The organism is Arthrobacter glacialis, assembly GCF_002909415.1.
Taxonomy (GTDB): domain Bacteria; phylum Actinomycetota; class Actinomycetes; order Actinomycetales; family Micrococcaceae; genus Specibacter; species Specibacter glacialis.
The window spans coordinates 1-52,976 of record NZ_PPXB01000021.1 but is presented as its reverse complement, the minus strand read 5'-3'; the positions used below and the strand labels follow the sequence as shown (position 1 = coordinate 52,976).

Annotated in this window: 47 protein-coding genes, 1 tRNA gene, 1 pseudogene and 1 riboswitch; of the genes and pseudogenes, 31 read left to right on the top strand and 18 right to left on the bottom strand. The window is 61.6% G+C overall.

The window, feature by feature from the left end; all coding sequences use genetic code 11:
* Positions 1-485 (top strand): annotated as a pseudogene (locus CVS28_RS19850) (hypothetical protein); the annotation flags it as partial.
* A gap of 62 nt (positions 486-547) precedes the next feature.
* Here the strand turns inward: CVS28_RS19850 and CVS28_RS18900 are convergent.
* Positions 548-1,996: a PucR family transcriptional regulator gene (locus tag CVS28_RS18900; protein ID WP_103464978.1), complete on the bottom strand. Its 1,449-nt coding sequence runs from the start codon at positions 1,994-1,996 to the stop codon at positions 548-550.
* A gap of 141 nt (positions 1,997-2,137) precedes the next feature.
* Here CVS28_RS18900 and CVS28_RS18895 point away from each other — a divergent pair, with 141 nt between their 5' ends.
* The 5 genes from CVS28_RS18895 to CVS28_RS18880 all read left to right on the top strand — a co-directional run bounded on the left by CVS28_RS18895 (position 2,138) and on the right by CVS28_RS18880 (position 7,340).
* The gene (locus CVS28_RS18895; RefSeq protein WP_103464977.1) at positions 2,138-3,568 is read left to right on the top strand and encodes an aminobutyraldehyde dehydrogenase; all 1,431 of its coding nucleotides are present in this window, start codon (positions 2,138-2,140) and stop codon (positions 3,566-3,568) included.
* 48 nt (positions 3,569-3,616) lie between these two features.
* Positions 3,617-4,978 (top strand): 4-aminobutyrate--2-oxoglutarate transaminase, encoded by a 1,362-nt coding sequence (gene gabT / locus CVS28_RS18890; RefSeq protein WP_103464976.1) that lies wholly within the window; start codon positions 3,617-3,619, stop codon positions 4,976-4,978.
* A gap of 5 nt (positions 4,979-4,983) precedes the next feature.
* Complete coding sequence (locus CVS28_RS20020) at positions 4,984-5,148, top strand: hypothetical protein (protein WP_207797264.1); 165 nt, start codon at positions 4,984-4,986, stop codon at positions 5,146-5,148.
* Between the two features lie 37 nt (positions 5,149-5,185).
* On the top strand, positions 5,186-6,136 hold the full coding sequence (locus CVS28_RS18885; protein WP_133159203.1) for a hypothetical protein: 951 nt from the start codon (positions 5,186-5,188) through the stop codon (positions 6,134-6,136).
* Positions 6,137-6,518: 382 nt separating this feature from the next.
* Positions 6,519-7,340, top strand: a complete 822-nt coding sequence (locus CVS28_RS18880; protein ID WP_103482471.1) for a universal stress protein — start codon at positions 6,519-6,521, stop codon at positions 7,338-7,340.
* A gap of 142 nt (positions 7,341-7,482) precedes the next feature.
* On the opposite strand, the gene CVS28_RS18875 is transcribed toward CVS28_RS18880, so the two are convergent.
* From CVS28_RS18875 to CVS28_RS18865, 3 genes are all read right to left on the bottom strand, one after another.
* A complete protein-coding gene (locus CVS28_RS18875; protein WP_103482470.1) occupies positions 7,483-8,865 on the bottom strand; it encodes an FAD-dependent oxidoreductase in 1,383 nt (460 codons plus the stop codon).
* Positions 8,866-8,894: 29 nt separating this feature from the next.
* On the bottom strand, positions 8,895-9,839 hold the full coding sequence (gene rarD, locus CVS28_RS18870; protein ID WP_243399976.1) for an EamA family transporter RarD: 945 nt from the start codon (positions 9,837-9,839) through the stop codon (positions 8,895-8,897).
* 114 nt (positions 9,840-9,953) lie between these two features.
* Positions 9,954-11,054 (bottom strand): right-handed parallel beta-helix repeat-containing protein, encoded by a 1,101-nt coding sequence (locus CVS28_RS18865; protein ID WP_103482468.1) that lies wholly within the window; start codon positions 11,052-11,054, stop codon positions 9,954-9,956.
* A 166-nt stretch (positions 11,055-11,220) separates the two neighbouring features.
* On the opposite strand from CVS28_RS18865, the gene CVS28_RS18860 reads away from it, so the two are divergent.
* The 6 genes from CVS28_RS18860 to CVS28_RS18835 all read left to right on the top strand — a co-directional run bounded on the left by CVS28_RS18860 (position 11,221) and on the right by CVS28_RS18835 (position 20,557).
* Positions 11,221-12,441: a putative Ig domain-containing protein gene (locus CVS28_RS18860; protein WP_103482467.1), complete on the top strand. Its 1,221-nt coding sequence runs from the start codon at positions 11,221-11,223 to the stop codon at positions 12,439-12,441.
* 180 nt (positions 12,442-12,621) lie between these two features.
* Positions 12,622-14,034: an FAD-dependent oxidoreductase gene (locus CVS28_RS18855; protein WP_103482466.1), complete on the top strand. Its 1,413-nt coding sequence runs from the start codon at positions 12,622-12,624 to the stop codon at positions 14,032-14,034.
* A gap of 203 nt (positions 14,035-14,237) precedes the next feature.
* Positions 14,238-16,061 (top strand): DUF7927 domain-containing protein, encoded by a 1,824-nt coding sequence (locus CVS28_RS18850; protein ID WP_165788212.1) that lies wholly within the window; start codon positions 14,238-14,240, stop codon positions 16,059-16,061.
* 235 nt (positions 16,062-16,296) lie between these two features.
* The gene (locus CVS28_RS18845; RefSeq protein WP_165788211.1) at positions 16,297-17,991 is read left to right on the top strand and encodes a sigma-70 family RNA polymerase sigma factor; all 1,695 of its coding nucleotides are present in this window, start codon (positions 16,297-16,299) and stop codon (positions 17,989-17,991) included.
* A 130-nt stretch (positions 17,992-18,121) separates the two neighbouring features.
* Entirely contained in the window at positions 18,122-19,630 is a 1,509-nt protein-coding gene (locus tag CVS28_RS18840) for an amino acid permease (RefSeq protein WP_103464966.1), read from the top strand.
* Positions 19,631-19,771: 141 nt separating this feature from the next.
* Entirely contained in the window at positions 19,772-20,557 is a 786-nt protein-coding gene (locus CVS28_RS18835; RefSeq protein WP_165788210.1) for an oxygenase MpaB family protein, read from the top strand.
* Positions 20,558-20,597: 40 nt separating this feature from the next.
* Here the strand turns inward: CVS28_RS18835 and CVS28_RS18830 are convergent, their stop codons facing one another.
* Entirely contained in the window at positions 20,598-21,233 is a 636-nt protein-coding gene (locus CVS28_RS18830; protein ID WP_103482462.1) for a DUF2461 domain-containing protein, read from the bottom strand.
* 150 nt (positions 21,234-21,383) lie between these two features.
* On the opposite strand from CVS28_RS18830, the gene CVS28_RS18825 reads away from it, so the two are divergent.
* Positions 21,384-21,851, top strand: coding sequence for a Fur family transcriptional regulator (locus CVS28_RS18825; protein ID WP_103482461.1), 468 nt, complete (start codon positions 21,384-21,386; stop codon positions 21,849-21,851).
* 2 nt (positions 21,852-21,853) lie between these two features.
* Positions 21,854-23,320 (top strand): catalase, encoded by a 1,467-nt coding sequence (locus CVS28_RS18820; RefSeq protein ID WP_103482460.1) that lies wholly within the window; start codon positions 21,854-21,856, stop codon positions 23,318-23,320.
* Positions 23,321-23,478: 158 nt separating this feature from the next.
* Here CVS28_RS18820 and CVS28_RS18815 read toward each other — a convergent pair whose 3' ends face one another.
* Both CVS28_RS18815 and CVS28_RS18810 read right to left on the bottom strand, forming a co-directional pair.
* Positions 23,479-23,895: an ankyrin repeat domain-containing protein gene (locus CVS28_RS18815; protein WP_423716427.1), complete on the bottom strand. Its 417-nt coding sequence runs from the start codon at positions 23,893-23,895 to the stop codon at positions 23,479-23,481.
* Positions 23,896-23,904: 9 nt separating this feature from the next.
* Positions 23,905-24,738: a hypothetical protein gene (locus tag CVS28_RS18810; protein WP_103482459.1), complete on the bottom strand. Its 834-nt coding sequence runs from the start codon at positions 24,736-24,738 to the stop codon at positions 23,905-23,907.
* A gap of 152 nt (positions 24,739-24,890) precedes the next feature.
* Here CVS28_RS18810 and CVS28_RS18805 point away from each other — a divergent pair, with 152 nt between their 5' ends.
* The 4 genes from CVS28_RS18805 (at position 24,891) to CVS28_RS18790 (ending at position 31,368) form a co-directional block, all read left to right on the top strand.
* Complete coding sequence (locus CVS28_RS18805) at positions 24,891-25,586, top strand: histidine phosphatase family protein (protein WP_103482458.1); 696 nt, start codon at positions 24,891-24,893, stop codon at positions 25,584-25,586.
* Between the two features lie 46 nt (positions 25,587-25,632).
* On the top strand, positions 25,633-26,913 hold the full coding sequence (locus CVS28_RS18800) for a sensor histidine kinase (RefSeq protein WP_165788209.1): 1,281 nt from the start codon (positions 25,633-25,635) through the stop codon (positions 26,911-26,913).
* Entirely contained in the window at positions 26,910-27,584 is a 675-nt protein-coding gene (locus CVS28_RS18795; RefSeq protein WP_103482456.1) for a response regulator, read from the top strand. Before CVS28_RS18800 ends, CVS28_RS18795 begins: the two co-directional genes overlap by 4 nt.
* Positions 27,585-27,954: 370 nt before the next feature.
* Complete coding sequence (locus tag CVS28_RS18790) at positions 27,955-31,368, top strand: M66 family metalloprotease (RefSeq protein ID WP_103482455.1); 3,414 nt, start codon at positions 27,955-27,957, stop codon at positions 31,366-31,368.
* 83 nt (positions 31,369-31,451) lie between these two features.
* On the opposite strand, the gene CVS28_RS18785 is transcribed toward CVS28_RS18790, so the two are convergent.
* The gene (locus CVS28_RS18785; protein ID WP_103482454.1) at positions 31,452-32,228 is read right to left on the bottom strand and encodes a VOC family protein; all 777 of its coding nucleotides are present in this window, start codon (positions 32,226-32,228) and stop codon (positions 31,452-31,454) included.
* Between the two features lie 156 nt (positions 32,229-32,384).
* A complete protein-coding gene (locus tag CVS28_RS18780; RefSeq protein WP_103464955.1) occupies positions 32,385-32,873 on the bottom strand; it encodes a YajQ family cyclic di-GMP-binding protein in 489 nt (162 codons plus the stop codon).
* A 245-nt stretch (positions 32,874-33,118) separates the two neighbouring features.
* Between CVS28_RS18780 and CVS28_RS18775 the strand changes: the two genes are divergently transcribed.
* The 3 genes from CVS28_RS18775 (at position 33,119) to CVS28_RS18765 (ending at position 34,625) form a co-directional block, all read left to right on the top strand.
* The gene (locus CVS28_RS18775) at positions 33,119-33,484 is read left to right on the top strand and encodes a hypothetical protein (RefSeq protein ID WP_103464954.1); all 366 of its coding nucleotides are present in this window, start codon (positions 33,119-33,121) and stop codon (positions 33,482-33,484) included.
* A gap of 244 nt (positions 33,485-33,728) precedes the next feature.
* Positions 33,729-33,813: transfer RNA gene (locus CVS28_RS18770), tRNA-Tyr, on the top strand.
* Between the two features lie 95 nt (positions 33,814-33,908).
* Positions 33,909-34,625 carry a hypothetical protein gene (locus CVS28_RS18765; protein WP_133159202.1) on the top strand — a complete coding sequence of 239 codons (717 nt, stop codon included), beginning with the start codon at positions 33,909-33,911 and terminating at the stop codon, positions 34,623-34,625.
* Between the two features lie 82 nt (positions 34,626-34,707).
* Here CVS28_RS18765 and CVS28_RS18760 read toward each other — a convergent pair whose 3' ends face one another.
* Positions 34,708-34,974 (bottom strand): hypothetical protein, encoded by a 267-nt coding sequence (locus tag CVS28_RS18760; RefSeq protein ID WP_243399975.1) that lies wholly within the window; start codon positions 34,972-34,974, stop codon positions 34,708-34,710.
* Positions 34,975-35,186: 212 nt separating this feature from the next.
* Here CVS28_RS18760 and CVS28_RS18755 point away from each other — a divergent pair, with 212 nt between their 5' ends.
* The 3 genes from CVS28_RS18755 (at position 35,187) to CVS28_RS18745 (ending at position 37,352) form a co-directional block, all read left to right on the top strand.
* Complete coding sequence (locus CVS28_RS18755) at positions 35,187-35,621, top strand: MarR family winged helix-turn-helix transcriptional regulator (RefSeq protein ID WP_243399974.1); 435 nt, start codon at positions 35,187-35,189, stop codon at positions 35,619-35,621.
* Positions 35,622-35,670: 49 nt separating this feature from the next.
* A complete protein-coding gene (locus CVS28_RS18750) occupies positions 35,671-36,900 on the top strand; it encodes an MFS transporter (RefSeq protein ID WP_243399973.1) in 1,230 nt (409 codons plus the stop codon).
* A 71-nt stretch (positions 36,901-36,971) separates the two neighbouring features.
* On the top strand, positions 36,972-37,352 hold the full coding sequence (locus CVS28_RS18745) for a thioredoxin family protein (protein ID WP_103464950.1): 381 nt from the start codon (positions 36,972-36,974) through the stop codon (positions 37,350-37,352).
* A 73-nt stretch (positions 37,353-37,425) separates the two neighbouring features.
* On the opposite strand, the gene CVS28_RS18740 is transcribed toward CVS28_RS18745, so the two are convergent.
* Both CVS28_RS18740 and CVS28_RS18735 read right to left on the bottom strand, forming a co-directional pair.
* On the bottom strand, positions 37,426-37,704 hold the full coding sequence (locus CVS28_RS18740) for a putative quinol monooxygenase (RefSeq protein ID WP_103464949.1): 279 nt from the start codon (positions 37,702-37,704) through the stop codon (positions 37,426-37,428).
* A gap of 72 nt (positions 37,705-37,776) precedes the next feature.
* Positions 37,777-38,730, bottom strand: a complete 954-nt coding sequence (locus CVS28_RS18735; protein WP_103464948.1) for a DNA-3-methyladenine glycosylase family protein — start codon at positions 38,728-38,730, stop codon at positions 37,777-37,779.
* A gap of 143 nt (positions 38,731-38,873) precedes the next feature.
* Positions 38,874-38,985, top strand: a riboswitch (SAM riboswitch).
* A 6-nt stretch (positions 38,986-38,991) separates the two neighbouring features.
* Between CVS28_RS18735 and CVS28_RS18730 the strand changes: the two genes are divergently transcribed.
* The 4 genes from CVS28_RS18730 (at position 38,992) to CVS28_RS18715 (ending at position 42,298) form a co-directional block, all read left to right on the top strand.
* Complete coding sequence (locus tag CVS28_RS18730; RefSeq protein ID WP_103464947.1) at positions 38,992-39,822, top strand: ABC transporter ATP-binding protein; 831 nt, start codon at positions 38,992-38,994, stop codon at positions 39,820-39,822.
* Positions 39,823-39,871: 49 nt separating this feature from the next.
* A complete protein-coding gene (locus tag CVS28_RS18725) occupies positions 39,872-40,903 on the top strand; it encodes an aliphatic sulfonate ABC transporter substrate-binding protein (protein WP_103482452.1) in 1,032 nt (343 codons plus the stop codon).
* A complete protein-coding gene (locus tag CVS28_RS18720; protein WP_103482451.1) occupies positions 40,900-41,727 on the top strand; it encodes an ABC transporter permease in 828 nt (275 codons plus the stop codon). The genes CVS28_RS18725 and CVS28_RS18720 overlap by 4 nt, the downstream gene beginning before the upstream one ends.
* Positions 41,728-41,866: 139 nt before the next feature.
* Positions 41,867-42,298 (top strand): hypothetical protein, encoded by a 432-nt coding sequence (locus CVS28_RS18715; protein WP_103482450.1) that lies wholly within the window; start codon positions 41,867-41,869, stop codon positions 42,296-42,298.
* Positions 42,299-42,335: 37 nt separating this feature from the next.
* On the opposite strand, the gene CVS28_RS18710 is transcribed toward CVS28_RS18715, so the two are convergent.
* Entirely contained in the window at positions 42,336-43,259 is a 924-nt protein-coding gene (locus CVS28_RS18710) for a LysR family transcriptional regulator (protein ID WP_103464943.1), read from the bottom strand.
* Between the two features lie 146 nt (positions 43,260-43,405).
* Between CVS28_RS18710 and CVS28_RS18705 the strand changes: the two genes are divergently transcribed.
* On the top strand, positions 43,406-46,858 hold the full coding sequence (locus CVS28_RS18705; RefSeq protein ID WP_103482449.1) for a bifunctional proline dehydrogenase/L-glutamate gamma-semialdehyde dehydrogenase: 3,453 nt from the start codon (positions 43,406-43,408) through the stop codon (positions 46,856-46,858).
* A 115-nt stretch (positions 46,859-46,973) separates the two neighbouring features.
* On the opposite strand, the gene CVS28_RS18700 is transcribed toward CVS28_RS18705, so the two are convergent.
* The 5 genes from CVS28_RS18700 to CVS28_RS18680 form a co-directional block, all read right to left on the bottom strand.
* Complete coding sequence (locus tag CVS28_RS18700) at positions 46,974-47,978, bottom strand: type IV toxin-antitoxin system AbiEi family antitoxin domain-containing protein (protein ID WP_103482448.1); 1,005 nt, start codon at positions 47,976-47,978, stop codon at positions 46,974-46,976.
* A 180-nt stretch (positions 47,979-48,158) separates the two neighbouring features.
* Positions 48,159-48,560, bottom strand: coding sequence for a VOC family protein (locus CVS28_RS18695; RefSeq protein WP_103464940.1), 402 nt, complete (start codon positions 48,558-48,560; stop codon positions 48,159-48,161).
* A gap of 68 nt (positions 48,561-48,628) precedes the next feature.
* A complete protein-coding gene (locus tag CVS28_RS18690) occupies positions 48,629-49,036 on the bottom strand; it encodes a helix-turn-helix transcriptional regulator (protein WP_103482447.1) in 408 nt (135 codons plus the stop codon).
* 9 nt (positions 49,037-49,045) lie between these two features.
* Entirely contained in the window at positions 49,046-49,615 is a 570-nt protein-coding gene (locus tag CVS28_RS18685) for a P-loop NTPase family protein (protein ID WP_103482446.1), read from the bottom strand.
* A gap of 9 nt (positions 49,616-49,624) precedes the next feature.
* Positions 49,625-50,062 carry an SRPBCC family protein gene (locus tag CVS28_RS18680; RefSeq protein ID WP_103482445.1) on the bottom strand — a complete coding sequence of 146 codons (438 nt, stop codon included), beginning with the start codon at positions 50,060-50,062 and terminating at the stop codon, positions 49,625-49,627.
* Between the two features lie 111 nt (positions 50,063-50,173).
* Between CVS28_RS18680 and CVS28_RS18675 the strand changes: the two genes are divergently transcribed.
* Together CVS28_RS18675 and CVS28_RS18670 are read left to right on the top strand one after the other, a co-directional pair.
* The gene (locus tag CVS28_RS18675; RefSeq protein WP_103482444.1) at positions 50,174-51,559 is read left to right on the top strand and encodes a cystathionine beta-synthase; all 1,386 of its coding nucleotides are present in this window, start codon (positions 50,174-50,176) and stop codon (positions 51,557-51,559) included.
* A 24-nt stretch (positions 51,560-51,583) separates the two neighbouring features.
* Complete coding sequence (locus CVS28_RS18670; RefSeq protein WP_103464935.1) at positions 51,584-52,747, top strand: cystathionine gamma-synthase; 1,164 nt, start codon at positions 51,584-51,586, stop codon at positions 52,745-52,747.
* Positions 52,748-52,976: the final 229 nt, after the last annotated feature.

The following is a 52,976-nucleotide window of genomic DNA, read 5'->3' as shown; positions in this document are numbered from 1 at the left end:
GTGGCGGTTTGCTGGGCGGGGTTGTTGGTGACGTTCTGGGCAATGTTCAGGTTGCTGCTCCCATCACGGTTCCGGTGAATGTTTCCGGCAATGCCGTGGGTGTTTTGGGTAATGCTGTTTCCAATGGCTCGCATGCCACCAATACGGTAACTCCCGTAACTCCGGTTGTCCCGGTTACGCCGGTAACTCCCGTAACTCCGGTTACTCCGGTAACTCCGGTTACTCCCGTAACTCCGGTAACGCCGGTTACCCCGGTAACTCACGTGACACCGAAAGTTCCGGTGGTTCACGTTACCCCCACAGTGACAGTCAGCAACGTTCACGGCATGAGCTCCGGTGTGCAGGCTTTGGGCGCAGCAGCACCTGCCCAGCTGGCCTACACGGGGACCGGGCTGTGGCCGATCTACCTGTCCATCCTGGCGCTCTTTGCAGGTCTCGGCTTGCTTCTGCTGGTCCGCAGGTTCAGCCACAGCAGCGTCGCATAGGCAACAGGGTTTGTTCCCGCTGGCTTGATCCAGCGGCCCCGTTCCACGAACGGGGCCATGAATCAAGCCGGCGGGGATAACCTGCGCACAGCCAGCGCCAGCCACAATTGAACGCGGTCAGGCGTCAGTGCCGGGTCGTAGCCGGTGAGTTCGGCAATTTGGGTGAGCCGGTAGCGGACAGTGTTTCGGTGCAAGGCCAGGGCGTCAGCCACGGCCGCCACTGATCCATTGAGCCGCAAGTACGTCTCCAAGGTGTCCACCAATTCGGCCCCATGTGAGGCATCAAAGGCCGTGAGAGGGCCCAATGCCTCGGCTGCCATGTCCGCCATGGGTACGTCTTCACTGGCCAGCAGCAGCGACGTCAAACTCAGCCGCTCCGGGGCGTTGACTTCCAATCCCCGGGTGGCAGCCTCACGAGCCTCGAAATAGCTCCAGCGCAAACCATTGGCTTGGGAGTAGGTGCCACCGATTCCCACGGGTGCCGTGATCCCTACATTGTGCATCTGGTGGCTGAGGGCCCTGCCCAGCTCGGTAGGATCGCCAGCTTGGGCGGGAACCACCAGCACCAGCTCCTGGCTTCCCTCGGAACGGACGACGGCGGCCACAGCAGTCTCCAGCTTGATCGGCAGTGAGATGGTGGAAAGGGTGGTGAACTGGCTTTCTTCGGCCCGCACCAGCAAAACAAAGTTCTTGGCAGTTGTGGCGATGCCCAGGTTCTCCAGCCGGGCAGATGAATCAGCGGCATCCAGGGTGCCCCGGGATATGTCTGCGATGACCTGCCCAGCAATTTGGCGTTCTGTGTGCCGGCGCTGCACCAGGTTGTTGAGTTCAATGCTGATGAGGCCACGGGCGTAGTCAACGATTCCATCGTCGTGGAAGGGTTTGCGCAGCCACAAGGTGCTGGAATCCCGTTTCCCGGTTGAAAGCGCAACGGCATGCCATGCGCCGTCGTCCGGGATTGCCCCCGGCGCGGTGGTGGCAACCTCGCCGCCGAACTGGGTGATGACCAAATCCGCCGCCACCATGGAGGAAAGCTTTTGCAACAACGCTGGCAACCCGCCCCCTGTTAGCAGTGCGCGCGCCAACACCTGGTGCTCGCGCAGCAACCGCTCCAACTTGGCGTAGTGGTCCGATGATCGGGCGTCGGCAACCAGCTTGCCAATGGCGATGAAGGGGGTGCTGTAGGGGACTTCAACAACTGGCACTGCCCAGCGGTCAGCCTCGGCCAAAAGAGCTGCGGGCACTGCTGCATGCTCAAAACCAACTCCAAAACCAATACCAACGGCTCCTGCGCGCTTAATTTGCCGAACGAAGGAACGTTGCGCATCGACTGTGCCCTGCCGGGCCCCCGTGGTCAGCACCAGTTCCCCGCCGCTGAGGAACGATTGGGGATTTTCCAGCTCGGTGACGGCCACCCAGTCGATGGCAGCTGTGAGGGGAGTTCTCACGGAACCTAGATTCTTCAGGGATAAGCCGGGTACGCCGAGCAGGTCAGCCAAGGAAAGTGCCATGTAACAACTATACAAACGCACTACGTCCAATGGGTGACGTGGTGCACATGGCTATTCGCTCAGGGGCTGCCGCGGGCTTAGGATTTCGCATATGCGGTGTATCACCCGCGTCCCTACATCGAGCTAAGAGGTAAGAACACTGTGGTCCAGACCTTGCAGAACTTCATCAACGGCGCATTTGTCCCGGTTTCCGGCGAGGAATCCTTGGACATCGTCAATCCCACCAACGGTGAGGTTGTTGCCAAGGCACCCATCTCTTCCCAAACCGATGTGGACGCCGCCATGAGCGCAGCCGCCACAGCCTTCAAAACGTGGAAGCATGCAACTCCCGGTCAGCGCCAAACCGTGCTGCTAGCACTTGCAGATGCCATCGAGGCCCGCAGTGACGAGATTGTGGAAGCACAGCACCGCAACACCGGCCAGGTCAAGGCCATGATTGCCGCCGAAGAAGTAGGGGCAGGAGCGGACCAGCTGCGTTTCTTTGCCGGCGCAGCACGCCTGCTCGAAGGCCGCTCTGCAGGGGAGTACATGGAAAACATGACCTCCTATGTGCGCCGCGAACCCGTAGGCGTCATAGCCCAAGTCACCCCATGGAACTACCCGTTCCTGATGCTGATCTGGAAGATCGGCCCGGCCCTGGCCGCAGGCAACACGGTTGTTCTCAAGCCCAGCGACACCACCCCGGAAAGCACCATGGTGTTTGCCGACATCGCCAAGGACATTGTTCCGGCAGGCGTGCTGAATTTTGTTCTGGGCAACGGTGCCACCGGCGCGGCCATGGTTGACCACAAGATCCCGGCCATGGTCTCCATCACCGGCTCCGTTCGAGCAGGCATCGCCGTTGCCACGGGTGCTGCCAAGGGACTCAAACGCGCTCACCTGGAGCTGGGAGGCAAGGCGCCCGCCGTCGTCTTCGCCGATGCAAACCTGGGCAAGACAGCCCAGTCCATTGCCGAGTTCTCCTTTTTCAACGCCGGCCAAGACTGCACGGCCATCACCCGCGTGCTCGTTGAGGAATCAGCCCACGACGAGTTTGTCGCCGCCTTGGCCACAGCCACCAAGGGTTTGGAAACAGGCCACTCGGACGACTCCCTGAACTATTTTGGGCCGTTGAACAACATCAACCATTTCAACGCAGTCAGCGAAGTAGTTGCGAACATCCCGGACTACGCAACAGTGGTCACCGGCGGCAAGCGCGCAGGTGACAAGGGCTTCTTCTTCGAAGCAACAGTTGTTGACGGTGTGAAGCAGACTGACGACATTGTGCAGCAGGAAACCTTTGGTCCTGTCATCACGGTCCAGACGTTCAAGACTGAGGAAGAGGCCGTGGAAATGGCCAACGACGTCGAGTTCGCCTTGGCTTCCAGCGTGTGGACCTCCAACCACGGTGTGGCCATGCGTGTCTCCCGCGACCTGGACTTTGGTGCCGTCTGGATCAACACCCACATCATGCTCACCGCCGAAATGCCGCACGGCGGGTTCAAGCAGTCCGGCTACGGCAAGGACCTGTCCATGTACGGCGTGGAGGACTACACCCGAATCAAGCACGTCATGAGCAACCTGGACGCGTAGTCCGCCCCCACAACACATTCTTAGCACCTCCTTTTGAAAGGTATTTTCATGTCTGAAATCCAGTTCCGTCTTGAGCAGAAGCGCCAGATTCTTGGTGCGTTCCCCGGTCCGAAGTCCGTGGCGCTCGAGACCCGCCGCAAGGCTGTAGTTGCAGCCGGTGTGGCCTCAGGCGTTCCCGTCTACGTTGCAGATGCCGACGGCGGCATCATCAAAGATGTTGACGGCAACTCCTTCATCGACCTGGGCTCAGGGATCGCGGTCACCAGCGTTGGTGCATCCGATGCCAATGTGGTGGACGCAGTCCGCGAGCAGGTTGGGCACTTCACCCACACCTGTTTCATGGTCACCCCTTACGAAGGCTATGTGGCCGTTGCTGAAGAGCTCAATGCACTCACCCCGGGCACCCACGAGAAGCGCACCGTCCTCTTCAACTCCGGCGCCGAAGCCGTTGAAAACGCGGTCAAAGTTGCACGTCTGGCCACCGGCCGTGACGCCATCGTCGCCTTCGACCACGCCTACCACGGCCGCACCAACCTGACCATGGCGCTGACAGCCAAAGCCATGCCGTACAAGACCAACTTTGGCCCGTTCGCACCGGAAATCTACCGTGTGCCCATGAGCTACCCCTTCCGCGAAGAAGCCGACATCAAGGGCGAGGAAGCCGCACGCCGCGCCATCACCATGATTGAAAAGCAGATCGGGGCCAGCTCCGTTGCCGCCATCGTGATCGAACCGATCCAGGGCGAGGGCGGCTTCATTGTCCCGGCCGAGGGCTTCCTGCCCACCCTGGCCGCGTGGGCCAAGGAAAACGGCGTTGTCTTCATCGCCGACGAAGTCCAGTCGGGCTTCTGCCGCACCGGTGCCTGGTTCGCCTCCGAGCACGAGGGTGTTGTTCCCGACATCATCACCATGGCCAAGGGCATCGGTGGCGGTTTGCCGCTGAGCGCCATCACGGGCCGCGCCGACCTCATGGACGCCGTTCACCCCGGCGGCCTGGGCGGCACCTACGGTGGCAACCCGATCGCCTGCGCCGCAGCACTGGCAGCCATTAAGACCATGAAGGAGCACGACCTCAACGGCCGCGCCGCCAATATTGAAAAGATCGTCACCGACCGTTTCGCGGCCCTCGTTGAGGAAATGGGTGCCGCCAACATCATTGGCGAAATCCGTGGCCGCGGCGCCATGATGGCGATCGAATTGGTCAAGCCCGGCACGGCCGCCACCACCAAGGAGGTCAACGCCGAAGCAGCCAAGGCCATTGCAGGAGCCTGCCTGCAGGCAGGCGTAGTCATCCTGACCTGCGGCACCTACGGAAACGTTATCCGCCTGCTGCCCCCGCTGGTTATCAGCGACGAGCTTCTGAACGACGGCCTGGACGTCCTCGGCGACGCGATCCGCGCAGCAGTCTAGACAAAATGACGGGCCCACACGCCCGAGGGTCCCGCTGCAGGCGTGCCAGCAGGTGGACAGGCGTGGGGGACGACGGCGGCACCCCGGTTGGGCTCTTGGCCAACCCGGGGTGCCGCCTTGTTGTCACAAAGAAACTCGATGACTGGGGCTGGGTATTCTTGGAGGAATAGTCTCTAACAAGCACGGCGCATTGGGGTGGGCGCGGGCATGGGCAACATGGGTTTTGACGATCGATATCCGGCAATGTTCCAGCCCGGTGGTGATGGCTTGCCGGTGCAGAAAAGTGCGCCGCTAGATTCAGTCCCGGCCACTGGAACAGCTACTCTGGTCGCAGACGAGCAGCACCTCGATGGTCTGGAGGTGCCCGAATCCAAACCGAGCAATGACCCATGGACCAGCCGTACATGGGTTGTTGGTATTTCTGCTGCCTTGCTGAGCATTGCTGCCGGGATCTTTGTCCTCAACGCGAGCACCGTGATTCCGGCTTCAAGAACTGCGAAACCGGAAGATTTTCTTGGCATGTCCGTGACCCCTTGGGGCTGGCTCATCCTCGACCTGGGGGTGCCGCTCATTGTGGCAGGGGCCGCACTTGTGGTGTTCATGCTGTTCTTGGGATCCCGCCAGCATCCGTCCTACGCCAAAGCCATGCGGGCCGGCATGGCAGCCATAGGCATCGGTGCCTTGGTGTCGGCGGTGTTGGCGGTTTTCTATCACAACTTCTTTCCATTCACCATGGAAGCCTTGAGCGGCTCATCATTTCGGGACTGGCCAATCCCCTGGGTAAACATTCTCAACCAGGCGATGCCAATCTTGGCAGTGTTCGGTTTGAGCGTACTGGTCGTCTTGGTGGTGGTTCGTCCCACCGGCACATCGGGTGGCCTGGCGTCCTCAGCCAAGGCCGCCATGGTTGCAGGTGTCAGCCTGCTGGCCTGTGCTGCCTTTGTCTTGTTTGCCCAGCTGATGTTTCCGCTGGCGTTGGGTACCCAATCAGTCAGTGACGGCATGTTCCAAGACATCCCATGGCCGCAGAAAATTGTTGCTTTGGCAGCGCCTCTGACCTTGGTGGGCGCAGGGACACTGCTGTGGGGTGTGCTCATTCGCGTAAGCTCACAGCACCCGGCCAACAACTTGCCTGAACCCCTGGCGGGGACCATCTAAGACTTCCTGGATGCCTGCTGATGCGCGCCACCTCAGGGTCCGGGCATGGAGGAAGCCCCACCGGGTCTATTGGGGGACGACCCGGTGGGGCTTCTTCGTCAATGCTACCCGCTGCTTCGATCTTTGGCCGCCACCGACGCAGCGTAAGTTTCCTTCCCGTTCATCTGAGTGGCAAAGCAGCGCTGTCCCCACAGATGCAGGGCCATACCCAAAGTGCCTTGGCTTCGCGCCCTGCGCTCAAAGGGCAAGTCCCTCTCCTGGGTGCCCTTAGCAAAAAAAGAGCTTTCGGTGATGGCCCGGCAGCTGTACAGTCAGTGCTACGAACGCCCCGGCGTGCGCGATATCCAGCTGCGTTCACGGGGCCTGCCGAAGGGTCGAATTCATGAAATATGTTGTCGGATACCGCCCCGATGAGCGCGGCGCTGATGCCGTTGCTCTCGCAGGGGTCATTGCGCGCACTCAAGGGGCGGAACTTCACCTGGTCAACGTGACGAATGGGGGTAAAGCGGCTGACCCGGACATTGGAAAACGTGCGCTGGCCATGGTGCCCGCTGACGTCGCTGCCACCTTCTCGTCCCGTGCCTCCGAGTCGTTTGTCCACGGCCTCATCGACGCGGCCACAGAAGATGACGCCGCGCTCATCGTGGTGGGTGCCGCCAGCAACGGCGTGTTCAAGCGGTTCACACTGGGTTCGGTGGCGAACGGGCTGCTGCACGCGTCCCCCGTCCCAGTGGCGTTGGCCCCGCGCGGGTACAACCGCAGGGACCCGCTCACCCGCCTGACGGTTATGACAGGAATGCGTGAAGGCTGGCAGGCGGTGCTCGACGTCGGCATCACCGCGGCCGGGCGGCGAAACGTGCCGCTGCGGTTAGTTTCGGTGGTGGAGATCGACCAATTGGAGCAGTCAGACTTTGACTTGAACAACGCCCTCAGCCCAGCCCGCCAGCATGTAAACACCGTACTGGCCAAGGCTGCTGCCAGATTGCCGCACAACAAGGTGAGCGTCACCCTTGCCCATGGTCGCAACATTGAAGAGGCCGTGGACGGCATCGGCTGGAAGTCCGGGGAACTGGTCATTGTTGGTTCCAGCCGGCTGGCCGAGAACCGAAAGATCTTCATCGGCTCCACAGCTAATAAGATTCTGCGCTCGCTGCCGGTGCCCATGGTGGTGGTTCCCCGGGACTTCCAGGCGCAGGGCATCTAACTGCAACGGGCGGGGCCCGGCTCCGGGGGATGGGGCTGGTGCCCGCACCGCGCCACACACGACTTCGTCGGTGCGTCCGCGGCGACGCCCACCACGCCGCCAGCCCCATCCCGCTGCGCCGGGCTGGCCGGTTGGGGCCGGGTTACTGTTCCAGGAAGGCGTCGCTGAAGAGCAGTTGCAGGCCTTCGGCCATGGTGGGGTGGGCTATGACGGCGTCGCGCAGTTGCTGGTAGGGAAGCTTGCCGAGCATGGCCATTTGCACCACTGCTATCACTTCGCTGGAATCGTGCCCCAAGAGGGAAACGCCCAAGATCTGGTCGGTGCCACGCTCCACAACTGCCTTCCACACGCCGTCGAGCGCGCCCACGGTGCGGGCACGGGGGATGGCGGAAACCGGCATGGTCGCGATGCGGATGTTGCGACCTGCAGCCCGGGCTTCATTTTCGGACAGGCCAACACGGCCCAGCTCAGGAGTGGTGAAAACGCAGTAAGGAACCAATCGTCCGCGCGTGCTCCAGCTGCCTCCGGACAGATTCGTTTTCAAGATCCTGTAGTCATTCCAAGATGCATGAGTGAATTGCGGCGACCCGGCCACATCGCCGGCTGCCCACACGCCCTCTGCGGTGGTCCGCAAGTACTCATCAACTTGCACAAATTCGTGATCCGTCACTTGGACGCCAGCTGCGTCCAATCCCAACTCCGATGTGACGGGGGTGCGGCCAACCGCAACCAGTATTTCCGCAGCGGTCACGTTGCTGCCGTCGCTGAGTTCCGCACTGACTACTCCACCTACGCGGGACACGGCAACGGTCTCGACCGCCAGCCTTACGGCAATGCCACTGGCTTCAAGAGCCGTTGATACGGCGGCAGCAACATCCGGGTCCTCACGTGGCAACAAGGAGCGCCCGCGCTGCAGCAACGTCACCTGCACGCCCATGATGGCGAGCATCGAGGCAAACTCGCACCCTATGTAGCCACCACCGACAATGATGATGCTGGCAGGCAGTTCAGCCAGCTCCAAGATGGTGGTGCTGGTCAGCGGCTGAGCCGCGCGCAGCCCCGGGATGTCTGGCACCAACGGCACCATGCCGGTATTGACCACCACGTTGGTGCCTCGCAATGTACGGAGGGTGCCGTCGCTGTCCATGACTTCCACAGTCCGCGGTGCAATGAAGCGAGCCTGACCGAGAACTAGAACCATGCCTGATGTCAGGAATGACTTCCGCTGCCCCGCCACCATGGTGCCCACTACGTCCTCTTTGCGGGCCCGCAGCAGCTCAATGTCGACGGTGGGGGAGTCGGCGCCCGCTATGCCGAACTCGGCAGCACGCCGTGTGACTTGCAGAAGCCGAGCACTATTGACAAGGGTCTTTGTGGGGATGCATGCCACATTGATGCACGTGCCGCCAATCATGCCACGCTCCACCATGGCGACGCGCTGCCCAGCCGCTGCCCAATCCATGGCCAGCGATTTGCCGGCTTTGCCTCCACCTAAGACAAGAAGGTCAAACTCTTGAACGGCCATGTGTGGTCCTTACTTGGCGTATGCCAATGCTAAAGTGCGGCGAACTTCCGCATCCGGGACGTGCGGCGGTAGGCGGCAAGCATATCCACCACCAGGATGATCAGGGCAACCCAGACAATGGAAAAACCTATCCACCGCTCAAAGCTCATGTGTTCGCCAAAGAGCGTCAGGGCAACAATGAACTGGATGACCGGCGTCATGAACTGCAGCAGGCCAATGCCCGTCATGGACAACCTGCTCGCTGATGCGCCAAACAGCAGCAACGGCACAGCGGTGATGATGCCGGAGGCGGCGAGCAGCCAGAAATGGCCCGTGCCGAACCCTGTCAAGGTGGCTTGCCCCAGAACTGTCAGTACCACCATGGTGGCTACGGCGAAGGGAGCAAGTACTGCCGTTTCGATGCTCAGGCTGGTGATGGCATCAACCTTGCCACCCATGCGGTTCTTCACAAATCCGTAGCTGCCAAAGCTGAAGGCAAGAACCAGGGCAATCCAGGGGAGTTTGCCGTAGCTGAAGGTAAGCACCACAACGGCTATGAAGCCCACCCCCACAGCCGCCCATTGCAGAGGTCGAAGCTTCTCCTTGAGAACCAAAACGCCAATCAGGACTGATACCAGCGGGTTGATGAAGTAGCCCAGGGATGCCTCAATGGCGCTGCCCGTGGTCACGGCGAACACATAGGTCAGCCAATTGATGACTATCAGGAAGCCTGCAACCGTCAAGGTTCCCATGATGCGGCGGTTTTTGAGGGCCACACGTACTTTTCCCCAGCCACGGCTGACGGTGATGACAATGGCGCAAAAGAACAGTGACCAAACCACGCGGTTTGCCACGATCTCGATGCTGTTGGCAGGCATGAGCAGCAAGAAATAGATGGGCAGCAAACCCCACAGCCCATAGGCTCCCACGCCATAAAAGACGCCTGTTGCCGCTTCCGAGCGGACAGGCTTGCCGGACTTCAGTCGATTCTTCACAGAATTGTTGATTTGGGGTTCTTTAACACTCACAATCCCCATAACAACACCGATGCCCCACAAAATCCATGTCCACTTCGAATCGAGTGGACGGCAAGGGCCGCTGTGAGGTGTCTAGAACACGTGCTGAACGTTGCCGCTCAGCACGGGAGCATTGTTGGCCCCATTGGATTGGAAGCCCAAAATCTTGATGGGATTCGTTCCGGTGGCTGTGATGGAGAGATTGGAGAGCGCGCAGCCGGTCAGCAACCACTGGTTTGCGCCGTGGTAGTTTGCCTTGATATTTGTGTACCACAAGGTGTTGCCGGTGAAGGTGGGGGGCAGCAGGCCATCAACCACAACACCTGCTCCTGGATCAGTGCCGGTTCCACCGATGGGGAATGCTGCGTTGCTGGTCCAACGTGGGCCGCCGCTGCCGTTGCTGTGGTTAAAGGTGTTGCCCGAGACTGCGCCGTGGTTCCAGTTGTCCGAGGTTTGAGCTCCGTAGGGGCTGGTTTTTGCATATGCGTAGTAAGCGCCGTAGCAGTTGACCACAACGTTTGAGGAGACAGTCAGGTTGCCGGAGCTGTTCCAAATGGCCAAGCGGTTTGCCGTGAAGATGTTCTCGCTCAGCGAGCAGTATTCGGCGCGATCAGTGAAGGAAACGCCAAAGTAGCACCGGACAAAATTGTTGCCCTGGATGTGACCGCGGTAGGCGAAGTAGTCGTCAGCGGTGGAACCGGTGACAACTACGCCGGCACCAAGCCAGAAGTTGAAGTCGCAATCAGTGATGCGGAAGCTTGTGCAGCGGGTCAGCTTGATGGCTGTGTGGGCGAAGTTTGCCGGCTGGTTCAGCGGATCCTGGGTGCGGCCCTGAAGCGTCAGTCCGCGGATGGTGATGCCCACCTTGGATGTTGCCGTGAAGGCAGCCATGTTCTCCGCTGCCACCGTAATGATGGCGCCGTTGCCCTCAATCAGGGTGTTGTTGGGCAAGTTGACCGTAGCGGTCAAAGTGTAGGCGGCCCCTGCAACGAGTTGGACCTGCGGCGTCGTGGCCAGGACAGCCGCCCACTCATCGCCCGGGCTCAACACGGGCAGTGCCGTCTCCCCAGTGGCAGCCTGCGCAGCGGGAGAGAGGGCCACCCCGGCCAAGGCACCCAACCCGGCAACACCGGCACCAGCCAGAAGGCGGCGGCGCCCCAGTGAAGAGGAAGTGCTGGAGGTTTGACGTGCCATGTGGGATCTCCTGTGACAATCAATCAGTCACGGTGCAACTGATCTAATGTGACTCAGGATACACATTAGTGATCATAGCCAGGCACAACTGCATGAAATGTGACGAGACAGGCGTGCGGGTGCAACCCCAACTCGCGGCCACAAGATTCTTTCAAGGGAGTAATCAATGAGGCAGTGGCGTGGAGCTAAGTCTGTGCTGGCCGCTTGTGCCGTGGCATTTTTGACGGTAGCTGGGAGTGTGATGGTGGCCGGGAATGCCCAAGCCACCGTGTCTGCTGATGTTGCTGTGCGCATCGTGGCGAGCCCCCAGGTCAACCAACCCTTGGCGAATTCAGGCTGCTATCCCAGCGGGCTTCCCCGCAGCTACAGCGTGGTCACATTCCGCACCACCACATCCGGCTCCGGAAGCTTTAGTGCTGCATTGACGGCTGAGAATGGGGAAGTGGTGGCGGCACTGTACGACGGTTCATTCACACCCGCCAATACAGTGGCGCACTGCCTCAAGCGCACCGTGGGTGCAGGCGCCGGTGACAGCGCTTCAATCCACTGGAGTGCCCCAGCCTCGCAGGATGCAACGGATGCCCACACCTGGTCTCTGGTGCTATTTGCTGACGCAACGACGGCAGTGGACGCGTCAGTTTCCTTGACCAGCAATGGCACCGTGAGCATCGAGGGCCAGCCATTGACGCTGCTTGCTGGCGACTTGGTGGACGCATCCCAGGGCGAAAGTTACGCAGCCAAAGTAGCGATCATCAATGGAACGCCGCCGTCCAAGTACTCCAGCACTGGGTTTCCGAATGGGCTGGTCATCGACGCCCTCACGGGCGCCATCAGTGGAACGCCCTCGGAGAGCGGTTCATTTACTCCGATGATTACCGTGACAGATTCCTCAGCCACGCCACTGACGGCGAGCAAAACAATGCCCCTCACAGTGGCTGCCGAAGTTCTCCCCACTACGCCTGCCGTAACCACGGCTCCGGCCACCACCGTGCCCGCCACCACCGTTCCCACCACCACCGTTCCGGCCACCACCGCGGCGGGGACCACCCCGGCGACGACTCCCGTCACACCATCACTAACTGTGACAACGCCGGCAGCAACCTCATCCGCCCCCACAATTGCCGCCGAAACAACTCAGCCACCCACTACACAGAGCACCACAGCGCCGGTAGAAAGCGCCCCGGCCGCCTCAGCCCCGGCCGCCTCAGCCCCGGCCGGGACCGCTCCGGTCTCCGCTGCAATAACTGCAGGAACAGGCGCTGTCACGGGCCAGCTACCCGTGACCGGTTCCACTGTCCTGGCTACAGCAGCTGCGGGGTCCCTGATCCTTGCCGCTGGTCTGGTGGTCACCGGCGCAATCAGGGGGCGCAGGGCACGCCACAGCTAGAGTTGTTACCGAAAAGGCCGGCCTGCTCAGCCGGTGAGGGTTTAGTCACTTTCATTCGGCGGCCCTTACCGGTCCTGCAGCTTGGCAATTAGACTGTGAAAGCGGCGCTTAATTCGCGCTTCCGTGCGCAGCTTTCATATCCGTGAATGTTGCGATTCACAGTTCGGAAGGACTTGTTTCTTGGCTAATTCGAGCGCCACCCGCCCATTCCGCGTCGCCATCATTGGCTCAGGCCCGGCGGGCGTTTATGCGGCAGATATCTTGACCAAGTCTCAGGAAGTCGCTGGCGGCGATGTTCACGTCAGCATCGACATCTTTGAATCGCAGCCGGCACCCTACGGCCTGATCCGCTATGGCGTGGCCCCGGACCACCCTCGGATCAAGGGCATCGTGAACGCCCTGCACAAGGTCCTGGACAGGGGCGATATCCGTTTCTTTGGAAACGTCACGTACGGCAGGGATCTGCACTTGAGCGATCTGCGTTCGTGCTATGACGCGGTCATCTTCGCCACAGGCGCCACTAAGGACGCAGTCCTGGATATTCCTGGCATCGACCTTGAAGGCTCCTATGGGGGCGCCGATTTTGTGTCCTGGTACGACGGCCACCCCGATGTACCGCGCGAGTGGCCGCTGAGGGCCAAGGAAATTGCCGTCATTGGCAACGGAAACGTGGCACTGGATGTGGCCCGGGTGCTGTCCAAACACGCCGAAGACATGCTGGTCACCGAAATTCCTGACAACGTCTACGCGGGGCTGAAGGAATCGCCGGTGACGGATGTTCACATTTTCGGCCGCCGCGGACCCGCGCAGGTGAAGTTCACCCCGCTTGAACTGCGCGAGCTCAGCCACTCCCGCGACGTGGACATTGTGCTCTACGAAGAGGACTTTGACTTTGATGAGGCATCCGACGTCGCCATTAAGAGCAACAACCAGGTCAAGATCATGGTCAACACTTTGACCAACTGGCTGGCGGAAGATCACGACGAAACCCGGGTTCCGGCGTCGCGCCGTCTGCACTTGCATTTCCTGCACACGCCCGTGGAGATCATGGGCACTGATGGGCACGTTTCAGGGATTCGTTTTGAGCGCAACGAGCTTGACGGAACGGGCAACGTCCGCGGCACCGGCGAATTGGTGGACTACCAGGTGCAGGCCGTCTACCGGGCTGTGGGCTACCTCGGCTCAGAGCTGCCCGAGGTGGATTTTGATGCTCGCAGGGGCGTTGTCCCCAACGACGGCGGACGCGTGGTGGACTCCAGCGGTACCCAGGTGCCGGGCCTGTATGCGACCGGGTGGATCAAGCGCGGTCCGGTTGGCCTGATTGGCAGCACCAAGGGTGACGCGCTGGAAACGATTGGCTGCCTCTTGGAGGACCGGCTGACTTTGCCCGAAGCGCCGCGGCCCGGCGAGGATGCGATCGTGCAGTTGCTGGAATCCCGCGGCGTGGACTACACCACCTGGGAGGGCTGGAACAAGCTTGACGCCCATGAGAAGGAATTGGGTGCCAACTATGTGCCGGAGCCAGGAATTGACGTGACTCGTGAGCGCGTAAAAGTTGTTGACCGCCAGCAGATGGTGGACCTCTCCAGGTAGGCAGAAGCCCCAACAATTCCGAAGTGCCTGAAAATCCACCAAAGGTGAACTAGTTCACCTTTGGTGGATTTTCTCGTCATAAACCGTGGCGAATCACCTCTCACTTAGTGATCAGCCGAATTCCCGGTTGGCATCAAGGTGAAAGTTGATTGCTACACATGATGAGAAAAAACCTTTGGCGGGGGCACAAAGTCGCCGGTGCAGTGGCTGCCATTGCAGTGGCCGGAACCATGGTGGCAAGCGCTTTGCCCGCGTTGGCCAGCACTGCGCCGGCTGATGCAGGCCTTGTCGCAGCGGCGGAACCCAGCGTGTCCCTAAATCCCCAACTCCCGCAAGAATGTGGCCTGAATTTGGCCATGGTCTTTGACATGTCCAACTCCATGAGTGACAGCGACGTCAAGACGGTCAAAACAGCTAGCACCCAAGCAGTTGCCGCGCTCCAAGGCACCGGGACCACCATGGGCGTCTACAGCTTTGGAACTTTCGCCAAGCAGGAACTGGCCCCGACTTCGGTGGCAAGCAGCCAGGGTACCGCAGCGGTGACCGGCTCGATTAATGGAATCATTCGTCCTGGCAGTTCCAATGAAATGCTCGGCGGAACCAACTGGCAGCAAGCGCTGGCGGGTGTCCCCGTGAACGCCTACGACGGAGTGATCTTCTTTACTGATGGACTCCCCACGTTCTTTGGCTCCACACCGCTGAAGAACGGTGACAGCCAAACCAGCGGCAACGGCGGAACTGGCCAATCAGATGACACCAACGTGACTTCGTCGCTAAATGCTGCCATCCCGGAGGCCAACCGGCTCAAGGATGCCGGCACCCGGATGATTGGCGTGGGTGTTAAGGGTGCGGACGCCGCACGTCTGGCCAAAATTTCAGGTCCCGAGGCAGGCTCCGACTTCTTCACCACCAACTACGACGAGTTGGCGAAAATCCTGAAGGACATTGCTACGGCCGGTTGCACGGGTACTTTGAACATCAACAAGGCTGTTGAGGCCTTCGACTCTTCGGTCACCACACCTGGTGAGGGCTGGACATTTGATGCAACACCTTCCAACGCCGCAGCCTCGGTGGTGACCACCGGCGCCAATGGGCAGGCGGGCATGGCCTTGGACTTCCAGGCCAAAGAACCTGTCACTGTGACTATTAAGGAACGGCAACAGCCGGGCTACACGGTTGTGCAAAACGGCGGCTACAACGCCGTGTGCACCCGTGACGGTGCGCCACTGGCAGTGACCAATACTGGCGACGCCGGAAACGTGGGTTTTGAGGTTACCGCCGTGGCCGGGACCGTCACATCCTGCACAGTGACCAACAAGGTTCCCGTGATGGCGTGGACCATGGCCAAGACTTCCGATGCCACGGGAACGGTCGGCCCGGGTGACACCATCAATTACACGGTTGAAGCCCGCAACACCGGTGAGCGCACAGTTGACGGCATCACATTCCGTGATGACCTCGCCGGAGTCTTGGTCGCTGCCTCCTTTGTTGCCGGTTCGGCAAAGCTCACAGTGGCCGCTGGCGCCCCGAGTGACGTGACTGACCCGCTGGCCAACGTCCTCACCGCCGGGCCCTTCAGCCTGGCTAAGGGAGAGACAGCAATCCTGAGCTACCAAACACTTGTCAATGACGATGCCTACGGCGCAACACTGACCAATTCAGTCTCCGGAACGGGAACTGTGCCACCGGCTGAGTGTGCTGTGGAGAAGCCTTGCACCACCACCGACATTGTCACGCCCAAGCCCACCGAGACGGCTAAGCCCACACCCACACCGACCGCGTCGGCTGCTCCAAGCGCTACGCCGACTCAGAGCGCAACCGCAACTGAAACCGCCACCGAGTCGACCTCACCGGCCGCAACAACTGAAGCGGCCAGCGCTCCGGCGTCTACCACGGCAGCAGCTGTGGTGAACGAGGACTTGGCGCAGACCGGAGCCACTGCAACCATGCCTTTGCTTCTTGGCGGATTGCTGATGGCAGGCGGAGTCACCTTGTTGCTGCTTCGACGGGTTCGTCGCACGCACTAGGAATAACTGATGGAAACGCATCACAGAAGTAATTTCGCCCGTCGCGGGCAGGCCCACTGGAACACAGTTGGCCTGCCCGTGACACTGGCGATTAAGGGCAGAAAAAGATTGTTCAGAAAGTTATCAATTTTCGCGTCATGATTTTCCTCTTTTGCACTCACAGTGCAAAGGAAGCGCATGAACGTAGACTATTCGTTCCTGCGAGCAGGCCTCATTCAGCGAAGAGGGGGACACGTTGAGTCGGAAAAACGTCGATGAACCAGGCGACGGAACCAGCATCACGCCAGCCGGTGATGAGGCGGCAATACTTCAAGTGCGGTCCGGCAATACCGAAGCCTTTGCCGGCCTCTACGAACGCCACGTTGGCTCCGCCTTGGCGACGGCGCGTGGATACGCCCGCAATCCCAGCGACGTTTCTGATCTGGTTTCGGAAGCCTTCGCCAAGGTATTGCAGGCAGTGCAATCCGGACATGGTCCCACGGTCTTCTTCCGTGCCTACCTGCTGACAACGCTGCGTCGTTTGGCCATGGCCAAACGGGCCGCTGATGAAAAGAATGTCCCCATGGACGATCTTGAAAGCGTCATGGGGGCATCGCCGCACAAGGATCCGGCCGTAACGGCCTTCGAGAAGGAAGTTGTCGGCAAATCGTTCAAGGATTTACCCGAGCGATGGCAGGCAGTGCTTTGGTATTCGGAGGTGGACGGCATGACCCCGGCGGACATGGCGCCCATAATGGGCATCTCTGCCAATGCTGTGGCGGCTCTTGCACTGCGCGCCCGCGAGGGGCTGAAGCAGGCCTACCTGCAAAACCATGTCTCGACGGCCACTGCAGGCTGTAGCTACTACGCCGAAAACTTGGGCGCCTATGCTCGTGGAGGGTTGACGCGGAGGCGTTCAGCCAAGGTTGACGTCCACCTGCAGGACTGTTTGCGCTGTGCCGAAACTTTGCTGCACCTAAACGACGTCGGCGGGGGCATGCGTTCAGTCATCTTCCCTGCCCTGGTGGGTTTCAGTGTTGCTGGGAAAGATGCCATCAGCGGCTCCGGCGTTGCTTTCGGTCTGGGCAAGGCAGCTGCCTTTGGAAGCAAAGGTGCCAGCGCTGCGACAGGCGCCTTCGGCACGGTAGGCCTGGCTGTCACCGCAGCTGCCGGCGGTCTGCTCCTCGTCGCCGCTGTGGTCAGTGCCGCCGTGGTGCAGTCCACGCCGGAGTCTGGCGGCATTCCGGTCCCTAGTGCCTCGTCCAACGAGATGGCAAGGCTCGGAGGCATCCCTCAACGCTCGGCCGCACCAAGCGTCCGGCCGCTTGAACCCACACCGTCGGTCACGGAGAGTGAAGCTGCAGGGCTGCCGCAGCCGGAAGGCAGCCGCGCCGAGGATCATGGTGCACAGCCACAGCCACAGCTGCCGTCATCCACGTGGCTGCCAACGTTGGTCCCGACTGCGGGGCCCTCACCATCGCCGAGTGCGATGCCGACAGCTCCCACGCCGAGCCCGTCGCCGGAGCCCAGTGCCACGCCGGCGCCAACCACGGCCGTCCCCTCACCAACGCCAACGCCGGAGGGTGGTGGCATCGGGGCGTCGGCAACCATTTCGCGCTGGGGTTTCCCCACGTCCATGGTCCGGGTGAGCTTGTCCAATGCCAGCCAAGCAGAACTCCGCAACGCAACCGTGTCCTTCACGATGCCCAGGTATTGGTTGGAGCTGGCACTAGGTATCACCGGGCCAGAAGACTGGGAGTGCGTGGATGCCTCCAGCGTGATGATGGGCCTGGCCGTATGCACGGCAGCCAATTGGCAGCAGGGCACGGCAAGCTTCGATCTGACGCTGCCCACCATGAACATCATGAGCGGCTACCCGATGGAAATTTCTGGTTCTGCGCTTGGCACCGCCGATTTCACCGCAACCCTTCTCCTGTCCTCTCCCAACTGACTCGGTGACATGACACAATATGTCATGCAAAAAGTCTCGGAATGTGAGACAAAATTCAGTGAAAATGATTAATCTGATAGTGCTCGCTACTGTGGATAAGTTGAAAATACCTGAAGATTAAGCGGCTTACATGAACTTGTTCAGAACTAAATCGATCGAGCATTCCCTCGCAGATGCCGACGAACCAGGCCACGGCCTCAAACGAACCCTCACCACGTGGGACTTGATGATCATGGGAATTGCCGTTGCCGTAGGCGCAGGCATCTTCTCCGTGGGCGCAAAAGCTGCGGCTCATCATGCCGGGCCAGCGGTCACCATTTCCTTTGTTTTGGCGGCAATCACCTGCGCCTTGGCCATCATGTGCTACGCGGAATTTGCTACGGCAATTCCAGTAACCGGCAGTGCCTACGTGTTTACCTACGCCACGGTGGGTGAGCTTCTGGCGTGGATTATTGGCTGGAACCTGATCCTTGAGCTGCTCATGGCGGCCTCAGTGATTGCCAAGTACTGGGGTATCTACCTCAGCAACTTCTTTGAGGCAGTGAACCTGGATATTCCCTCAAACTTCGCGTTGGGTCCGGTAACCGTGTTTTGGGGGCCGCTGGTTGTAGTGACTGTTTTCACGTTCATTCTTGTTATGGGCACCAAATTGGCTGCACGCATCAACAACGTCTTCACCCTGATCAAAATTGGGATCGTCCTGTTTGTGATTGTGGTGGGTTTCTTCTACGTCAAGGCGGAGAACTATCAGCCGTTCGTACCGCCGTCCCAGCCTGCAGTTGTCACCGACAGCTCCTGGCAGGTTCAGCCGTTCCTGTCACTGCTCACGGGAGCCGATCCAGCCATCTATGGCTTTGTTGGAATAGTTTCCGGCGCAGCCCTAGTGTTCTTTGCCTTCATTGGTTTTGATGTGGTGGCCACCAGCGCAGAAGAAGTCAAGAACCCTTCCAAGACCCTGCCCCGCGGCATCTTTGCCGGCCTGGCGGTGGTGACTGTTTTGTACATTCTTGTCACCTTGGCAGTTACTGGAATGGTGTCCTACAAGGACCTTGCCCAGGTTGATGATCCTTCGCTGTCTACGGCGTTCTCGCTGGTAGGTGCCGAATGGGCGGTAGTTATCATCTCGTTGGGCTCCCTCATTGGCCTGACCACTGTGATTATGGTGCTGCTTATGGGCTTGGCCCGGGTCATGATGGCCATGAGCCGCGACGGCCTGCTGCCTCGCGGGCTGAGCAAGACCTCTGACCGCCACGCGACTCCGGCACGCACACAGATACTCAGTGGTGTTTTTGTTGCCATCCTGGCCGGGTTCACACCGGTTGAACTGTTGAGCGAAATGATAAACATTGGCACACTCAGTGCCTTCGTTATGGTGAGCATTGGCATTTTGGTGCTTCGCCACAAACGCCCGGACCTGAAACCCGCATTCCGGGTTCCCTTTGGACCGGTGATTCCAGTCCTTTCAGCCGTGCTGTGCATTTACTTGATGCTGAATCTGGCAACGCTGACCTGGGTATTCTTCGCCGTCTGGGTAGCCATTGGCTTGGTCTTTTACTTCAGCTACGGGCATTGGAACTCCCGTTTGCGCCGCGAGGAAGCGGCAGGCATTACACAGACTGTGCCGGCAAACCTCGGCTAGGTTGACCTCCGCTTGATGGGGAGGGGGATGCGGATTTTCGCTTGGCCGTGCAGGCTGGCGCAAGCTGAATCTCCCTCCCTGCTGCTTTAACGCCCCAGGGTATGCCACGCTGGAATGTATGAGGGACAGGGAGGTTTTACCGTGAAGGCATCGTTGACTTTGGCTGATGTGGCCCCGGAATCGGTACTGCTTGCCGGGGCCGGCAGTGCCATCCTGTTGCAACTGGCAAATCCGCCAGTGGGCTACGGTGTTGCCCGGCATTCCAATTTTTCACATGATCCGCTTCGGCGCCTGCACGGGACCTTGAGTTACATCTACGCCCTGAGCAACGGCACGCCCGCACAGCGGCGCACTGTTCAGTCTCGGGTACGACGGGCACATCAGCCAGTGAAATATGCGGGCTCGGACGCAGTCCCGGCCTACAACGCATCCAATCCGGAGCAGCAATTGTGGGTGGCAGCCACGCTCTACAAATCAGCGGCGCAGACCTATGAGGCTGTGTTCCCGTCGCTCTCCGCCACAGACGCCGAGTCGGTTTACGCCGGCTATGGAGTGCTGGGGACTGCGCTGGGCATGCCCGCCGAACTCTGGCCACCATCATGTGCTGACTTTGAGGTGTATTGGGAGCGGCAACTGGCCCTCCTCAGCGTTGACAGCACTGTTCGTGCAGTGGCCCAGACATTGCTCGCCGCCAAGCATGCACCGCTGTGGGTCAAGGTGTTGATGCCGCTGGTCAGGTTTCTAACGGTTGGCTTGCTCCCTCCCGCCGTTCGCGAAATGTACGGCTTCACGTGGCCCACACGAAAGGATTGGACCTTGCGCGCGCTGTTCAAGACTGCGTCCGTTTTGGTGAGGATCACTCCCGCGTGGATTCGACACGCCCCCATGCACTATTACCTCAAGCGCATTCCCGGAGGTGCACAGTAGCCCTCCTGCCAACGTGTTTCGACAGGCTCAACCACCGGTGTCAGGGTGCTGCGTAACGGACCACCCAGTCCACCAGGGGGCGCAGCTGCTCCCAATGGTCAGTAATCTCCCTTGCCATTTCCTCACTTTCAAGCCAATCGGGGATCCCTAGTGCCATGGAGGCACTAAGAGTTTTGTGTTTGAGCAGCTCGGCCCGCCCATGATCCTTGGGGAAGCCCCGGGGGACAGTCTTGAGAGTTTGGCCCTCAATACTGAAACCGGACTCCGAAAGCCCTGCGAGGATGGACATCAACACTTTTCCGCTGACTGTTGCATCCACTGCTGCTCGGTATCTCGAAAGCTGGGCGGGAGCGAAGGAATGGTAGCCGCCCCCTATGAGTAGACCGTCGGCGCTGAGCTGCAGGTAAAAGCCCACGCCCTCATGGTTGGATAGAAACATTCCCTGGGCGGTCTTATAGGGTGTTTTATCTGGGCCGAACCGCACGTCTCGATAGGGCCGGAACAGCTTGGCCGCACCAAATCTGGCCTCCAGCGTGTCCGCCAGCGCTTGCAGCGGAAGCCGCACCTCGGCGTCGTACGTGTCTTTGTGCTCCAGCCACCACAGCTTGTTGTTATTGCTTTCCAGTGCTGCATAAAACTCCACGGCTGATGCTGGAATGCCTATGAAAGTGTTCATGGACTGAGCCTATGGACACAGCGAATCCGGCGCCAGAGCGAATGCGGCAACGGTGCATAAGTGCGGCTTAGACAAAGGCTGTGGGGGAATTAATCCAACGTTAACCCAGACTTACTGGACTCAGTCCAGAATAGCTGCCATGATGGGGTCATGGTTGAAGAACGGGCGCTGGAGGAGATGTTGCGGGCAGCATCCCTGCGCGTTACCCGCCCTCGCGTTGCCGTTCTAGCTGCAGTCAATTCTCATCCACACGCCGATGCCGACACCATTATTGGTGCCGTTCGGGTTGTTCTGGGCAGTGTGTCCAAGCAGGCCGTGTATGACGTGTTGGCGGCACTGGTTGAGGCTGACCTGGTGCGTCGCATTGAGCCTTCGGGTTCTCCCGCCCGCTTTGAAACGCGGGTAGGGGACAACCACCATCATGTGGTGTGCCGCTCCTGCGGAAACATTGCGGACGTGGACTGTGCCGTAGGTGAAGCGCCGTGTTTGCACGCCTCCAACAGCCACGGATTCGTCATCGATGAGGCCGAGGTTATTTACTGGGGCAGCTGCCCGGACTGCGCAACCAAAAGACTTGTGAATCAACAAAATCTGACTACCACTAGGAGCGATAAGTAAACATGACTATCGAAAACACCTCCCCGCTGACAACCGCCGCAGGCTCCCCTGTTGCCAACAACCAGGACAGCCTCACTGCTGGTCCTCGCGGCCCAATGCTCCTGCAGGACGTTTGGTTCCTGGAGAAGCTGGCCCACTTTAGCCGCGAGGTCATCCCCGAGCGCCGCATGCACGCCAAGGGCTCCGGCGCCTTCGGTACCTTTACTGTCACCAATGACATCTCCAAGTACACCAAGGCGAACATTTTCTCCGAGGTTGGCAAGCAGACAGAAATGTTTGCTCGCTTCTCCACAGTCGCTGGCGAACGCGGCGCTGCCGACGCCGAGCGTGACATTCGCGGATTCTCCTTGAAGTTCTACACCGAAGAGGGCAACTGGGATCTGGTGGGCAACAACACCCCCGTGTTCTTCTTCCGTGATGGCTTGAAGTTCCCCGACCTGAACCGCGCCGTCAAGCGCGATCCCCGCACCAACCTGCGCAGCGCCGAGAACAACTGGGACTTCTGGACCAACCTTCCCGAGTCCCTGCACCAGGTCACGATCGTCATGTCCGACCGCGGCATCCCTGACGGCTACCGCCACATGCACGGCTTCGGGTCACACACCTTCAGCCTGATCAATGCCGACGGCGAGCGTTTCTGGGTCAAGTTCCACCACATCACCCAGCAGGGCATCAAGAACCTGACTGACCAAGAGGCCGGCGCCCTGGTGGCCGCTGACCGTGAGTCCAGCCAGCGCGATCTCTTCGATGCGATCGAGAACGGCGACTTCCCGAAGTGGAAGCTCATGGTTCAGATCATGCCCGAGGCGGATGCTGACACGTACAAGTACCACCCCTTCGACCTCACCAAGGTCTGGTCCAAGAAGGACTACCCGCTGATCGAGGTTGGCGAGTGGGAATTGAACCGCAACGCCGAGAACTACTTCGCCGACGTCGAGCAGGCAGCTTTCTCACCAGCCAACGTGGTGCCGGGCATCAGCTTCTCCCCGGACCGCATGCTGCAGGCGCGCCTGTTCTCCTACGGCGATGCCGCCCGTTACCGCCTCGGCGTGAACCACCACCAGATCCCGGTCAACGCACCGCGTAACAACGTCAACACCTACCACCGTGATGGCCAGGGCCGTGTTGATGGCAACCAGGGCCGCACCCCCGGCATCGAGCCGAACTCCTACGGCCGTTGGCCGGAGCAGCCGGCCTACGCCGATCCGGCACAGGCCATTGGCGCCCTTGCCGACCGCTTCAACTTCCGTGAAGATGATGCCAACTACTTTGAGCAGCCCGGCATCCTGTTCCGCGAAAAGATGACCGAAGAGCAGCGCCAGGTGCTCTTCGAGAACACCGCCCGCGCCATCGACGGTGCCTCGCAGGCCACCATTGAGCGTCACATCTTCAACTGCACCCAGGCTGACCCGGCCTACGGTGCAGGCGTCCGCAAGGCCATTGAAGCTCACCAGGCGTCCAAGGCTTAGTCCTTGGAAACATACGACGGCGGCACTTGCCTATCGCTTCACAGCGAAAAGAAAGTGCCGCCGTCGCACGTTAACGGGTGAGGGCGTGCCAAACGGGCGGGGGCGCATGAAATTTCACACGCCGCCACCTGTTTGGCACGCCGTCGCTCGTTTGGGGGTTAGCTGAGCAGATGTTCTCGGCCAAACATGGCGGCAGCGGCCCGCGCAGTGGGGGTTCCAGCGTCGAGATCGGCCCCGGCGGCAATCAGCAGGGCAACCACCTCGTCCTCGCCCTTGAAGAGCGCGCCGGCCACGGGGGACTGCTCGCGGCCGTTGAGCAGATCTGGATTGGCGCCCCTGGCCAGCAACATGGCTACCGTTTCGGCTTGTCCGCTGTAGGCGGCAAGCATCAAGAGAGTGTTGCCCGCAACATCGGTCTGGTCAAGGACGAATCCGTGGTCCAGGAATTCCGCGAGCTGGGCCGTCTCGCCAGCGCGGGCAAGATCCATGGCCAAGGCTACGAGGCGCTGAGTCTGCTCGTCATCGAGGGTGCCGTCCGTTGGGGTGGGGTCATTGGGTGCTGGTTCGTGGCTCACCCCTCTAGCCTAGCGGCCGAGGGGCCCGTGGCGAGCGGAGCGATCCTGGGGAGGCCGGTGGGCGCTAGGCCCAGCTGCGGGTATTTCCAGAGCTCCGGAGCGAACAAAGTCCGCCACTGGATTCTGGGACCCGCCGTGGCGGCGGCCAAAGATATTGATGGTTGCTGCTCCGCCTTCACCCATGGCGGCCTTGTCGCCGGCATCCCACTGTTCACAGGCCCACAAGGTGGCACCCGAAAAGGGGGGAACGGAGCGGGTATGAAGGGACTCCAACGTGGCGGCAAGGTCCAGGATCCCCTCGACTCCCAGGTTCCTCAGCGTGGATGTTGGGGGCTCCGGGGTGGCTGTCCACTGGACGTCGCCAAGCTCGGCAATACGGAAATTTGCGCCGGGAAGCGTGGGAAGCGCAGGCGCCGGGGCCTCGGGGCTGGGCTGGCTGCGCAGGGCCTGCCGCAACGCAGAATCCGCATCGGCCGGGCCACCATAAACAACCCTGTCGTGAGCGGGCTGTTGCAAAACGCTGGAGGCTGCCAGCAACCCGTCACCGTGCAGAAACACGTGCACGGTGGGCGTTGACGTCTCTGCCACCGGCTCACCGATGGCATCCCCAACAGGCTGCCAGTTCAGGGAAATATAAATGTGGCCAAGAATAGGGCCCTGAAGGTGTTCCATGGCCGCAATGAGGCGGCGGTAGCACTCCAACAAGTCGCTGGCGGAGTCAACGCCAAAGGCCAAGGCGGGATCATTGAGCCGGATCACAAAGTGTCCGGCGGTCAAGGCAACCTTGGGCCGGCGGATGCCCCAAAATGTCGAAGCGAATAATTGTTCACGCACTGCTGCCACTCCGGTCCTCCATCCCTGAGACGCGTTGTCAGCATAACCCACGGCGGCCCGCGCACTCGCGGACATGGCGGCGCTGTGACTGCCCGTGACACCAGATCAGCCGTTGTGCCCACTGCCGAGCAGAAGTCTGGCGAGTAAGACAGAATGGAAGCATGCGACTGATCTTGATAAGGCACGGCCAAACCCCCAACAATGTCCTCGGCCTTTTGGACACGGCAGTGCCTGGGCCGGGCTTGACGGCATTGGGCGAACTGCAGGCGGAGGCGCTGGTTGATGCCGTGGCGGGTGAAGCGATTGATGCCTTGTACATTTCTAATCTAACCCGCACAGCACTGACGGCCGCACCCTTGGCTGCCGCCCGCACACTCACCCCAACGGTCAGGAGCGGGCTGCGCGAGATTAGTGCCGGGACCCTGGAAATGAAGGGTGACAGGACTTCCGTTGAGGCGTATCTCCGCACCCTGAAATCATGGTTGACAGGCGACCTTGACGTCCGCATGCCCGGCGCAGAAACCGGCCACCAAGTGTTGGAACGCTTTGACGCAGTCGTGGCGGAAGCGGCCACCGGCAACGGCACCGTTGCCGTTGTCAGCCACGGCGCCATGATCCGATTCTGGGCAGGATACCGGGGTATTAATCTTGACTGGTCGGATCCCCAGTATCATGACCTATCCAACACGGGAATTGTCATCATGGAGGGTGAGCCCACACCCAGTGCCACCCCGGGAGGATGGGAGATCCGCTCCTGGCATGGTTCACCGGCCGGCGGGCTCAGGGGCTTGGATGCAGACGGTCCTACAGCAGAACTCACAGCAGAGGCCATAGTCGCCGGACATGAAAACGTCTAGGAATTCCGTGACTGACCGCGGCGGGGCGCCCGCTCCATTGGAAACGATGAACTCCAACACTGCCCAAGTCTTTGAAGCCACGCCATTTAGCACGGTAAATCTGTGGCGTCTGAAGGGGATCAGCTGGGTTTGGTTGGCCACGGCTGCCGTCTGCATTGCCCTGCTCGCCGTGGGTGCCCCACTGAACATGAACCTGTACGGGATGTCGCTGCCCTTTGGGTTGGGCTTGACGATCCTGCACGTGGCATCGCTGGGCCTCACCGCCGCCCGGCCGGTAGCCGGCGTCCTGATCTCCATCATTCCCATGACGATCCTGCCACTGGTTTCCATCCCAGTGGGCGCAGCGCCCATGCCCTTCAGTGTGGTGGCGATGGTGACCCAGGTTTTTGTCATCTGCGTGGCGGGATTGCGCGCCCACTGGATGGTGGCGGCGGGCGGCTGGCTGGCCAGCGTCATGGTGGGTGTTGTCTCCAATTACCTGACCCTGGGAGGGGTCCAGTCAGACGGTGCGCAAAACAATGTGGTCATTTTTGCTGCCGTATCCGGCGGGCTCATGGTGGCAGCGGTGGTGGCCCAGCAATGGCAGCACCTGCGCGCCGAGTTGGCGGCCGAACGCAGCGTCAGCGCGGAGGAGCAGTCGCTGCGCCGCCTGGCGGAGGAACGAACCCGCATTGCCCGTGAACTTCACGACGTGGTGGCCCATGGCATGTCAGTGGTGGTGGTGCAGGCGACCACCGCCAGGTACCGCCACGCAGGCTTGAGTGATGAGCTGAAGCAGGAATTTGATGACATTGCCGCCAACTCACGCCGCGCCATGACGGAGATGCGCAGCATGCTCGGCTCACTGCGGAACGCCGACGCCGGCCGCGAGTTGGGGCCACAACCCACCCTGGCTGATCTGCCACAGCTTTTTGCCTCGGCACGCTCCGCGGGGGTGCGCATCGCCGAACCTGAGCTTTCCGACGTCGAACATCAAGACATTGGCGAGGTCATTGCTCTGACCACCTACAGGATTGTTCAGGAAGCGTTGAGTAATGTCATCCGGCATGCTCCGGGGGCCACCGTCCGGGTGGGGTTTGCTGTGCGCAACGGCACCCTGAGTGTTTCGGTGGTCAATTCCAGCTCAGCCGTGGGGGCCGTGATGGCGCAGCTGGACAAGGGTGCCCACGTGGGTCAGGGGCTCATTGGAATGCGTGAGCGGGCAGCCATTGTGGGCGGCTCTGTGGTCTGCGTTCCAACGTCCGACGGCGGTTTCAGCGTCACAGCCAAGCTGCCACTGAGCTCCGGCAACGCGGGAAATTCCGCCAAAGGAGGTGGCCAGCTGTGAGCATTAGAGTGCTGGTTGTGGATGACCAGGCCATGGTCCGGGAAGGCTTTGCCGCTCTTCTTGGCGCCCAGGATGACATTGAGGTGGTGGGCCAGGCTGAGAATGGTGCCCGCGCCGTGGAGATGGCCCGGGACCACCGTCCGGACGTTGTGCTCATGGATGTCCGCATGCCAGTCATGGACGGCCTGGAGGCGGCCCGGCAGATACTCTCGGGCGTACCAGAGGATGCGCAGAGCACCATTCATGTGCTGATGCTGACAACCTTTGATGTTGACGATTACGTCTACGACGCCCTGCGCCTGGGGGCCAGCGGTTTCCTGCTCAAGGATGCGCTCGCTGAGGATTTGGTGGCGGCCGTGCGGATTGTGGCCTCGGGGGAAGCACTGCTGGCCCCGTCGGTGACCAAACGATTGATTGAACAATTTGCCGTTGCCGGGGCCAAACCCGTGTTGTCGAAGGAGCGCCTGGATGGGCTGACCGACAGGGAACTTGAGGTCATGACGCTGCTGGGTCGGGGCTTCTCCAACCAGGAAATTGCGGCAGAACTGTTCATTGCCCAGCAAACGGTCAAGACGCATGTCAGCAAGATTCTGGCGAAGTTGGAATTGCGGGACAGAGTCCAGGCCGTGGTGCTGGCGTACGACACGGGTTTGGTCCAACCGGGCTCTTAGGCACCCGCCCACTAGCTAAAAGGTTGGGCCGGAGACTGCCTCTTTGGCCAGTTGACTCGGCACCTGCTTGTCCAATGCGCCAAACTCTATGTTATCCATAACCTAATTACTGGTACCGGTCTCAAAACACCTCACAATAGTGTTAGTTTCTTCTCTAGCAGCTGATGGGGGCCAGCAGCTGTGGGCGGTGTCCTTGCGCCCGCGTTAGAACCCACGTCCTATCTGGACAGTGCGCTTCAAGCCACGATTTCTACGCTGGGTGCTGCGCTCACGGGTGCAGGCACCCCTGACACCTAGGAACGCAGTGAAGAGAACCTCGCCTTTCAAAGGCTCAAGAAGAACCACTAGCAAAACAGTCCTCGCTGGGGCAATGCTGGCCGTTTTGGTGGGCAGCAGCATGCCGCTTCCGGCCACCGCCGCACCCGCCGTTCCGCTGAACGCATCGGCGTTTGTGCTGGCCGCAGGAACTGCTGCCATCGACATCAGCGGCGTGAGCATCACCGGTCAGCTCACCGACGTCACCCGGGATGTCCTGCTGAATCCCTACGTCCTGGGCGAGAAGGTGAACTACACCTTCAAGGTGACCAACAGCCGTGCCCAGACGGTGACGGTAGTGCCGCTGTCGGGCGGCTTCAAGCCGTTCGTACCCGCGGACGGCGGCGGAAACTGCCGGTATGTCAACCTGCTGGCCGGTGCCAGCTACACGTGCGCCACCGCCAAACACACAGTGACGGCCGCCGACCTTGCCGCGGGCTCCTTTGCCACGACAACCTCCTGGCAGGTGGGCAGTGAAAGCCAGACGCTTTCGACGCCAGCCGTGAACCTGCGTGCAGGGGCCTCCACTGCCGTTGGACAGCTGAGCATTTCAGGGACGCCAACAAATCCTCAGCGCAACACAACAACCTCGCCGTACACCGTGGGCGAGGCCATTGATTACACTTTCACTGTCGCCAACAACGGCACCAATGCCGTTGAGGTGGCCACCGTTGCCGGCGCATTTACGCCTTTTTTGACCGCCGACGGTGCAGGCAACTGCGCCCAACCCAGCCTCGCCGCAGGTGCAAGCTACAGCTGCACGACGGCCAAGCACACGGTGACCCGGGAGGAACTGGACCGGGGCTACTTCCTGCCCGTCACCTCGTGGCGTGCAGGCACTGTCACGGTTGCTCTCACCACCGATCCGGTCAAGTTGGGGACGCCACTGCCGGACCCCCTTGCCGGATACCTCAACGCAGCTCCCGCGGACCGCGGACTGGGCTTCCACGACGTGGACAAGGACGGGGCACCGCGGACCATCCGCAACGACCTCTCCGCAGGCACGCTGACCGGCATGGTGGAATTCGCCCAAAGCCTTACGGTCAATCCGGCCGGAAATGACGCGACGGAGATGCCGGACCTTGTGGCCCAGCGCCAGGCCCTGCTGCTCTTCACCCCGTCGCAGGCCACCAGCAGCGTGAGCGTTGCAGCCAGCGTCAAGGGCGTCGCCAAGGGCGTGTTTGTGCTGAATGCCCCCGACGCCCTGCCCGAAACCGATGCGAATTTCCCGGCCGGGCGCCCGGCTGTGGTGTACTCCAAGCGGGCTTGGAGCGTGGACCTGCCCTGGGATGTGGTTGTCCCCGGGCTGGAACTTACCTTTACCGCGGCCGACGGCGGCACCGGCACCCTTCCGGCGTCGAACATCACCATGGCCCCACCTTCCGAGCTGGTCATCAACAACATTGAATTGGGCATGCTGACCACCCCGAACATGAATGGGGACCACGCGTTCATCAACAAGCCGGCGCAGTCGGCGGCGGACTATTTCCAGACCATCCCGGTGTCCAAGCTGGTCATGGCCAAGTACGAGACCGTGCAGCTGAACAAGGTCATCGTGGCCAACGGAAACATCTACACGCCGGAAAATCCCTCCGTGACCAACGGCGATGTTTACTCGGGGGACATGCGTGAAAACGTGGGCAAGGCGCAGGTCTCAACGGGCATCAACCTTGCCAACTTTGGCCAGACCTCCGGGCCCATGAACCAGCAGCAGCCGTCCCTGTACAACCAGCGGATCATCCACCACTCGGCCGGGCTCTACGCCAACGGGCGTGCCGAACACGGCCTGTCCGGCGGCAACGGCATGGCCACCATTTACGCCTCCAGCGGCAACGAACTCAGCCACGAGCTGGGCCACTCGTACGGCCTGGGCCACTACCCCGGCCAGAACTCAGCCCTGCCGGGGGACGCAGCAACCATCAACGCCACCCACCACGCCGATTCCGGCTGGGGATACAACGCCTACCGTGGCGCCTTGCGCAGCAATTTGCGCATGGGTGCATTCCAGCCCGACGGCGTCAGCATCAACAACCTGCCGTTCAAGCAGACCTTTGGTGGCGCCTACAACTACCTGGTGGACGCCATGGCCGGCGGCTGGGTTGAGAGCAAGTACTCGAACTACACCCTTCACACCGGCTACAGCGCGGACAGGATTCAGGAATCATGGACCAAGGTGGTCCCGGACCTGGCCTACCCCAGCGGCTACCGCAACTGGGACGCAGCCACGCAGAGCTACGTGGACGCCAAGGTTGCCAACCCCGCGTTCAACTCGCTGCGCCCCACCGCCGTTGGTGTGCCCGTGGTGACGTTGCTGGGCGGCTATGTGCCTGCCGACTCAACCAAGGCAGTGCTGTACCCGGCCTTCCGCTCCAACTGGGGCAACGCCTTCAACTACCCGGCGCCGGTTCAGGACGCCCCGGCGGCCACCCGGGTTTGCTGGATGGACGTTGACTTCCTTGGCGGGGCATCCAAGGCATTTGCGCTCAGCGGCGGCGTCAGTGGAGTTCCCGTGGGCAACGCCCTGCAGTTCAACATCAACATTGCCCAGGCCGACAAGCCCACGGGTGCCCAGCTGTCCTGCAAGCAAAACGGTGTCACCAGCCAGTACGGCAACCGCATCGATATCGCCACGGATTTGCCGGCCATGCCTTCTGCGGTGACCATTGGCCAGGATGCCGGATACACGGCCGTGCGCGACGCCGAACTGCCGGCCCTGCAAACGGAACTGGAATCGCTGGCCACCAGCACGTTCCCCTTGCTGGGTCACGCTTCAAAGGCGGCCTTGACCACTTGGAAGGGCAGCCTGAACCTCTTGAGCCCGGCCGCCAAGACTGTTGCCGAGAAGATCCTCGGCATGGAGTTGGCAAAGAAGAATGCTGAGAACTTTGTGCGCTACTACCAGGACACCATGGCCACCACCGCCACACAGACCCGGTTCAAGGAGTTGCTCAGCAGTTCAGCGCTCACTGCCTCCCCGGCCACCCCGGTGGTTCCTGCCGGCGCAGCCATCAAAGTTGACATTGGCAACAGCGGGGTAGCTGGAGGTTACTGCCTGAAGCTTTACACCAACCCCGATGGGACGCTGGAGGCCCGTGTTCCCGCGGCAGCAACGGTGGCCACCGAATGCACCGGCGCGGCCAATGAGAAGTGGGTCATGGATGCCCGCGGTGCCGTGCACAGTGTGGCCCGTCCGGATCTGTGCATCACCAGCAACAACCCGAGTCGGCCCAGCAACTGCGACGTCTCCAATGCGTCTCAGCAATGGGTGTATCAGGCTGACGGCCACTTGAACTCGGTGGCTTCGCCGGGACGTTCCATGGACCTGAACAGGGCCACCCGCCTGCCCATCCTGTACCAGACAACAGACGGCAGCAACCAAAAGTGGACGGGGCTGACCACCAGCACCGTGCCGGCCCTGGTTCTGCTTGACGCCACGACCCTGAAGAAACTGGGGGAGCTGGGCCTCTAAACAACTGACCCGCAGAAATCGACGAAAAATGCATCAAGAACGCATATTTACGTCGATTTCTGCGGGTCAGTTTGTTTGGGTGCCTAGGCCTGGGGCTGGACTAGCTTGAACATGGCGCCCGTGCAGTCACTCAGCCCGGCAATCCTGCCGTACGGGGAGTCCTCCGCCGCATTGATCACCGTGCCACCCAGGGTGAGTGCCAAGGCTACTGTGGCGTCGACGTCGTCCGTTTGGAAGTACACCTGCCAGCTGGAGGGGACTTCATCCGGCAGGAACGCGGCGGCATCCATGATGCCAGCCAACTCTTGTTCGCCGTCGAGCAGATTTGTGTAGCGGAACTCGGGGGTGTCACTCATGACCGAGGTCTGCAAGCCAAAAACGTCCCGGTAGAAGCTCACGGCGGCCGGGTAGTCCTTGCTGTGCAGTTCGTGCCAGGCGGCGGCGCCGGTTTCCTCGTGGGCCTGAAAACCTGTGTGGCCGCCAAATTCCCACAGCCCCACGGAGGCGCCGCTGGGATCGCCGAGCATGGCCATCTTTCCCTGTTCCGGCACGTCCATGGGGTCCAGGTAGGAAATGGCGCCAGCGTTGGTGGCTGCCGACACGGACGCGGCAATGTCATCCACGCGCAGGTAGGTGCTCCACACGTCCGGGTAGCCCTGGCCGCCGTCCTGGCTCTGCATGAGTCCGGCAACGCTCTTGCCGTCCTTGAAGGCCGTGGTGTAGCCGCCGTACTTCTCTTCATCCCCCACCTCGTAATTCCAGCCGAAGAGCGCTGTGTAAAACTCGCGTGAACGGCTCATATCCGAGGTCATCAGGTCAATCCAGCACGGTGCGCCGGCGGGGAAATCATGCGAAGTCATGGCAGCTCCAAAATACACATTGTTGGCTAGGGACAAGGGAAGACTATGCCCGCACGCGAGCTGCAGGCAAGAGCAAAAAAGCGCCCACCTGATGAATAGTTGCCCACTGTGTGGTGGGTAAATCCATCGGGTAGGCGCTTTAGGTGCGCTGTGCGGTCAGCGCATGTTCACGAACTGCAGGTCGGCGTCCTCGAACTTGCGCAGGAGCGCCATGACTTCCTGAAGGTCGTCACGGCTCTTGGAGCTCACGCGAAGCTCATCGCCTTGGATGGTGGACTTGACGCCCTTGGGACCCTCATCACGGATCAACTTGTTAATCTTCTTCGCGATGTCCTGGGCAATCCCCTCAACGATTTCGGCTTCGAGGCGGTATTCCTTGCCAGAGGCGTAGGGTTCGCCGGCGTCCAGGGACTTCAAGGAGATGCCGCGCTTGATCAGCTTGGATTCGAAAACGTCCATGACGGCCATGACGCGCTCTTCAGAGTTGGCCTTGATCAAGATCTTTTCGCCACTGAAATCGATCTCAGCACCGACTCCCTTGAAGTCGTAGCGCTGGACTACTTCCTTCTGGGCCTGGTGCAGCGCATTGGCGACCTCTTGTTTGTCGACCTTGCTGACGACGTCGAATGTTGACTCACTAGCCATGATTCCTCCATGTACGTGGAAATTTGAGCGATTGATCTGAATACAAGCGTAGCGCCCGAGGGCCCCAAAGTGCGGGTCCACGGCGGCGAGGGTCCCGCCGCGAGCTTGCGAGCGGTGGGAGCCGCTGGGGAGAAGCGAGGTTTAGGGAGGGCGCTCACAGTTTGTTCTTAGGATCTGTACGGCCCGTGCACATTTGCGCTTGGCAAAGTTGACGTTGTTGAGACATCCAGCAATGAGGAGGAGCGATGACCAGCAAGGACCGCACGGCGTCAGCACCTGACAACGAGCCCCTGCCGCCTGTGGCAGGGGAGAACGTTGCCAGTGCCAAAGCCCGGCCCGCCAAAAGAACTGTGGGAGCAGCTGTAGGAACTGCGGTGGCGGCGGCAACGTTGGCCGCTGTAACAGTTTTGAGTGGCCCTGCGCTGGCTGGCGCGTCAGCATCAGGCCTGAATTCGGGCAGCATCATCAGTTCCCCGCCCAACTCCGCCTCTTCGAGGATCGCCGGGGTGCATGAAGACATGGCCCGGGCCGTGCAACTAGGTCAAATCACCGCGTCGCAGGCAGCGTTCTTGGAAAACCAGCTTGTGAAGCGGATCCAGCCGGGCGTCTAAGCCTGCCCAATCCGCGGATCTTCGCATAAACGTACTTTGTCCGCTTATAGGGGGTTGGGCAACACCCCATGAGCGGACAAAGCGCGTTTATGCCCGGAAAGCGCTGTTTTGCTGGCCCAATATCGGCGGCCAAGGGGCCGCAAAAGCTCTCGATTCGGTTTTTCGGCAAAACCCTAGTACAGTTTTACTGCTCCCACTTGTTGGGGGCGAAAGTTGAACCTGATGTTGAGGTTTGACTGGCCACGGCAGATTACCCGAGCGGCCAAAGGGGGCTGACTGTAAATCAGCTGGCAACGCCTTCACTGGTTCGAATCCAGTATCTGCCACCAAACGGGAAACCCGGAACCACCGCGAGTAATCGCTGGGGTTCCGGGTTTTTTGTGTTCTGTGCCTGTGATGTGGCTGGCGGAACTACAGTTAAGGCATGGAATATGTTGTGCCCCTGATAATTGTGCTGGTCGTTGTCATCGTCGTGGTTGTTGCTAACCGATTCATTGGGCGTCGTGGCCGGGCCGTTCACCAGACTCCGGCCGAGGCTGGCGGACCCAAGGTCGCCGCATCCAAGTCAGGGAAGCCGCTGCGCCGCGGCCCGGAGGTCACCCGGGAGGGCGCCGAGGAAGCCAGCGCCAGACTCACACCGGAACTGCACCGAACCGTCTATTCCTTGATAGCCCAAAATCAAGTACTCAGCGCAGTGAAGGAATACCGCAAGGCCACGCGCCTGGGCTTGGCTGAATCAGTCGCTGCCATCGCCGCGTTGGCGCAATTTCCCCAGCCGTCCCCCGAACCAGCAAAAGCGGACGCAGCGCTGACGGTGGAAGACATCATGAACGCGGCCCCACAGCCGGCCACTCTGCAGGATCTAGCTCCCCAGGAGTCTGCCGCCGTGGAAGCGGCCAGTGCGGAGGTGGTCGGCATTCCGGCGGCAGCTAGCAAGTACCGCTACCGTGCCATCGTGACGAGCGGCGAGGAGGTTCGTGAAGTTGCCAGCACGCGCCTGAACGAAGAGATTTTCGCCCGCATCCGTACTCTGGCTCGGGCTGGGGATCTCGATGGCGCAGCCAGCCTCCTGTGCAGCCATGCGGACATTGGTACTGCCGAGGCAATGGAGTTTGTGTCCATGATCGGTCCCGAGGACTAGCCGGCAGTCAAGGCCAGGGCCAGACCCGCAAGAAAAACGCCCGATTCCATGGAGGAATCGGGCGTTTTTTGTTTGCTCGGCGTCAGTTGATGTCGGTGTAGCCATCAAGCACAAAGCCGTCCTGGTGGTGGATCAGCTGGCGGCCCATGCCGGCGTCGAGCTGGATCCAAAGGCACTGGCGGTCGCTGCTGAGCGTCTCCACGCGGCCGGACAGGCGCCAGCCGCGGCCGTTGACCAGCGCTACGGGCTGATTCTTGTTCAGTGCCGGCCAGACTTCGTGGTTCTCGGGGTCTACGAATGCGCGGTGGTGGATGGGGCGTGTCATGGGGTCTCCTGAAGTGAAAGTCATCGCTGCTTCCTTTTCTATAGTCAATAACGCCAGTATCCACGGGCCGGGTGAATTGGCTGTGAATACCATGTGTCCTCCCGGCGACCTTTCCTTGAAGTGTTTCGCCCCCGGTGTTCGACGCCGGAGCCAGGGCAGGTGGGAGGCCTCACCAATGGTTGGCTGCACAACAAGAGACTGTTAGGTGCCCTAACTATATGTTAGGCTACCTAACTATGGACGACATTGAGCTTCATGACTTGGCCCGCCGGTATCGCGACATTCTGCGCCAGGCCGTCTATTTGGTCCGTTCCATTGACGCGGACGGTGAATTGAGTACCGGCCAAGTGGCCACCTTGAACATGATCGCCGCCCAACCACTGCGGGTGGGAGCCATTGCCCGCAACGCCGGCATCCGCGTCCCCAGTGCCACCGAGCAGGTCATCAAGCTGGGCAGTTTGGGGCTGGTGGAGCGCAAAGCTGATGAATCCGACGCCCGCGTGGTCCTGGTTGGTCTCACGGATGCCGGGCGCAGCGCCCTAGCTGAAGCCAATGCCCGCCGCAACGCCACGATGGCCACGGCGCTGAAGACTCTCGACGCCGATGAGCTCCAGGCCGTGGCCAAAGCGATTCCCGCCATTGCCAAACTCAACGAGGCACTGGCCAGCTGACAGCGATGGCACGTACTGCCGCAAGAACATCATGAAGCAAGGAGAAACCGTGCAAGGCACAACGGCAGCCAAGGCTGCCCAACAGATTGACGACGTGTTGGCGAACGAGAAACGTTCCATGCTGAAACAACCCAAGGCCGTGTGGGCGGTGGCGTTCGCGGCCGTGTTTGCTTTTATGGGCATTGGTCTGGTGGATCCCATTCTGCCGGCCATTGCCGAGAACCTGGACGCCACCCCAAGTGAGGTGTCCCTGCTTTTCACCAGCTACTTCCTGGTGACGGCCATCGCGATGTTGATCACCGGGTTTGTGTCCTCACGCATTGGCGGCAAGAAGACGCTGCTGATTGGGCTGGGCATCATTGTGGTTTTCTCGGCCTTGTCGGGATTCTCCAACACGGTCGATGAACTGGTGGGCTTCCGCGCCGGGTGGGGCCTGGGCAATGCTTTGTTCGTTGCCACGTCCTTGGCCGTCATGGTGGGGGTTGCCTCCGGCGGCGCGGCCACGGCGATCATTTTGTACGAGGCCGCCCTTGGTTTGGGCTTGTCCCTTGGCCCGCTCATGGGTGCCCTGCTGGGTGGCTGGCAATGGCGTGCACCGTTCTTTGGCACGGCAACGGCCATGGCCATCGCCTTCATCTTGGTTATTGTCATGTTGCCCAAGGCTCCGCTGCCTGCCACCAAGACCCGGCTGCGCGACCCGCTGTTGGCGTTGGGCCACAAGGGGCTGCGCACCACGGCCGGCAGCGCCTTGTTCTACAACTACGGCTTCTTCACCATCTTGGCCTTTGTGCCCTTCATCCTGGGCTTTGATGCCTACGGGATCGGCGCCGTATTCTTTGGCTGGGGCGTTGCCGTGGCCGTCTTCTCGGTCTTCGTGGCGCCACTGGTTCAGCGCTGGTTTGGGCCGACCCGAGCACTCACCGGGTCCCTGCTGGGCTTGATGGTGATCCTCATCGGCCTCGCCCTGGCTGCCGGGCACTCGGTCACCACCGTTGTGGTGCTGACAGTCCTCTCCGGTGCGCTGCTGGGTATCAACAACACTTTGTTCACCGAAATGGCCATGTCCGTCTCGGACTCCCCGCGCCCTGTGGCCAGCGCCGGCTACAACTTCATCCGCTGGATGGGCGGCGCCCTGGCCCCATTCATGGCGGCCAAGATCGCCGAACACGTCAACGCCTCGGCCACCTTTTATGTTGCGGCAGCGGCTGTTCTGATCAGCGCCGTCGTCATCTTTGCCGGACGAAAGCTCCTGACGGAGCACGCACCGCTCGGGGTCTGATCCCGATATTCCCGCTCACGCGTTGAGCGAAACTGTAGCCATGCTTTTGTCCCGTCCCGTACGGTTAACGCATGGCTACAGTTGATATCACCACAGAAACTTTTGGTCCCACCATTGAAGGCAATGACATTGTGATCGTTGACTTCTGGGCGTCTTGGTGCCAGCCCTGCGTGCGCTTTGCGCCCACCTATGAGGCTGCCTCCGAGAAGCACGACGGCATTGTGTTCGCCAAGGTGGATACGGAAGCCGAGCAACAGCTCGCCGCCGAAGCAAACATCACCTCCATCCCCACGCTGATGGCGTTCAGGGAAAAGGTGCTGGTTTTTGCCCAGCCCGGTGCGCTCAACGGCACCCAGCTGGATGAGGTCATCACGGCCGTCAAGGCACTGGACATGAGCGAGGTTCACGCAGCCGTGGCCGCCAAGCAGGCCGAAGGTAGTGCAGCCGAATAGAGTTCTTCGCGCAGGCGTCGAGGGGCCCGTCACCATCTGGTGACGGGCCCCTCGACGTTGGCGTCATTCGTTGTTAGTGGCGTTCCAGCTTGACCGGCTCCGCCAACAGCGCGCTGAGGGATTCGTTCAGGTCCTGAACGGCGATGCCCTTGCCGTGCTTTTCCAGGTCCGCCTCGGACGCCCACTGCTCAGTCAGGACAATCTTTTCCTCGGATTCCTCCGTGATCTCATACTGAATGCAGCCGGTTTCTTCGACGACCTGCTCAATCGCGATCTCGAGGGCGAGCTTCACGCGGAAGAATTCGCCCTCATTGGGGATGAACGTGGCCTGTAGGTTGATGATCTCACTCATTCCACCAGCCTAGGCGATGGCGGGGCCGGCCCCGGAAGCGGTTCCGCAGTGTGAACGCATCCGGCCAGCACGTCAGTGCCCGCGGTGGTCTTGGATGGTCATGCGCGGACCGAACATCGGCTTGCGGAAACCACTGAGTTGCAACATGCGCACCACCCGCTGCCGGTGCCCGCGCCAGGGCTCCAAAAGTTCCAGCATGCCAGTATCGTCCACTGGTTTCCCGGCCAGCGCCCAGCCCACGTAGGCGGCCAGGTGGTAGTCGCCCACGGCCACCTGATCGGCGTCACCGTGGGTGCGCTGGGTGACTTCCGCCGCCGTCCATACCCCAACGCCGGGGATGCTCTGCATCCTTGCGCCCGCTTCCGCTGCTGGCAGCTTCGCCAAACGCTCCAAGCCCGACGCCGCTCGCAGCATCCGCACAATGGTGGCCGAGCGCTGTGGTCCAACACCTGCCTTGTGCCATTCCCAGGATGGAATCGCGGCCCATTGGGCGGGGGTGGGGGCCACCAGGAGATTGTGCGGAACACCCGGGTCAGCACCAACGCCCGGGGCCTCGGTGCCGAATCTGCGCAACAAGACGGCGTAGCTGCGAAGAGCCTCAAGGGATGTGACCTTTTGCTCCAAGATGGCAGGCACCAGGGCGTCAACCATGCGCCCGGTGGAGGGCAGCCGCACTGCCTGGTGCCGGCGTCGGGCATCCCTCACTGCGCGGGGGAGCGTGGCGGCAAAGCCGGGTGAATCAAAATGGGACCAGTCGTCGTGGGTGCCCAGCAGCGCCGGGACGCCCGTCAGGGCGTGGTCCGCGCCGGGACCCCAAGCCCGGGCGTGCAGCTCGTTGCCCTGTTGGTTGATGCCCAAAGTTGCTGGTCCGGAGGGGGTGTTGAAGGCCAGCCAGGCCGCGCCCGGGGCCAGCCGGATGGTTTTATCGGCAGGGCCCCTACCAATGATGCCCAACGTCCCGTGTAGGGAGTAGGGTCCGTGGGCATCCCAAACCATTGTGGGCCCCGCGGTTGCGGCGACTGTCATGGGTCCATGGTGGCACACCGGGCTGACAACCAGGTGTGTGACATCAAATGCGGCCCCGGCCGGGCGCTCGGATTGTTACGATTCGCGAACTGCCGAACCGGCCCCGATTTTTGCCGGTCCTGCTGCAGGACTTAGTCTTACGTTGACCATCCCGAGCGGCCGAGAGATCTGGCTCCACGACGCCGCAGCAACCCTGGTTGACACCCTGTGCGGGTATCAATGCCGGCAGGGTGCTACCGCCAGGACCGATGGAGTGCACTCATGCCTGCTTTACTTTCGCCGTCCGTTGCCACGGCCTCCGCCCTGCCAGATCCGCAAGGTACTGCCGCCATGGCTGTGTCCTTTCAGAACCTGGGCCGGTCCTTTGGGACTGGACACGGTGCCCACACGGTGCTTCGGGAGGTTTCCTTCGACGTGCAAGCTGGGGAGATCGTGGCGTTATTGGGGCCCTCCGGCTGCGGGAAGTCCACTTTGCTGCGCGCCGTGGCAGGGCTCGATACGCCCAGCACAGGCGCGGTGACTATTAACGGCACTGCCGTGTCCGGCATTGATTCGCGCTGCGCCGTCGCCTTTCAAGAACCCAGGCTGCTGCCATGGAAATCCATCGCCGGAAACGTGGCGATTGGCGTCCCCGCCGGCGCCAACGCCGCCCGCACCCGCGAGGTAGTTGAAAGGCTCGTCGGACTGGTGGGGTTGTCCGAATTTGCCGGTCACCGCCCGCGCGAGGTCTCCGGCGGCATGGCCCAGCGGGCGTCGCTGGCCAGGGCGCTGGCCCGAAACCCCGGGGTGTTGCTGCTGGATGAGCCCTTCGGCGCATTGGATGCACTGACCCGGATCACCATGCAGGATTTGCTGCTGGACGTACACCAGGCCGAGCCCACCACTGTCTTGCTGGTCACCCATGATGTCGACGAGGCCCTTCAGCTCGCCGACCACATCATTTTGCTTGGCCCTGACGGGACCGGCGCTCCGGGGGCCACCATTGTGCGCACCGTGGAAGTGCCGGGCCCCCGCCCCCGCGACCGGGCATCAACGGCGCTGGCCGGACTTCGAAGTTCACTGCTGGCCAGCCTTGGCGTCAACGGCCACTAGCCACTTTTCCCACACCCTTTCATCAACACAACCTTTCGTGAGGACCACCATGCCTTTTTCTCCCACCCTTAACCGCCGTTCCTTCCTCAGCGTCGCTGCCGCCGTCTCCGCACTCGCCCTAGCGGGGTGCGCCGGCGAGAATGCAGCCACCGACATCGCCGGCAAGGATGGCGGCACACTAACCATCGACTTTGCCACCTACAACCCGCTGAGCCTTGTCATCAAGGAAAAGGGCTGGCTGGAGGCAACCCTGGCCAGCAAGGGCGTCACCGTGACATGGGTGCAGTCCGCCGGTTCAAACAAGGCCAATCAGGCTTTGCTCGCCGGAGCCATCGACGTCGGCTCCACGGCAGGATCAGCCGCGCTGCTGGCCCGGTCCAATGGATCGCCCATTAAAACGATCTCCATCTACTCCCAGCCCGAATGGGCTGCCCTGGTTGCCGCCAAGGGCTCAGCCATCACCTCGGTAGCCGATCTCAAAGGCAAGTCAGTAGCTGCCACCAAGGGCACCGATCCCTACTTCTTCCTGGTCCAGGCTTTGGAGGCGGCCGGCCTGAGCACAGATGACGTCACAGTGCAGAATCTCCAGCATGCCGATGGCCGGGCCGCCTTGGAGAACGGTTCCGTTGATGCGTGGGCAGGTCTGGACCCGATCATGGCCACGGCCGAACAAGAAGGTGCAACCCTCTTTTACCGGAACCTGGAGTTTAATACTTACGGTTTCCTGAACGCCACAGAGTCATTCCTGAAGGACAAGCCGGAACTGGCGCAGAGCGTGGTGGACGCCTATGAAAAGGCGCGTATTTGGGCAGCGGAAAACCCCGAAGAGACAGCACAGATCCTGGCTACAGCCGCAGGACTCAAGCCGGAAGTTGCCAGCACCGTCATACTTAAACGCAGCAATCTTAATGTCTCCGGCATCCCGGGCGAGAAGCAGCGGGCAGTGCTGGCGAAGATTGGGCCCACGTTTGTGGAGCTCGGTGATGTCAAGACCCAGGCCGAGGTGGACACCGCGCTGTCCTCCCTCCTGGATGATTCTCTGGCCGTGAAAGCCAATCCCGCCTCCATCAAGGAATCATGATGGCTGTCCATAGTGGCGCAGCGGCTAGCACGGCAACGAAAGCTTCGCCGAAGGCGGGTTCTGCTATCTTCGCCCGTTCGTGGACCAGGCTGGGTCTGGGCCTGATTCTTCCTGTCCTAATCCTGCTCGCCTGGCAGCTAAGCACCGCTGCCGGGGTGTTTTCACCGGTCCAGCTGCCGTCGCCCCGCGCAGTACTGGACGCCGGAACCGAGCTCATCGGGCGCAATGAATTATTCAACCACGTGGCCATCTCGACCCAACGGGTGTTGATCGGCTTCCTCATCGGCGCAGTCCTGGGCTTATCGCTGGGGGCTCTCGTAGGGCTTTCCAAAGCGGCTGACGTGTTACTGGGACCCACGATCGGGGCGCTGCGTGCCGTCCCCTCACTGGCGTGGGTGCCGCTGCTGATCCTGTGGATGAAGATCGGCGAAGATTCAAAGGTCACGCTGATAGTCATTGGTGCGTTCTTTCCTGTGTTCACCACGGTTTCCTTGGCATTGCGCCACGTGGATAAAAATCTGGTTGAGGCAGCCCGGGCCTTTGGCTTGAAGGGCCTCAAATTACTGACCACTGTTCAGCTACCGGCAGTGGTTCCGGCCATCTTCTCCGGCCTGCGCCTGGCGCTCGCCCAAGCGTGGCTGTTCCTCGTGGCAGCGGAACTGATCGCCTCCTCCATGGGGCTCGGATTCCTGCTGACGGATTCGCAAAACAACGGCCGCACCGACAGATTGCTGCTGGCCATTGTGCTGTTGGCCATTCTCGGAAAAGCCACCGACGCTCTGTTGGGCCTGGCCGAGAAGTGGGCTGTGCGCCGCTGGTCGTAGCCACGCTCGGCGGACAGACGTAGGGTGAGGGCACACACTAGGGGGCGCGATGCAGTTTGCGAGAACGCGGAGCTGGCGTATGAGCGAGGGCCTCTTTTGGCCGCTGACGGTGGCACTTCACCTTTGAGACTCGCTGGGATTGCCTGCCACCAAACCGTTCTTTGTCCCACCCGTGGTGCCAGAAGTTGCTGAGCGCATTCCTGTCACTGGTCCACTCACCGACGTCGCCCTCGCCGATGAATGGGTACTCTGGTTCTCCGATTTATTGGCCGATCATCTGGATATGCCCAGCAACGCAGGCATCGAGTACATGTCGTTGGCGGATCGTGCACCGGCATTCCACGCCAACCTCAGGGCCCACGGCATGATGATGACTTCCTTGGTGCAGTCGATCGAAAAGAACCGCGGAAACAAGGCGGCACCCTTTGAACTGGACGTGCTGATCCTGCCCGTTGCCGGTTTCTGGCTTCATCGGGCAGGACCAAATCGGGTGCTTCTGAGCGAGTCGGCGCGGAGGGATGCCGAACAATTGCGCCGCCTGCTGGGTCCCATCATCGCCGAGCTGGCCTAACGAACCCGGCCATCCGCCGTCGGACCTCCTGGAGAAGCTAGATGGTGAGCGACTGTGCCGTCTGCGCCAGGATTTCCCGGCACGCCAAAATGGCCGGACGACGGCGGCTGGCCCGTCGCGCCGAGGTGAAGACTGTGCGCCGGGGGAGTCCGGGCAAGTCGATCAGCGTGAGGGCGGGAGGTCGCCCGGTCCACATGAGGTCCGGCATCAGCCCCACGGCGTTGCCGGATTCAATGAGCCTGACTTGGGCCTGCAGATCGGCCGTTTCAAAGCGCACATCCGGCTCAAAACCTGCCTGCCGGCACGCCTGTTCGGCCCAGTGGCGCGATGCCGCGCCGCGCGGTTCCATGACCCAGGGCAGGTTGGCCGTGTCCTCAAGGTCTGTGATGGGCTCCGTGCGCAGCCGGGTCATGCCGCCAGCCACGCCGGCAGTGGGAACTGCCAGCCGGATGGCGTCGGTGGTGAGGGTGATCCTGTCCAGCCCCGGATGCAGGGGAGCGGCATGGCCGGGATACTGTTCGGCCACGACCAGATCAAAGTCCCGGGCCCACGTCTCGTACAGTGCCGTTTCGGGTTCGCGTTGCACCATCTCAATCCGCACATCGGGGTGGGCCGCCGCCATGGCAGTGAGTAAGTCCGGCAACAGTGCCAGGGCCGCCGATTGAAACACGGCCAGCTTCACTGTGCCGGTCACGGTGGTCAAGGAGGCGGACATGTCTGCCTCCGCCCGTTCCAAGGTCTCCAAAAGCTCAGTGGTGTGTTCCACCAAGATCTCGGCTTGGGGCGTGAGCTGCACACGCCGGCCCACTTTGAGCAGGAGCTTTACGCCTACCTCCTTCTCCAACAGTGCCAACTGTTGGGACACGGCAGAGGGGCTGTATTGCAAGGTCGCGGCCACGTCGGCCAAGGTCCCGCGAAGCTGCAGTTCCCGCAGCAATCGCAGGCGTTTGACGTCCAGCATGGGCGCCTCCCAAAGAGTTAGTAGAAATGACTAATATTCATCATAAATCACCACTTTTTCTTATTGAACAAAGGTCTCATACTGGTCATTAGAATCGAATTCCCCAACCCCCAATAGAGCCAGCAGAAATGAATGCATCAGCAACTATGACTAGTTCCGTCACCGCGGCCACTTCCGCAAACATTCCGGTTCCCAGCAATGATCTTGCCCAGGAAACCATCGCCCTTGTCCGGCATTGGCTCACCGAGGCCGCCACGTTCCCGGCGGATGTCTCGGCCCAGCGCCTTGCCGGCGTCCTGAAGGACCCCAATGGCCTGGACTTCACCGTGGGTTTTGTTGATGGCGTGATTCGTCCCGAGGACCTGGCGGTTGCCGCCCGCAACCTTGCCATCCTGGCCCCCAAGGTTCCGGCGTTTCTGCCGTGGTACATGCGCGGCGCCGTCCGGATCGGCGGCATGATGGCCCCGATCCTGCCGGGCATCGTCATCCCGATTGCCCGCAGGGTGCTCCGGGACATGGTGGGCCACTTGATTGTGGACGCCACCGATGCCAAGCTGGGCCCGGCCATCGCCAAGATCCGCAAGGGTGGCGTGGACCTGAACATCAACCTCCTCGGTGAGGCGGTCCTGGGTGAGAACGAAGCCGCCCGCCGCCTTGAGGGAACCCTGAATCTGTTGGCGCGGGACGACGTCGACTATGTCTCCATCAAGGAATCCTCCACCGTGGCACCCCACTCGCCGTGGGCCTTCGACGACGCCGTTGACCACATCGTTGAGAAGCTCACCCCGCTGTATACGCTGGCCAACTCCTTTCCCAAGGCCAAGTTCATCAACCTGGACATGGAGGAGTACAAGGATCTCACCATGACCATCGCCGTGTTCAAGCGCATCTTGGACAAGCCGGAGTTCAGGAACCTGGAGGCCGGCATTGTGCTCCAGGCCTACCTGCCGGACACCCTCGCGGCCATGATCGACCTAACCGAATGGGCCACGCGGCGCCGCGCCGAAGGTGGCGCCGCCGTTAAGGTGCGCATCGTCAAGGGCGCCAACCTGCCCATGGAACAGGTGCAGGCGTCAGTCTTCGGCTGGCCGCTGGCCACCTGGGGCAGCAAGCAGGATTCGGACACCAACTACAAGCGCATGGTGAACTACGCGCTGACCCCCGAGCACATTGACGCCGTCCACGTCGGCGTGGCCGGCCACAACCTCTTCGACGTTGCCCACGCCTGGCTGCTGGCCAAGCAGCGCGGCATCGACACCACCTCCGGCCAGCTGGAATTTGAGATGCTGCTGGGCATGGCCACCGGCCAGGCCGAGGCCGTCCGCAAAGATGTTGGCTCACTGCTGCTGTACACACCCGTGGTCCACCCGGGCGAGTTCGACGTTGCCATCGCGTACCTGATTCGCCGTTTGGAGGAAGGTGCCAGCCAGGACAACTTCATGTCAGCCGTGTTTGAACTCTCCGAGAATGAGGCATTGTTCCAGCGCGAACAGCAGCGCTTCCTAGCCTCCCTGGCGGACCTGGACACCACTGTGCCGCCCACCAACCGTGTCCAGGACCGCAATCAGCCCGCCGTTGCAGCGCCCGCGGATTCCTTCGCCAACACCCCGGACACCGATCCGTCACTGGTGGCCAACCACGCCTGGGGCAAGGACATTCTGGCCCGCATCCCCGGCTCCGTGCTGGCCAACGACATTGTCGCGGCCACCACTGTCACCGAACTGGATGAGTTGAACAGCATTGTGGACACCGCCGTCGCCTCCGCTGCTGCGTGGGGAGCGCTGAGTGGCGCCGAGCGTGCGGCCATCTTGCACCGTGCAGGCGACGTGATGGAGTCCCGCCGCGCCGAGTTCATGGAGGTTATGGCCGCCGAAACCGGCAAGACACTGGACCAGTCCGACCCGGAGATCAGCGAAGCCATCGACTTTGCCCATTACTACGCCGAGCGCGCCAAAGATTTGGAAACTGTCGACGGCGCAGCGTTCGTCCCAGCGAAGCTCACAGTGGTGACCCCGCCGTGGAACTTCCCGGTCGCCATCCCTGCCGGCTCAACGCTGTCCGCACTGGCCGCTGGCTCCGCCGTCGTCATCAAGCCTGCACCGCAAGCCCAGCGCAGCGGCTCACTCATGGTGGCAGCATTGTGGGAAGCCGGTGTTCCCCGCGAGGTGCTGGCGCTGGTCCAGCTCGGTGAGAACGAGCTGGGCAAGGCACTGGTGGGCCACCCGGCCGTGGACCGTGTGATTCTTACCGGCGGCTACGAGACAGCAGAACTGTTCCGCAGCTTCCGCACTGATCTTCCACTGCTGGCCGAGACGTCCGGCAAGAATGCCATCATCGTCACCCCCAGCGCAGATCTTGACCTGGCTGCGAAGGACGTGGTCCAGTCCGCGTTTGGCCACGCCGGCCAGAAGTGCTCCGCCGCATCGCTGGTCATCATGGTGGGGTCGGTGGCGAAGTCAGCCCGTTTCCGCAACCAGCTGATCGATGCCGCCTCCAGCCTGAGCGTTGGCTACCCGGAGACGGCCACCACGCAGATGGGCCCGGTCATTGAACCGGCCGCCGGCAAGCTCTTGGGAGCCCTGACCACCCTGGACAGCGGCGAAAGCTGGGCCATCGAGCCCCAGCAGCTCGATTCCACCGGACGGCTCTGGTCCCCGGGTGTTCGCACGGGCGTTGCCGCGGGCTCCACCTTCCACCTGACCGAGTTCTTTGGCCCCGTGCTGGGCGTCATGCAGGCAGACACGCTCGAGGAGGCCATTGCCATGGTCAATGCGATCGACTACGGCCTCACCTCCGGCCTGCATTCCTTGGATTCCGCGGAGATTGGCCTCTGGCTGGACACCGTCCAGGCCGGAAACCTGTACGTCAACCGCGGCATTACCGGTGCCATTGTTCAGCGCCAGCCGTTCGGCGGCTGGAAGAAGTCGGCAGTGGGTGCCGGCACCAAGGCGGGCGGACCCAACTACCTCATGGGGTTGGGCTCGTGGGAAACCGCCGAATCCACGGCCACCGAGCCGCTGGGTGACCCCGCCGCCAAGATGATTGCTGCTGCCACCGAGTTGACAGCTGCGGAGCAGGCATTCCTGCTGCGCTCGCTGCACAGCGACGCCGCCGCATGGGCTGACGAGTTTGGTGTGGTCAAGGATGTTTCGGGGCTCTCCGCCGAGCGCAATGTGTTCCGCTACCTGCCGCTGAACCCGCTGGTGCGCCTGGCTGAGAGTGAGCCCGTTGCCAAGTTGATCCGCGTTCTTGCGGCAGGCATCACCGCCGGAGCAACACCGGAAGCCTCCTCCGGCGTCGCACTTCCCACCTCGGTGCAGGCCCTGTTGCTGAGCCTGCGCATCAACGTCACCGTGGAGTCCGACGCCGAATGGCTGGGTACCGCCCGCGCGTTCGGTGCCGGCCGCATCCGGCTGATTGGCGGCGACACCAGTGCTGTCTACGAAGCAACCGGCGGACGTCCGGATCTGGCCATCTACGCTGGCGAGGTCACCGAGGCTGGCCGCGTTGAGATGCTGCCGTTCCTGCATGAGCAGGCAGTCAGCATCACGGCGCACCGCTTCGGCACCCCGAACCACCTCTCGGACGGCCTGATCTAGCCCCCACTGGTCCCACTCGCACCGGCTGCCCACGCCACCGCGCCCGTCCCCGCTTTTCGCGCCCGTCCCAACGGGCGCGAAAAGCGGGGACGGGCGCGGTGCTCGTTGGAGCGGGCTATTTTTGCGGTATCCCGGCCTGGCGGAGCAGCCGTTCGAAGCCGCGCAGGTTCATCATTTCGGCCCAGGTCCATCGAAAGAACCCAACACCCTGCGCACGAATTTGGTCCTCGCGGTCCTTTTCCTTCAGGATTCGGTCCGCAACGGGAGTTCCCCCGCTCCAGTCACTACGCAGGTACTTGCCCCGGCCATCAAATTCCCCGGCCTTGCACTGCTCCCCGAACCAGAAATCGACGAATGCGTCGCTGCCGTCGCGGAGCACGAACTTGCGTTGCAGCTCCGGGGTGGTGAAACCCAGCTGATTCATCCTGACCCGGCTCAGGGATTCACCCGCGGAGCCGGAGAGCCCGGACGCAAATTCAATCACTGCCATGGCGCGATTCCGGGCGGCCTGCGAGGGGAGCTGCTCCGCAGCGCTCATCAGCTCTGACTTTTTCAGGGGCGGGCCCTGGGGCTGGTCGTTGTTCCACGATGGTTCAGGGATGCCGGCTGGGGTGCCTGCCGGTGTGAAAGTGTTTTCGGCTTTGTGCCTCATGGGGCGGTGAAGACTGGAATCGCAGATTGCCACGGCGAGTTCAAAGGACAACCCGGTGATGAGTTGCATGGTGGTGGTCAGCTTGTCGGTAAACAGGAGGCCTCCGCACTGGACAACGCCTTCGCCCAGTGAGCCAACATGCCGGCTGATGTCGTCACGGCTGCGGCCCCCTGCCTTCGACTCAGTGATGACATGTATCCGCTGGGGATTGCCCACGAGCCACAAGCCCCACACGAGCGCCGCCGTGGCGTGGCAGAAGACCGGTGGACGCCGCGACCGCGTTTGAAATGCCGCCGCCTGCTGGCCGTATTGTGTCGCAGGGCCCATGGCGTTCCACTCGGCGGCTTCCATATAGACGCCGCGGCGGACACATGCCAGGCGCCCCTGTCTTTTGAGCTTGGCCAGGAGCCGGGAATCCAGGCCCTGCAATTCCATGTCGGAGGGGAGAATCAGGCGTGGTGGCTTCATGGAGTCAAGCGTTCCAGCGGGCCGGCACGGAGGTAAGGGGCAATCCGGAAATTGTGGAAAACCCGGAGCGGTTATCCACAGCCCCACAGCGACCCGCCGCGCCCGTCCCCTGCTTTCGCGCCCGTTGGGACGGGCGCGAAAAGCGGGGACGGGCGCGGCGGGTGAAATGGACCAGGTGGGCTAGGCCTGTGAGACGCGCACCATGTTCCCCGAGGGATCGCGGAACGCGCAGTCCCGTGGGCCCCAGGGCTGATCCTTGGGTTCCTCGAGAACCTCGGCACCAGCGGCCGTGGCCTGCTCAAAGGTTGCGTCCAAATCGTCGGTGCTGAACACGAGCATGGGGAGCATGCCCTTGATGAGCAGCTCCTGCAGGGCGTCGCCGTCGGCCTTGGAGCGCCCGGCATGGGGTTCGGAGATGACGATCCCCAGACCAGGCTGGGTGTCCGTGCTGAGCGTGACCCAGCGGAATTCGCCGGACTTGACGTCGTTGCTGACGCTTAGGCCAAGGGCATCGCGGTAGAAGGCGATTGATTCCTCGGCGTCGTTGACGGTGATGTTTGTGTACTGAAGTGAAATAGCCATAAGTAGAAACTATCCCTAAGCACCCTGGTCTGCTTCTCCATTCCTGCTCGACTTTTCCGGACGCTGGCCTAGGTGCGACTTACCCTGGCTGGGCGGGTGGTGCCTTTGGCAAAGCATGGTGGCATGGCCTCAATGGCGGTGTGCTTCCTGGCTCCGTAGCTGCTGGGTGTCTCGCCCATGATCTCGGTAAACCGTGAACTGAAGGATCCCAGCGACGTGGCTCCCACACTCATGCACGCATCCGTCACCGACATCCCGCCGCGCAGCAATGCCGCGGCCCGTTCAATGCGGCGGGTCATCAGGTAGCTGTAGGGCGTTTCGCCGTAGGCTTCCTTGAATTTTCGGGAGAAGTGGGCTGGGGACATCAACGCCTTCGCAGCGATGGTGGGCACATCCAGGGGCAGGGCATAGTCCCGATCGATCATGTCCCGTGCCCGGCGCAGGTGGGCCAGATCGGCCAGCTCATCGGGAGTCATGGCTTGAGGCTACCAGCCAGCTGCGAGGGCGTGGCGAAGGTTCTTCACCCAGTGCTCCACCTCGCGGGGTGAGTGCAAACGGACAACCTGCAGATGTGGCTGAGATTGCGCCAAAACCGGGATGGCAGCCTTGAGCTTGTTTCGGGTTTGCCAGCCCCACCGGATGATGTGGTCGCGGTCGGTGAAAAGTGTCCACAGGGGCCCCTCAAAGTTGCCATTCCACAGTTCCTCGCGACGCAGCCGCCGCCTGGCCGTGCGCCGGATGAGCCGCCACATGGAAACCGGCATGGGGAAATCGAGCCACAACAGCGTGTCGGCACGTTCAGCCAGCAGGGGGCGCGCCTGTCGGTATTGCCACTCCGTGACCCAGCCCGGCGCGCTGCTGAGATGGTCGACGTCGGCCATGAAATCCGTGCGCTCCGTCCAGTTTGGTCCGTGGAACAGAGCATCGATCTCGGTGTGGGGAACCTCCAGCAGCTGCCCCAACCGCCCGGCCAGTGACGTCTTGCCGGAGCCGGAAACCCCGGCCACCAGGATTCGTTGCGGGTGCAGGGGAAGGGGATCGGTGGCGGAGAGCATCCCGTGATTCTAGGCGTTGGCCTCGGCAAAGGCCTTGAACGCCTCCATGGACTTGTAGCTTTCCTTCGGGAAACTGGCGCCAAAGAGCAGCCCAACCACCTTCATGAAACCCTTCATCTCAAAGATGTTGTGTGCCACCCACTTGGTGGCTGTGCCGTCCAGTTCAATGAACTGATTCTCACAGATATTGTGCACACCCTTGGCGTCGTAGTTGGCGTCAAAATGGTCCGGCAGTTCCCTGCGCACAATGGTCTCCACCATTTCCATGGTGCCGCGTCCGCGCTTGAACGTGAGCTTGGAGGTGGCACCGGCTTGGCCGGGCACCCCTGTCAGGGGCTCGAAGGAGAGAAGGCCATCCATCCACTGCTGCATGTTCTCGACATTGTCGAACAGCTCAATGAAGCGCTGCCGCGGGACGTTGACAATGATGTCCTGAGTGTATTCCATGGCCGAATCCTATACCCGTACGCCCCTGCGCGCAGGGGGCAGTGTTGTGGGCCGCCAGCACGGCGTAATGCCCGGTGGTCACGGCGGCCGCTTACCGATACGTTTGGACTCATGAAGTACGCGAATTCAGTCCTGGACCTGATCGGCAACACACCGCTGGTGAAACTGAACAAGGTCACCGAGGGCATCAAAGCAACCATATTGGTGAAACTTGAGTACATGAACCCCGGCGGATCCGCCAAGGACCGCATCGCCGTGAAGATGCTGGACGAGGCTGCCAAAGCAGGCCTCATCCAGCCCGGCGGCACCGTGGTGGAACCCACCAGCGGCAACACCGGCGTGGCCATGGCCATGGTGGCCCAGCAGCGCGGCTACAACTGTGTGTTTGTGGTCCCCGACAAGGTGGGCGAGGACAAACGTGCCGTGCTGCGGGCCTACGGTGCGGACGTTGTGGTGACGCCCACAGCGGTTGCACCCGACAGCCCGCAGTCGTACTACGGCGTCTCCGACCGGTTGGTGACCGAAATCCCCGGCGCCTACAAGCCCGACCAGTTTTCCAACCAAAACGGGCCGCTGAGCCACTACGAAACAACGGGCCCGGAAATCTGGCGTGACACAGAAGGCAAGGTCACACACTTCGTGGCCGGCGTGGGCACCGGCGGCACCATCTCCGGCACGGGCCGCTACTTGCGGGAGGTCTCCAAGGACCGGCCCGCCGACGAGGGTGGCGAAGTACAGGTCATTGGTGCCGACCCCGAAGGGTCGGTGTACTCGGGTGGCACCGGGCGGCCGTACCTTGTTGAAGGCGTGGGCGAGGACATTTGGCCTCCCTCCTATGACCCCAAGGTGCCGCACCAGGTCATGGCCGTGAGCGACAACGACAGCTTCGCCATGACCCGGCGCCTGGCCCGGGAGGAGGGCCTGCTGGTGGGAGGATCCTCCGGCATGGCCGTGGTGGCCGCGCTGGCGGCGGCCAAGGACCTGGGTGAGGAGGCCGTCGTCGTCGTCCTGCTTCCGGACAGCGGCCGCGGGTATCTGGCGAAGATCTTTGATGACAAGTGGATGCAGTCGTACGGCTTCTTGAAGGCCACGGATGAGCCAGCCATTGGGGAACTGCTCAAGGCCAAGACGGGGCAGCTGCCGGACCTGGTCCACATCCACCCGAACGAGACCGTCCGCGACGTCATCAACCTGATGGCAGAATACGGCGTCTCGCAGATTCCCGTGCTGTCCGCTGAACCGCCGGTGGTCATGGGCGAGGTGATTGGTTCGGTGGATGAGCGCACCCTCACCGGCAAGCTTTTCCGCCACGAAGCTAAGCTGACGGACAAGATCACCGAACACATGCAGCCCCCGCTGCCCATCATCGGCTCCTTGGAACCCATCGCCGCGGCGCGTGCCAAACTGCAGGACGTGGACGCCCTCATGGTGACGTTTGTTGGTGCGCCCGTGGGCGTGTTGACGCGCCACGACCTGCTGAACTATCTCAACGACTGACTTTCCACCACGCTAGGAGACACCATGACTGAAGGATTCAACACCCGCGCGGTTCATGCCGGCCAGACCCCGGATCCCACCACGGGTTCCGTCATTGTGCCGCTGTACCAGACCACCACGTTCGCCCAGGACGGCATTGGCCAGCTGCGCAACGGCTACGAGTACGGCCGCGGCACCAACCCCACCCGTGATTCGCTCCAGACCCAGCTTGCGGCGCTGGAGGGTGGCGAGTTCGCGTTCAGCTTCGCCTCGGGTCTTGCCGCGGAGGACGCCTTGATCCGTGCCCTGTTGCTTCCGGGCGATCACATCATCATGGGCAACGACGTTTATGGTGGCACGTACCGGCTCATCAACCGGGTCCTGTCGGTGTGGGGCATCAGCAACGCTGCCGTGGACATGTCCGACGCCGGCGTGCTGGCTGCCGCTGTAGCCGCCGGTGGTCCGGAAGGCAAGACGAAGATGGTGTGGGTGGAGACGCCGTCGAACCCCATGATGAAGATTACTGACATTGCCGCGCTCGCCGAGGTGGCACATGCCGCCGGGGCGCTGCTGGTGGTCGACAACACCTTCGCCTCCCCGTACCTGCAAAACCCGCTGGCCCTGGGCGCGGATGTGGTGGTGCATTCCACCACCAAGTACATTGGCGGGCACTCCGATGCCTCCGGTGGGGCCATTGTGCTCTCCGACCCGGAGGCAGCCGAGAAAATCGGCTTTGTGCAGTTCGCCGTGGGCGCCGTGTCAGCCCCCATGGAGGCGTGGCTGACCACGCGCGGGCTTAAGACGCTGGGGGTGCGCATGGACAGGCACTGCACCAACGCCCAGGCCATTGCCGAATGGCTGCTTACCCGGCCCGAAGTGGAGCGTGTGCTGTACCCCGGCCTGCCGGATCATCCAGGCCATTCGTTGGCGGCGAAGCAGATGCGCGGCTTTGGCGGCATGATCTCCGTTCAGTTCAAGGGCGGCGAGGCGGCGGCACGCAAGGTTGCCGAGTCAACGCACCTGTTCACCCTGGCCGAGTCTTTGGGCGGGATTGAATCGCTCATGAACTACCCCTCGGAGATGACGCACGCCTCCGTCAAGGGGACCGAGCTGGCCGTACCGGTCAATTTGATCCGGTTGTCGGTGGGCATTGAGGACGTTGCCGACCTCATTGCAGACCTGGAGCAGGCGCTGAACACCCTGGGCTGACCCGCTCACAACGCTCCACACACAACGCTCCTTCAGATACGGGGCACTTTTCGCGAACGCTCGCTCACAGACTGCAGGAGCGTTCGCGAAAAGTGCCCCTCTTCCCCTACGTGCCAGCCTTGAGTGAGAGAGTTTTTCTCATTCATGTTTGGTGGGGCAGGAGGAGATAATTATTCATGGATATTCCCCAGAGGCCTTCCCGTCATGCGCATTTCTTGCCGGCGGAGCG

Bases quoted from the DNA above. Each gene is read 5' to 3' on its own strand.
- CVS28_RS18860 (WP_103482467.1), top strand. From the start codon at position 11,221: ATGAGGCAGTGGCGTGGAGCTAAGTCTGTGCTGGCCGCTTGTGCCGTG.
- CVS28_RS18805 (WP_103482458.1), top strand. From the start codon at position 24,891: ATGCGACTGATCTTGATAAGGCACGGCCAAACCCCCAACAATGTCCTC.
- CVS28_RS18775 (WP_103464954.1), top strand. From the start codon at position 33,119: ATGACCAGCAAGGACCGCACGGCGTCAGCACCTGACAACGAGCCCCTG.
- CVS28_RS18840 (WP_103464966.1), top strand. From the start codon at position 18,122: ATGAACTTGTTCAGAACTAAATCGATCGAGCATTCCCTCGCAGATGCC.
- CVS28_RS18735 (WP_103464948.1), bottom strand. From the start codon at position 38,730: ATGACAGTCGCCGCAACCGCGGGGCCCACAATGGTTTGGGATGCCCAC.
- CVS28_RS18830 (WP_103482462.1), bottom strand. From the start codon at position 21,233: ATGAACACTTTCATAGGCATTCCAGCATCAGCCGTGGAGTTTTATGCA.
- gabT (WP_103464976.1), top strand. From the start codon at position 3,617: ATGTCTGAAATCCAGTTCCGTCTTGAGCAGAAGCGCCAGATTCTTGGT.
- CVS28_RS18675 (WP_103482444.1), top strand. From the start codon at position 50,174: ATGAAGTACGCGAATTCAGTCCTGGACCTGATCGGCAACACACCGCTG.
- CVS28_RS18695 (WP_103464940.1), bottom strand. From the start codon at position 48,560: ATGGCTATTTCACTTCAGTACACAAACATCACCGTCAACGACGCCGAG.
- CVS28_RS18780 (WP_103464955.1), bottom strand. From the start codon at position 32,873: ATGGCTAGTGAGTCAACATTCGACGTCGTCAGCAAGGTCGACAAACAA.
- CVS28_RS18740 (WP_103464949.1), bottom strand. From the start codon at position 37,704: ATGAGTGAGATCATCAACCTACAGGCCACGTTCATCCCCAATGAGGGC.
- CVS28_RS18685 (WP_103482446.1), bottom strand. From the start codon at position 49,615: ATGCTCTCCGCCACCGATCCCCTTCCCCTGCACCCGCAACGAATCCTG.
- CVS28_RS18745 (WP_103464950.1), top strand. From the start codon at position 36,972: ATGGCTACAGTTGATATCACCACAGAAACTTTTGGTCCCACCATTGAA.
- CVS28_RS18875 (WP_103482470.1), bottom strand. From the start codon at position 8,865: ATGGCCGTTCAAGAGTTTGACCTTCTTGTCTTAGGTGGAGGCAAAGCC.
- CVS28_RS20020 (WP_207797264.1), top strand. From the start codon at position 4,984: ATGACGGGCCCACACGCCCGAGGGTCCCGCTGCAGGCGTGCCAGCAGG.
- CVS28_RS18785 (WP_103482454.1), bottom strand. From the start codon at position 32,228: ATGACTTCGCATGATTTCCCCGCCGGCGCACCGTGCTGGATTGACCTG.
- CVS28_RS18760 (WP_243399975.1), bottom strand. From the start codon at position 34,974: ATGACTTTCACTTCAGGAGACCCCATGACACGCCCCATCCACCACCGC.
- CVS28_RS18880 (WP_103482471.1), top strand. From the start codon at position 6,519: ATGAAATATGTTGTCGGATACCGCCCCGATGAGCGCGGCGCTGATGCC.
- CVS28_RS18730 (WP_103464947.1), top strand. From the start codon at position 38,992: ATGCCTGCTTTACTTTCGCCGTCCGTTGCCACGGCCTCCGCCCTGCCA.
- CVS28_RS18680 (WP_103482445.1), bottom strand. From the start codon at position 50,062: ATGGAATACACTCAGGACATCATTGTCAACGTCCCGCGGCAGCGCTTC.
- CVS28_RS18820 (WP_103482460.1), top strand. From the start codon at position 21,854: ATGACTATCGAAAACACCTCCCCGCTGACAACCGCCGCAGGCTCCCCT.
- CVS28_RS18690 (WP_103482447.1), bottom strand. From the start codon at position 49,036: ATGACTCCCGATGAGCTGGCCGATCTGGCCCACCTGCGCCGGGCACGG.
- CVS28_RS18790 (WP_103482455.1), top strand. From the start codon at position 27,955: ATGCTGGCCGTTTTGGTGGGCAGCAGCATGCCGCTTCCGGCCACCGCC.
- CVS28_RS18825 (WP_103482461.1), top strand. From the start codon at position 21,384: ATGGTTGAAGAACGGGCGCTGGAGGAGATGTTGCGGGCAGCATCCCTG.
- CVS28_RS18670 (WP_103464935.1), top strand. From the start codon at position 51,584: ATGACTGAAGGATTCAACACCCGCGCGGTTCATGCCGGCCAGACCCCG.
- CVS28_RS18900 (WP_103464978.1), bottom strand. From the start codon at position 1,996: ATGGCACTTTCCTTGGCTGACCTGCTCGGCGTACCCGGCTTATCCCTG.
- CVS28_RS18700 (WP_103482448.1), bottom strand. From the start codon at position 47,978: ATGAAGCCACCACGCCTGATTCTCCCCTCCGACATGGAATTGCAGGGC.
- CVS28_RS18755 (WP_243399974.1), top strand. From the start codon at position 35,187: ATGGACGACATTGAGCTTCATGACTTGGCCCGCCGGTATCGCGACATT.
- CVS28_RS18720 (WP_103482451.1), top strand. From the start codon at position 40,900: ATGATGGCTGTCCATAGTGGCGCAGCGGCTAGCACGGCAACGAAAGCT.
- CVS28_RS18705 (WP_103482449.1), top strand. From the start codon at position 43,406: ATGACTAGTTCCGTCACCGCGGCCACTTCCGCAAACATTCCGGTTCCC.
- CVS28_RS18765 (WP_133159202.1), top strand. From the start codon at position 33,909: ATGGAATATGTTGTGCCCCTGATAATTGTGCTGGTCGTTGTCATCGTC.
- CVS28_RS18885 (WP_133159203.1), top strand. From the start codon at position 5,186: ATGGGCAACATGGGTTTTGACGATCGATATCCGGCAATGTTCCAGCCC.
- CVS28_RS18725 (WP_103482452.1), top strand. From the start codon at position 39,872: ATGCCTTTTTCTCCCACCCTTAACCGCCGTTCCTTCCTCAGCGTCGCT.
- CVS28_RS18710 (WP_103464943.1), bottom strand. From the start codon at position 43,259: ATGCTGGACGTCAAACGCCTGCGATTGCTGCGGGAACTGCAGCTTCGC.
- CVS28_RS18800 (WP_165788209.1), top strand. From the start codon at position 25,633: ATGAACTCCAACACTGCCCAAGTCTTTGAAGCCACGCCATTTAGCACG.
- CVS28_RS18865 (WP_103482468.1), bottom strand. From the start codon at position 11,054: ATGGCACGTCAAACCTCCAGCACTTCCTCTTCACTGGGGCGCCGCCGC.